This is a genomic window from Nocardia sp. CA-084685, from assembly GCF_050955785.1.
GTDB lineage: Bacteria > Actinomycetota > Actinomycetes > Mycobacteriales > Mycobacteriaceae > Nocardia.
This window is the reverse complement of record NZ_CP192094.1, coordinates 115,344-173,014: the sequence shown is the minus strand read 5'-3', so window position 1 is coordinate 173,014 and position 57,671 is coordinate 115,344. Positions and strand designations below refer to the sequence as shown.

Annotated in this window: 48 protein-coding genes, 1 tRNA gene and 3 pseudogenes (1 of these 52 only partly in view); 24 read left to right on the top strand and 28 right to left on the bottom strand. The window is 64.0% G+C overall.

Going from position 1 to position 57,671, the window contains the following annotated elements; translation table 11 throughout:
- Window positions 1–279: 279 nt before the first annotated feature.
- Entirely contained in the window at window positions 280–1,074 is a 795-nt protein-coding gene (locus tag ACQP2U_RS00785; protein ID WP_433716794.1) for an IS5 family transposase, read from the top strand.
- 220 nt (window positions 1,075–1,294) lie between these two features.
- Window positions 1,295–1,903 (top strand): DUF4291 domain-containing protein, encoded by a 609-nt coding sequence (locus ACQP2U_RS00780; protein WP_433712890.1) that lies wholly within the window; start codon window positions 1,295–1,297, stop codon window positions 1,901–1,903.
- 100 nt (window positions 1,904–2,003) lie between these two features.
- Here ACQP2U_RS00780 and ACQP2U_RS00775 read toward each other — a convergent pair whose 3' ends face one another.
- From ACQP2U_RS00775 to ACQP2U_RS00745, 7 genes and pseudogenes are all read right to left on the bottom strand, one after another.
- Complete coding sequence (locus tag ACQP2U_RS00775) at window positions 2,004–2,534, bottom strand: hypothetical protein (protein WP_433712889.1); 531 nt, start codon at window positions 2,532–2,534, stop codon at window positions 2,004–2,006.
- Window positions 2,531–5,065: an RHS repeat-associated core domain-containing protein gene (locus tag ACQP2U_RS00770; RefSeq protein WP_433716793.1), complete on the bottom strand. Its 2,535-nt coding sequence runs from the start codon at window positions 5,063–5,065 to the stop codon at window positions 2,531–2,533. The genes ACQP2U_RS00775 and ACQP2U_RS00770 overlap by 4 nt, the downstream gene beginning before the upstream one ends.
- A gap of 843 nt (window positions 5,066–5,908) precedes the next feature.
- A pseudogene (locus ACQP2U_RS00765) lies at window positions 5,909–8,046 on the bottom strand (putative T7SS-secreted protein); the annotation flags it as partial.
- Entirely contained in the window at window positions 8,046–8,654 is a 609-nt protein-coding gene (locus ACQP2U_RS00760; protein ID WP_433712888.1) for a type VII secretion target, read from the bottom strand. The pseudogene ACQP2U_RS00765 and the gene ACQP2U_RS00760, both read right to left, overlap by 1 nt.
- 2 nt (window positions 8,655–8,656) lie before the next feature.
- Window positions 8,657–9,058 (bottom strand): hypothetical protein, encoded by a 402-nt coding sequence (locus tag ACQP2U_RS00755; RefSeq protein ID WP_433712886.1) that lies wholly within the window; start codon window positions 9,056–9,058, stop codon window positions 8,657–8,659.
- A gap of 335 nt (window positions 9,059–9,393) precedes the next feature.
- Window positions 9,394–9,591, bottom strand: coding sequence for a hypothetical protein (locus ACQP2U_RS00750; protein WP_433712885.1), 198 nt, complete (start codon window positions 9,589–9,591; stop codon window positions 9,394–9,396).
- 511 nt (window positions 9,592–10,102) lie between these two features.
- A complete protein-coding gene (locus ACQP2U_RS00745; protein ID WP_433712884.1) occupies window positions 10,103–10,429 on the bottom strand; it encodes a hypothetical protein in 327 nt (108 codons plus the stop codon).
- Window positions 10,430–10,649: 220 nt separating this feature from the next.
- Here ACQP2U_RS00745 and ACQP2U_RS00740 point away from each other — a divergent pair, with 220 nt between their 5' ends.
- On the top strand, window positions 10,650–11,153 hold the full coding sequence (locus ACQP2U_RS00740) for a hypothetical protein (RefSeq protein ID WP_433712883.1): 504 nt from the start codon (window positions 10,650–10,652) through the stop codon (window positions 11,151–11,153).
- Window positions 11,154–11,249: 96 nt separating this feature from the next.
- Here the strand turns inward: ACQP2U_RS00740 and ACQP2U_RS00735 are convergent, their stop codons facing one another.
- Window positions 11,250–11,594 carry a YrdB family protein gene (locus ACQP2U_RS00735; protein WP_433712882.1) on the bottom strand — a complete coding sequence of 115 codons (345 nt, stop codon included), beginning with the start codon at window positions 11,592–11,594 and terminating at the stop codon, window positions 11,250–11,252.
- Window positions 11,595–12,159: 565 nt separating this feature from the next.
- Window positions 12,160–12,507 (bottom strand): DoxX family protein, encoded by a 348-nt coding sequence (locus ACQP2U_RS00730; protein ID WP_433712881.1) that lies wholly within the window; start codon window positions 12,505–12,507, stop codon window positions 12,160–12,162.
- A 271-nt stretch (window positions 12,508–12,778) separates the two neighbouring features.
- On the opposite strand from ACQP2U_RS00730, the gene ACQP2U_RS00725 reads away from it, so the two are divergent.
- The gene (locus tag ACQP2U_RS00725; RefSeq protein ID WP_433712386.1) at window positions 12,779–14,419 is read left to right on the top strand and encodes an IS1634 family transposase; all 1,641 of its coding nucleotides are present in this window, start codon (window positions 12,779–12,781) and stop codon (window positions 14,417–14,419) included.
- A gap of 645 nt (window positions 14,420–15,064) precedes the next feature.
- On the opposite strand, the gene ACQP2U_RS00720 is transcribed toward ACQP2U_RS00725, so the two are convergent.
- The 4 genes from ACQP2U_RS00720 to ACQP2U_RS00705 form a co-directional block, all read right to left on the bottom strand.
- Entirely contained in the window at window positions 15,065–15,907 is an 843-nt protein-coding gene (locus ACQP2U_RS00720; RefSeq protein WP_433712880.1) for an alpha/beta hydrolase, read from the bottom strand.
- Window positions 15,904–18,528 carry a PEP/pyruvate-binding domain-containing protein gene (locus ACQP2U_RS00715; protein WP_433712879.1) on the bottom strand — a complete coding sequence of 875 codons (2,625 nt, stop codon included), beginning with the start codon at window positions 18,526–18,528 and terminating at the stop codon, window positions 15,904–15,906. Before ACQP2U_RS00715 ends, ACQP2U_RS00720 begins: the two co-directional genes overlap by 4 nt.
- Window positions 18,529–18,556: 28 nt before the next feature.
- Window positions 18,557–19,237 carry a TetR/AcrR family transcriptional regulator gene (locus ACQP2U_RS00710; protein ID WP_433712878.1) on the bottom strand — a complete coding sequence of 227 codons (681 nt, stop codon included), beginning with the start codon at window positions 19,235–19,237 and terminating at the stop codon, window positions 18,557–18,559.
- A 138-nt stretch (window positions 19,238–19,375) separates the two neighbouring features.
- Window positions 19,376–19,543, bottom strand: coding sequence for a hypothetical protein (locus ACQP2U_RS00705; RefSeq protein ID WP_433712877.1), 168 nt, complete (start codon window positions 19,541–19,543; stop codon window positions 19,376–19,378).
- Window positions 19,544–19,828: 285 nt separating this feature from the next.
- Here ACQP2U_RS00705 and mobF (ACQP2U_RS00700) point away from each other — a divergent pair, with 285 nt between their 5' ends.
- The 5 genes and pseudogenes from mobF (ACQP2U_RS00700) (at window position 19,829) to ACQP2U_RS00680 (ending at window position 27,033) form a co-directional block, all read left to right on the top strand.
- Window positions 19,829–20,731, top strand: coding sequence for a MobF family relaxase (gene mobF / locus ACQP2U_RS00700; protein ID WP_433712876.1), 903 nt, complete (start codon window positions 19,829–19,831; stop codon window positions 20,729–20,731).
- A 78-nt stretch (window positions 20,732–20,809) separates the two neighbouring features.
- On the top strand, window positions 20,810–22,450 hold the full coding sequence (locus tag ACQP2U_RS00695) for an IS1634 family transposase (RefSeq protein WP_433712386.1): 1,641 nt from the start codon (window positions 20,810–20,812) through the stop codon (window positions 22,448–22,450).
- 46 nt (window positions 22,451–22,496) lie between these two features.
- Window positions 22,497–22,943, top strand: a pseudogene (gene mobF, locus ACQP2U_RS00690) (MobF family relaxase); the annotation flags it as partial.
- Between the two features lie 45 nt (window positions 22,944–22,988).
- The gene (locus ACQP2U_RS00685; protein WP_433716792.1) at window positions 22,989–26,492 is read left to right on the top strand and encodes an AAA family ATPase; all 3,504 of its coding nucleotides are present in this window, start codon (window positions 22,989–22,991) and stop codon (window positions 26,490–26,492) included.
- The gene (locus tag ACQP2U_RS00680; protein WP_433712874.1) at window positions 26,440–27,033 is read left to right on the top strand and encodes a hypothetical protein; all 594 of its coding nucleotides are present in this window, start codon (window positions 26,440–26,442) and stop codon (window positions 27,031–27,033) included. The genes ACQP2U_RS00685 and ACQP2U_RS00680 overlap by 53 nt, the downstream gene beginning before the upstream one ends.
- A gap of 292 nt (window positions 27,034–27,325) precedes the next feature.
- On the opposite strand, the gene ACQP2U_RS00675 is transcribed toward ACQP2U_RS00680, so the two are convergent.
- The gene (locus ACQP2U_RS00675) at window positions 27,326–30,310 is read right to left on the bottom strand and encodes a tetratricopeptide repeat protein (protein WP_433712873.1); all 2,985 of its coding nucleotides are present in this window, start codon (window positions 30,308–30,310) and stop codon (window positions 27,326–27,328) included.
- A 1,522-nt stretch (window positions 30,311–31,832) separates the two neighbouring features.
- Between ACQP2U_RS00675 and ACQP2U_RS00670 the strand changes: the two genes are divergently transcribed.
- From ACQP2U_RS00670 to ACQP2U_RS00640, 7 genes are all read left to right on the top strand, one after another.
- Window positions 31,833–32,294 carry a phage tail protein gene (locus ACQP2U_RS00670; RefSeq protein WP_433712872.1) on the top strand — a complete coding sequence of 154 codons (462 nt, stop codon included), beginning with the start codon at window positions 31,833–31,835 and terminating at the stop codon, window positions 32,292–32,294.
- 200 nt (window positions 32,295–32,494) lie between these two features.
- Entirely contained in the window at window positions 32,495–32,812 is a 318-nt protein-coding gene (locus tag ACQP2U_RS00665) for a DUF222 domain-containing protein (RefSeq protein WP_433712871.1), read from the top strand.
- 542 nt (window positions 32,813–33,354) lie between these two features.
- Window positions 33,355–34,092 carry a leucyl/phenylalanyl-tRNA--protein transferase gene (aat, locus tag ACQP2U_RS00660; RefSeq protein WP_433712869.1) on the top strand — a complete coding sequence of 246 codons (738 nt, stop codon included), beginning with the start codon at window positions 33,355–33,357 and terminating at the stop codon, window positions 34,090–34,092.
- Between the two features lie 532 nt (window positions 34,093–34,624).
- Window positions 34,625–35,002 carry a DUF4870 domain-containing protein gene (locus ACQP2U_RS00655; RefSeq protein ID WP_433712868.1) on the top strand — a complete coding sequence of 126 codons (378 nt, stop codon included), beginning with the start codon at window positions 34,625–34,627 and terminating at the stop codon, window positions 35,000–35,002.
- Window positions 35,003–35,537: 535 nt separating this feature from the next.
- Window positions 35,538–36,353, top strand: a complete 816-nt coding sequence (locus tag ACQP2U_RS00650) for a class I SAM-dependent methyltransferase (RefSeq protein ID WP_433712866.1) — start codon at window positions 35,538–35,540, stop codon at window positions 36,351–36,353.
- Window positions 36,354–36,436: 83 nt separating this feature from the next.
- Window positions 36,437–36,859, top strand: a complete 423-nt coding sequence (locus tag ACQP2U_RS00645; protein WP_433712865.1) for an NUDIX domain-containing protein — start codon at window positions 36,437–36,439, stop codon at window positions 36,857–36,859.
- Window positions 36,860–38,470: 1,611 nt separating this feature from the next.
- Entirely contained in the window at window positions 38,471–38,725 is a 255-nt protein-coding gene (locus ACQP2U_RS00640; protein ID WP_433712863.1) for an IPT/TIG domain-containing protein, read from the top strand.
- A gap of 185 nt (window positions 38,726–38,910) precedes the next feature.
- Here ACQP2U_RS00640 and ACQP2U_RS00635 read toward each other — a convergent pair whose 3' ends face one another.
- Both ACQP2U_RS00635 and ACQP2U_RS00630 read right to left on the bottom strand, forming a co-directional pair.
- Window positions 38,911–39,081, bottom strand: coding sequence for a hypothetical protein (locus ACQP2U_RS00635; RefSeq protein WP_433712862.1), 171 nt, complete (start codon window positions 39,079–39,081; stop codon window positions 38,911–38,913).
- A gap of 306 nt (window positions 39,082–39,387) precedes the next feature.
- Window positions 39,388–40,005: a hypothetical protein gene (locus ACQP2U_RS00630; protein ID WP_433712861.1), complete on the bottom strand. Its 618-nt coding sequence runs from the start codon at window positions 40,003–40,005 to the stop codon at window positions 39,388–39,390.
- A 553-nt stretch (window positions 40,006–40,558) separates the two neighbouring features.
- Here ACQP2U_RS00630 and ACQP2U_RS00625 point away from each other — a divergent pair.
- Window positions 40,559–42,088, top strand: coding sequence for an IS1634 family transposase (locus tag ACQP2U_RS00625; RefSeq protein ID WP_433712860.1), 1,530 nt, complete (start codon window positions 40,559–40,561; stop codon window positions 42,086–42,088).
- A gap of 296 nt (window positions 42,089–42,384) precedes the next feature.
- On the opposite strand, the gene ACQP2U_RS00620 is transcribed toward ACQP2U_RS00625, so the two are convergent.
- Complete coding sequence (locus ACQP2U_RS00620) at window positions 42,385–42,717, bottom strand: helix-turn-helix domain-containing protein (RefSeq protein ID WP_433712859.1); 333 nt, start codon at window positions 42,715–42,717, stop codon at window positions 42,385–42,387.
- Complete coding sequence (locus tag ACQP2U_RS00615; RefSeq protein WP_433712858.1) at window positions 42,714–43,004, bottom strand: helix-turn-helix domain-containing protein; 291 nt, start codon at window positions 43,002–43,004, stop codon at window positions 42,714–42,716. Before ACQP2U_RS00615 ends, ACQP2U_RS00620 begins: the two co-directional genes overlap by 4 nt.
- Window positions 43,005–43,554: 550 nt before the next feature.
- Between ACQP2U_RS00615 and ACQP2U_RS00610 the strand changes: the two genes are divergently transcribed.
- Window positions 43,555–44,466 (top strand): hypothetical protein, encoded by a 912-nt coding sequence (locus tag ACQP2U_RS00610; RefSeq protein WP_433712857.1) that lies wholly within the window; start codon window positions 43,555–43,557, stop codon window positions 44,464–44,466.
- A 684-nt stretch (window positions 44,467–45,150) separates the two neighbouring features.
- Here the strand turns inward: ACQP2U_RS00610 and ACQP2U_RS00605 are convergent.
- From ACQP2U_RS00605 to ACQP2U_RS00585, 5 genes are all read right to left on the bottom strand, one after another.
- Window positions 45,151–46,185 (bottom strand): hypothetical protein, encoded by a 1,035-nt coding sequence (locus ACQP2U_RS00605; RefSeq protein WP_433712856.1) that lies wholly within the window; start codon window positions 46,183–46,185, stop codon window positions 45,151–45,153.
- Between the two features lie 72 nt (window positions 46,186–46,257).
- Window positions 46,258–46,404: a hypothetical protein gene (locus ACQP2U_RS00600; RefSeq protein WP_433712855.1), complete on the bottom strand. Its 147-nt coding sequence runs from the start codon at window positions 46,402–46,404 to the stop codon at window positions 46,258–46,260.
- Window positions 46,405–46,431: 27 nt separating this feature from the next.
- Window positions 46,432–47,508 carry a hypothetical protein gene (locus ACQP2U_RS00595; RefSeq protein ID WP_433712854.1) on the bottom strand — a complete coding sequence of 359 codons (1,077 nt, stop codon included), beginning with the start codon at window positions 47,506–47,508 and terminating at the stop codon, window positions 46,432–46,434.
- Between the two features lie 116 nt (window positions 47,509–47,624).
- Window positions 47,625–47,700, bottom strand: a tRNA-Gly gene (locus tag ACQP2U_RS00590).
- A 96-nt stretch (window positions 47,701–47,796) separates the two neighbouring features.
- On the bottom strand, window positions 47,797–48,663 hold the full coding sequence (locus tag ACQP2U_RS00585; protein ID WP_433712852.1) for an NAD(P)H-binding protein: 867 nt from the start codon (window positions 48,661–48,663) through the stop codon (window positions 47,797–47,799).
- Between the two features lie 102 nt (window positions 48,664–48,765).
- Here ACQP2U_RS00585 and ACQP2U_RS00580 point away from each other — a divergent pair, with 102 nt between their 5' ends.
- Entirely contained in the window at window positions 48,766–49,536 is a 771-nt protein-coding gene (locus ACQP2U_RS00580) for a helix-turn-helix domain-containing protein (RefSeq protein WP_433716791.1), read from the top strand.
- 5 nt (window positions 49,537–49,541) lie between these two features.
- Here ACQP2U_RS00580 and ACQP2U_RS00575 read toward each other — a convergent pair whose 3' ends face one another.
- Together ACQP2U_RS00575 and ACQP2U_RS00570 are read right to left on the bottom strand one after the other, a co-directional pair.
- Window positions 49,542–50,291 carry a lysophospholipid acyltransferase family protein gene (locus tag ACQP2U_RS00575; RefSeq protein WP_433712851.1) on the bottom strand — a complete coding sequence of 250 codons (750 nt, stop codon included), beginning with the start codon at window positions 50,289–50,291 and terminating at the stop codon, window positions 49,542–49,544.
- 8 nt (window positions 50,292–50,299) lie between these two features.
- Complete coding sequence (locus ACQP2U_RS00570) at window positions 50,300–51,052, bottom strand: lysophospholipid acyltransferase family protein (protein ID WP_397040671.1); 753 nt, start codon at window positions 51,050–51,052, stop codon at window positions 50,300–50,302.
- 99 nt (window positions 51,053–51,151) lie between these two features.
- Between ACQP2U_RS00570 and ACQP2U_RS00565 the strand changes: the two genes are divergently transcribed.
- The 3 genes from ACQP2U_RS00565 to ACQP2U_RS00555 all read left to right on the top strand — a co-directional run bounded on the left by ACQP2U_RS00565 (window position 51,152) and on the right by ACQP2U_RS00555 (window position 54,110).
- Window positions 51,152–52,069: a hypothetical protein gene (locus tag ACQP2U_RS00565; protein ID WP_433712850.1), complete on the top strand. Its 918-nt coding sequence runs from the start codon at window positions 51,152–51,154 to the stop codon at window positions 52,067–52,069.
- A gap of 42 nt (window positions 52,070–52,111) precedes the next feature.
- Complete coding sequence (locus ACQP2U_RS00560; RefSeq protein ID WP_433712848.1) at window positions 52,112–53,650, top strand: Rieske 2Fe-2S domain-containing protein; 1,539 nt, start codon at window positions 52,112–52,114, stop codon at window positions 53,648–53,650.
- A gap of 181 nt (window positions 53,651–53,831) precedes the next feature.
- Entirely contained in the window at window positions 53,832–54,110 is a 279-nt protein-coding gene (locus ACQP2U_RS00555) for a hypothetical protein (RefSeq protein ID WP_433712847.1), read from the top strand.
- 196 nt (window positions 54,111–54,306) lie between these two features.
- On the opposite strand, the gene ACQP2U_RS00550 is transcribed toward ACQP2U_RS00555, so the two are convergent.
- Complete coding sequence (locus ACQP2U_RS00550) at window positions 54,307–55,263, bottom strand: DMT family transporter (RefSeq protein WP_433712846.1); 957 nt, start codon at window positions 55,261–55,263, stop codon at window positions 54,307–54,309.
- A gap of 661 nt (window positions 55,264–55,924) precedes the next feature.
- Window positions 55,925–57,178 (bottom strand): oxygenase MpaB family protein, encoded by a 1,254-nt coding sequence (locus tag ACQP2U_RS00545; protein WP_433712844.1) that lies wholly within the window; start codon window positions 57,176–57,178, stop codon window positions 55,925–55,927.
- Between the two features lie 100 nt (window positions 57,179–57,278).
- Between ACQP2U_RS00545 and ACQP2U_RS00540 the strand changes: the two genes are divergently transcribed.
- Window positions 57,279–57,443, top strand: a complete 165-nt coding sequence (locus ACQP2U_RS00540; RefSeq protein WP_433712843.1) for a hypothetical protein — start codon at window positions 57,279–57,281, stop codon at window positions 57,441–57,443.
- Window positions 57,444–57,487: 44 nt separating this feature from the next.
- Window positions 57,488–57,622, top strand: a pseudogene (locus tag ACQP2U_RS00535) (alpha/beta hydrolase); the annotation flags it as partial.
- 40 nt (window positions 57,623–57,662) lie between these two features.
- On the opposite strand, the gene ACQP2U_RS00530 reads toward ACQP2U_RS00535, so the two are convergent.
- A protein-coding gene (locus tag ACQP2U_RS00530) for an MFS transporter (protein WP_433712842.1) crosses the window boundary here: on the bottom strand, window positions 57,663–57,671 show its end. The gene runs 1,428 nt beyond the window's last position; 9 of the gene's 1,437 nt are visible here — the last part of the coding sequence; the start codon falls outside the window, past its right edge; its stop codon occupies window positions 57,663–57,665.

Here is a 57,671-nt window from a genome sequence, read left to right as displayed (position 1 = left end):
CCGTTTTCGTCCTGACCAGGGCGACCGTGGCGCCGCCGTCAGGTGTTCGACCCCGAGCTGCGGTGTCGTCGACACCTCCCTCTAAGAACGTGTTTGAGAACGGCCTCGGTGGGCGCGTGACGCTCGAGATTTGAGTGAACTCCTGGTAGTGCAGTGATTGCTGAAGTCGCTGTGCCACCAGGAGTTCGTGTGTCATCTTCCCCGATCGCGTCGTGTTCGTCATGCCCGGTAAGCGGTCAGTCCAGCGGTCACCGGGTCGCGGTGTATCCGTCGTCGTCGATGACCGACGCGCAGTGGGAACAGTTGGAGGGCCTGCTCCCGCCGCCGGGCAACACTGGCGGCAAGGGAGGCAGACCAGAAAAGTGGTGCCGCCGAATGGTTTTGGACGCGATCTTCTATGTGGTGCGGGGCGGGATCGCGTGGCGGCAGCTGCCCGCGGAGTTCCCGCCGTACTCGACGGTGTACGCCGTCTACCGCCGCTGGGTACGGGCCGGGTCCTGGCAGCGGATCCACCACGCCCTGCGTGATCGGACCCGCGTGCGCGCGGGCCGGGCGCCGCAGCCCACGGCGGCGATCATCGACTCCCAATCGGTGCAGGGCGCCGACACCGTCCCCGCCCGCAGCCGCGGCTATGACGCGGGCAAGAAAACCAACGGGCGCAAACGCCACATCGCCGTCGACACCAACGGCCTGCTATTGGCCGTCGTGGTCACCGTGGCCTCGATCCAGGACCGCGACGCCGCCATCCGGCTGCTGGCCGCGCTGCGGGCGGGGTTCGCCACCATCACGATGGTGTGGGCCGATGCCGGGTACGCCGGTCGCCTGGTCCGGTGGGCGAAAACCGTTGCCCGCCTGACTGTCACAATCGTTAAACGCTGCGACGACATCGCCGGTTTCACGGTCCTGCCACGACGCTGGGTGGTGGAGCGCACCTATTCCTGGATCGTCAAGCACCGCCGCCTGGTCCGCGACTACGAGACTCGCCCCGACCACCACGAAGCCATGATCTACATCGCGATGATCTACACGATGTCCCGCCGCCTCGCCCGCAGCAAACCCACCGCAGCCGCGTGACCATCCGGTTCTCAAACACGTTCTAAGGCCGGTGGTGCTGGGCCACCCAGGCCGCCGACCCTGGCCGACATCGACCGACGCGTCGAGGCCGCCTGAGCCGACCGGATCCTCATGACGCCGACAAGCTCGCCGAACGGATCCGCCTCTACCGCAGCGCTCTGGTGAGGGTGCGCCGGCTGCCGGAGACCTTTTGGCCGATTGACATGCAACCATGGTTTCCGTGGACAGGCCTTTTCGTGAGATCCGTGGTGTATTCGATGCCGATACGATTACGCTGTACCAGGCGTACAGCCCGCAGATCGCCGTTCCTGCCGCGGCTTCTGGGCGGTTCCCAGGCGCGTTCAAGCGGGAGCGCATGACCTGGATCAAGCCATCATTTCTGTGGATGATGTACCGATCCGGCTGGGCCAGTAAGCCTGGGCAGGAGCATGTGCTGGCCGTCCGGATCTCGCGTTCGGGTTTCGAATGGGCACTTCGCCATTCGGCGTTCGCGCACTTCGACAGCGCTGTGCATCAGGACCATGCGCAGTGGAAGACTAGCTTGGCCGCTCCGGTTCGGATTCAGTGGGATCCCGAGCGTGACACCGCATTTCGTCCCTTACCGTTCCGATCACTGCAGGTGGGGCTTTCCGGTGAAGCGGTGAATCGCTACTGCGACGAGTGGATCGTCGTCGGGATCGATGACGTAACTGGACTCGCCCATGAGATCGGACGTGAGGTAGCCGCCGGGAGGCACGTTCTCGATCGCCTGCCCGTGGAAAAGCCGTACCCGATCCCACCTGACCTGCGCGAACTACTAGGAATGGGTACCGGAGTAGTCACACTCTGATCAGTGGCCGAGATCCTAATCGTCCTTGCGTGATGACGATTTGTAGCCATTCGCGACATGCTGCTCACCCATGTTGGACGACCGGCATGCGAACCCTTCCCTACGTTGCAGTATGAGATTTTTGCCTGCGCTCGAGCTGCGCTTCGGCTCCCTGCCGCACAATCTGACTGTCCGAGTCGCGCAGCCGGACTAAGGCTGCTTCTGCTTCCAGCCCAGGTGTGTCACCGAGCGCCCAAATTGCTTTGGTTGCGAGGGCCCTGTTGTCGTCGTAGTCGAGATAATCTGGAATCCAGACCGCAGCTTGGTACAACGCGTCGACCGCGGTTGGTGTCCGCAGCTGCCCGAGCAGCGAAACGACGTCTTCGTGCATGTGATGCCAGTCTGCGGCACTCAACTGTAGAAGCATGTCGAGGTAGTCCATCGTGATCCCGAACTCGTTGCCCACAATAAGGGCAAGTTCGACGCCGTCGGCATAACGACTTTCGATCGCTTCTTTCAGAAGCTTCAATCCGAGTTGCCGACCATCGCTAGCCCCGAAGTGCCGCAGCACTTCTTCGGGCGAGCCGACCCGAGTCGGATTTGCCGGGCTGTACACCAACCCCAGTATGACCTTCTCATCCTCTGGAGTCATCGTACTATCTCCCTCCACTTGACTATCGCGTCATTGAATATCTGCAATGCGGGACCCCGACCCAACCCGATATTGACGTGGCCCGGACCTTCACCCTTGAAGTGCGCCGCGAAGTCCGCCCATCCCTTTGATACCACAGGCATATCCGGATACACATCCCGGACGGCCTTCGCGCTGTTTCTGACACCGATTTCCGCTAATTCATCGATTGTTCCCGGACGAAGCTCGAATTCCACGAGTCGGCCAGCATAGGAGTCAGAAAACCCTTGAGTCGGCGAGATGAATGTTTCACTCGTCGGGGGCAATCGTCCGGTATTTTGTAATGCTTCAAAGTCAGACTCGCTCATAGATCTGTAATATTTGTGGTTGCATCCGTCGGGCACCAGGCCCAGAGGGTCCGCCCACACCGTCGGGTTGTGGGGATATGTGTTGGGATTCGGCGCCGGTGAAAGTCCAAGTGGGTCGTCGGTAAGGAATCTTCCCGTTCCGGGGTCATATGTGCGGTGGAGATTGTAGTGGAGGCCAGTTTCGGGATCGTAGAGCTGGCCAGGGAACCGCAGCGGCGTGGTGACCTGGCCGGACCATGCCGTCCGCCCCCAGAGATCGACAGTCGAGGTAGCTACCGTTGTAGCGCTATCGGGATCGATGATTTCGGTGGGCGTGCCGACGAGATCGGTGACTATGGCATAGAACTCGCGGTCGAAGGCGTCTTGGTCAGTGGCTTGGGTGATGGGGGTATGGGAATTCGGTTGGTATTGCCATCGAGTCGAGATCCCGTGGGCGCGCTGTTCGATGAGATGCGTGCCGTCCCAGGTGTAGTCGGTGCGTTCGAGGACGGTCCCGTCGTTGGTGAGATGTTGTTTGGTGGTTCGGCGACCGAGTGCGTCGTAGGTGTAGTGGCACCATTGGTGGTCTGGGGTCCAGACATCGGTGAGTTGGTCGAAAGAGTTGTATCGGTAGTGCCATATGTCGGCTTTGCGGGACAGCCGGGTGGTGGTCTTGCGGATGAGGCGGCCGGCCTCGTCGTAGTTGTAGCGGGTGCGGCCGTCTCGGATGAGCAAGTTGTTGCGGTATTCGCGGCGGCTGTCGGCCTCGGATTCGGGCTCAGGCGTATAGGAATCGTGCGGGTCGGCCACGGTCGCCGTCGTGCTGGTGGGCGGTCCTGATTGCAGCGCACTGGTGATGTTATTGAGTGAGTCGTAGGTGTACTGCTCGGCGATTGTGCTGTTGCGCGTGATCGATGTGGCGCGCCCGAGAGGGTCGAGGATGTAATCGCTCACCACGGAATTGGTGTCGGGGCGGGTGAGGGTGTGGTTAATGAGGTAGCCGTCGGGGCGGTAGGTGTATTCGTCGTGACGGAGTGTCCGCGGGCTGGACCGTGGTCCGATGTCGAGGTTCAGTGAGGTGGCGGGGTTGGCGATCACGTGCTGGCCGGTGACGCGGCCGATATCGGACAGCGTCCGGTCGATAGCGATTTCGCCGACGCGCCAACTCTCGAGGCGTCCGATCGAGTCGTAGTGGAAGACGAGTTTGTGTCCGTCGGCGCTAAGGCCGCGGACTTTTCCGGTGCCGTCGTAGTCCCAGCCGGTGGTTGCGCCGGCGGGGGTGGTGCGGCGGATGCGGCGGCTGTATTGGTCATGGTCGTGGCGCATCGCCGGTTGGTCGTCGAGTTGTTGTGAGGCGAGTTGGCCGGTGGCGGTGTAGGTGAATTCGAGTGTGTGGGTGGGGTCTTTGTTTGTTCCTGCGGTCGCGGTCAGGACCCGCCCGGCGAGGTCGTGGGTGTATCGAATCCAGTCGCCAGCGTCGGTGGTGACCGCGGTGAGGTGGCCGAGGATGTCGTGGGTGTGGTGGCGGGTGATGCCGGTGGCCGGTGTGATGGTGGTGGCTCGTCCCGCGGCGTCGTGGATGTATCGGGTGGTGGCGCCGGTGTAGTCGGTTTGGGTGATCAGGCGCCCGGCTGGGTCGTAGCCGTAGGTCCAGGCTTGGCCAAGGGGGTTGGTGACTTTGGTGAGACGACGTTGGCTGTCCCAGGTGTAGTGCGTTGTTGAGCCGTCGGGATCGGTGCGGGAATGTAGTAGATCGAAGGCGCCGTAGGTGAAGCGGGTGAGATTGCCTGCGCGGTCGGTATGCGTGAGAGGGTTGCCTTCGCCGTCGTGGGTCCACGACTCGGCGTAGGCGTCGGGGTCGACGCGGCGCAGTAGTTTTCCGTCCGCTGCCCACTCATAGTGGGTCCTGGCGCCCATAGGATCTGTAACTCGGACGGGACGGCCACAGCAGTCGCGATCGATGCACGTGGTTGCGCCGGTCTGGTCGACAATCTGGACAGGCAATCCGGCTGCATCGACTTCGATACGTGTCGAGGCGTTGTCGGCATTGCTGAGCTCGGCGATGGCACCGTTGGAGTGGTAGGTGTACTCGGTTCGGGCTCCCGCCGGATCAACAGAGGCGGAAAGGTCTCCGTTCTTGTTCCATTCCTGTTCTTGCACAGTGCCGTCGGCGTCAGTGACTCGGGTAGGACGGTTACGCCACATGTAGTCGATCTGCACGGTGTGGCCGTCGGGGCGAATGATTTCGGCGATGTCGCCTTCGCCGGTGTACCGATATTGGGTCACCGCGCCATCGGGTGCGACGACCTTTAGTGGCTTGCGGTCGGCGTTGTAGTCGATATGCGTACGGCCACCGGTGGGGTCGACGAGATCGCGCAGGCGGAAGTCGCGATCGAAGCCGTGGGTGGTGGTTGCGCCGAGGGAGTCGGTGACGGTGGTGAGACGACCAGTACCGTCGGGGAATTCGAGATAGTCGAAGTCGGTGTCCAGGATCCCGGCGGTGCCGCGCTGAAAGACGACGCGGCCGGATTCGTCGTAGGTGTTGACCATCTGGTTGCCGTTGGAATCGGTCCAAGACGTCAGCCGATGTTCGTCATCGTAGGTGTAGCTCGTGGTAGCGCCAACAGCGTTCACGACCGCCGACAGCTGGCCTGCCTCGTACCTGAATTCCCTTAGTTGAGTTCGGGCTTCGGCACCGTCGGGGCGGGCGTCTAGTACGGATAGCCCGGTGACGCGTCCCGCGGCAGTGTCGATGCGTACTCGGTATCCGCCCGAATGTGACACCTCAACCGGTGCGCCGTCGGTGTCATAGTGGAAGCGGATCCTGTTGCGGTGGCGGTCGGTGATCGCGGAGATGGCGTAGTTGCCCAGGCGGGACTCGATGCCATCGAGGGTCGGTTCGGGTGCGAAATGCCATAGTATTTCCCGCTGTTGATCCCAGATGCGGTAGCCGCCGACCTCGGTGCGGGTCAGTGTCCACGCCTGTCCACCGGTCACCGGTTCGGTGGCGACGCCGACCTCTGTGTGCGGGTAGGCCAGCATGATGCCGTCCTCGCCGAGGAAGGTGACGCCTTCGTGCTCGACGACCAGACGCATATCCAGGGTGGTCGACCACGATGGGCCGAACCAGCGGCCGTAGCGGTAGTTCGAGCGATGCGTGCGCCGCAGCGTCAGAGCGAGGACACCAGGGAGGTCGACATCGGTTTCGGGGAGCAGAAATTCACCGGTCGCGATATCGACCGGATCCTCGGAACACGTTTTGTCGCCTTCAACGCGGTCGTGGTCCGCACCGTTCTCACGCGCCGTATCGCCAGCACCTTGATCGGCCTCGGCTCGCTCCTGCGGTGTCGGGTGCTCCTGCGGCGAATCATGATGGGTCGGTTGATTTTCCGGGGAGGGATTGTCGTGTCCATTGGGATTCGTGCCGTCCCCGTCTGGGTGGGAGGGTTCTGTCCCGTCATGGGTTTGACGCGGACCGCCGCCACCATGATCTGTTGAGGTGTCAGGTGAATCGGTGTGAGCCAACGGGCTCGAGTCGGGATCAGGGTGGTGGCCGGGCGTCTCGTGGCTCGGGTTCGGTCCTGACGACACCTCCGCATCCGGTCGAACCGCCGCGGTATCAGCGGGCTGCTGGTGGGGGGTTTGGGGCGTGTCACCGGGATGCTCACCGCTGGGGTGCGAATCAGATGTCGCCGGTTCGGGGTGCGCCTGCTGCGGCGCATCCGGCTGAGTGTGCCCCGGTATGGCGTTGTCGGGCGCTGCTGAGCCGGAGTCCGGGGTATGCGTGAGGGTTTCCGGTTGCGCGTTGGTCGATCCCGGTTGCGTTGGCGATTCGGTTGTCGCGTGTGGTTGAGTGCCAGGCTCGCTGGTGCTCGGGTGGGTTCCGGTCGGCGTGCCCGGCTCGCTCCCGGTCGAGGTTGGTGACGGCGCTTCGGTAGTCGGGTGTGTGCCCGTTGGTGCACCCGGTTCGTGCGGAGTCGACGAAGGGGTATGAGGCGTGGAGCTCGGGGCATGTGGCGTTGTGTGCGGTGCATGCTCTGCCGCGCTGGCCACAGTGTGAGTCGCTTTGCTGACCTTCGAGACGTCACCGATCTTGTCCAGCACAGACAGCGCAGGTTTGGCCGCGCCCGCACCACCGGTGCCGACCGTGGTGATCAGATCACCCGTCAAAGAACCCAGGAACTCCGACGGGTTCTTACGCGCACCGGACAGGATCGAGGACACCGTCGCCCCGGGATCGGCCGCCGCGACCACCAGCCCAGTGCCCAGATCCGACATCCCCGAGAAGTATTCAGCCGGATGGGTCAGGTTGTAGGCGTCCATCGGGCTGACCTGACGCACGAACTGCACGATCCCGGTGAAACTGGTCAGCAACCCGGAGGTGAAGTTCAGCTTCGCCTGATCCAATGCCCCCGACAGGTCCGAGAGATTGTCGGTCCAGCGTTCGGTGAACGGCGGCTCGGTCGGGGCGGCCTCGGTCGCCGCTGCCAACGCCGCCGCGACCGAGGCTGCTGCGTTGTCCCGCTGGGATCGTGCGCCGCGCAGGATGTCACGGGCCTCGTTGCGGATCGCAGTCCATGTGTCGGTCAGAGGCGTCTTGCGTTTCTGCTCATCCGACAGGGCGTTCCACTGGTTCTTCTTGGTGGTTTCCTCGGTATCGGCCGCTTCCATCTCGCGATCGCATCAGCGGCTTTGGTTTGCGCGGCGGTCACCTCGTGGTACCAACCGTCGAGCACACCCGATGCCTTGTGCATCGCGTCGGCGCCCTCCCACCACAGCTTCGGCTGTTTGGCGAACTCGGTGTGGAACTCCTCAGCCGCCGACCCAGTCCAGTCCGCGGTGTCGACCGTGCGCAGCGCGTCGCCGGTTTTGCCGATCGAATCGCCCATCTTCTGCAATGCTTCGACAGCGTCGTGGATCGCTGAGGGTTCGCCCCGGATCAGTTCTTTCGGGTCGGTGGTTTGTCCGAGTTCGCGTTCCTTGATCTCACCACCGGCGAGATCGGCGATCTTGTCACCGAGGTCGTCGAGGTTCTCCGCGACCCCGTCGGCACCGATCTTGCTCGCCAGCCCCGCTGCCGCGTCCAAACCAGCGTCGGCGAGCTCACCGGCCTTCTGGGTGACCGATTCGACGCCGTGCTCGACCGCGTCACCGACCTTGTTGACGAAATCACCGAGACCACTCACTATTCGCCCCCACCTTGGCCATTCATGATCTCCGACGCCCGCTCGGCAGCACCGGTATTCCAATGCCGCGGGATCCCAGGTATCGGACCGTTGTTGCCCAACGCATCCGGGCCCACCGCCTCGATCACCTTGATGTTCGTGCCGATATGAGTGAAGGCGTTCTGGAACGATTCGGCGCTGTAGTCGGTGTGGCGGACTTGGTTGAACTGATTGTCGGCCAACGTATCTCCCCACGACCGAGCATCGATCTCTTCCTTCGACAGATGCGGGTTGCCCGTGAGCTGCGTGAACATCTCCTTGAAGGTGTTCGAGAACTTCTCATCCATGATGTGATAGCGCCCCGCCGCCAACCCCAGCGTCTTCGCGATCTCGTTGCCCGCCTGCACCAGCGACCTGACGCCCCATGACCAGCGCTCGGTGAAGGTCTCGAAAGCGCTCTGCACCGACGCCTTACCCGCCTCCATCGGCGACAGGGTCAACAACGAGAACCCCCGCCCCATCGCCCCGGTCTCGCCTATACCCAGATCCGACAGCTCACTGATGACCCCGGTGATCCCGTCCGCCGCCTGCTGCAGCACCGCGGGATCCACATTCAACTGCTCTCCCACCGCTACCTCCCGTCCCCGACGGAATCCTCGGACACCTGCGGCGGAAACGCCATCGGCGCCGAACCGGTGATATCGACAGCCACGCCGGTGGGCTCCGAACGCCCCGAGGCGTACTCGACCAGCCGCCACCCCAACAGCGACTGATACCGATACTCCTGATCACCAGCGACACCCCGCGCAGCCATATAGCGCGCGTACTCCTTGACACTGGTGAACGCACAAATCCAATCGACACCCCCGAGCCGTGCCGTGTACAGGCGATCATCATCAACCAACGGCACCAATAAACCAGCCTGCCCGAACGCCGCCGCCAGCACCTCCGGCTGCCCGAAACCGGCATAGAAAGCAGCGATCTCCGCTCGCAACGCGGCACCACTGTCGAATTCAGCCAATCGCTTTGCCACCCCCGCTCACGATCTATCGGCCACCCACCAAACCAGGCCCATCGCAGCATACCTATGGCTCGGTGGCCGCCATCCGATCCAGAAACGCTTGCCCCCGGGCTGGAACTACATCATCGTCAATCTCCGCTGGTGGCAGGCAGAATCGGCCGATTCGTGGTCGAGAAGAGACGCGAGACCGATCGCCACTCAACAATCTCGACTCGATCGTGGCTGGCCCCCGCCTGGGACACCCTCGAGGGGTCCACTCAGATGAGCACTCGCGATCGCGTTCGGTGCTATCGGGCTCTGGACCGGACAACACCTCACGCCCTTCAGCGATTCAGAGCCACGGTCAGTCATCTGTTCTGTTTCTTCGACTTGATCGGCTTCTTCTTCGTCTTCGGCTTGTCGTGGTCCGGCTCCCACTCATAGCCCGCCAGGTTCTGCTCGCAGTGCCAGTTTTCGACCAAAACATCTCCTTGGTCTCGTTCGCACCAACGTTCCGCCTTGCCACACGCAGTCAGGCCGAATCCAGCCGCTACTGCGATTGCCACCGTGATCACGGTGGCGCGGAATCGGGTGTTACGCATTGGGTTTCTCCGATCTCGGTAATTGAGTTCAGCCGCCAGCCCTCGTCGATGATCTCGGCGACCGACCGCACGTGCGTCGGTGAAGGAATCGCGGTCGTCGCCCTCACCCGAGGACACAGCAACTTCGACCGGGGTGGCCAGAACCCGAGCCCCCACCGAACCCATGAGTCGAGTCTCTGCTGGTCAGCATCACAGTCGGAACGCATATGAAATCCATTGATAGATCGCCAGTTTGGGCACCATCATCGCCAGTGCGCCTTGCAGGAACCTTAACGATTGATGAGTGAGCACCGGACTTACAATTCTCTTCGGATACCGAACCAACCGACGACGCCCACATCCACAGGGAGTGCACGTTCAGTTCAGCGGCCGCCATGCTGCCCATCACACCGTCGGCCGGTACCGGGTAACCATCACGCTGTCCAGTCGGTGAACATGCCCGGCGTTCAGCGGCGAGGGTTCGGGGCGCCTGCTGCTAGTCCGCGGCCAGCATCCGCTCGAGTTCATCCCATCCTTCGGTGGACTGGTGACGGACTTGCACAGCGCGCGCGTTCTCGACAGCGAGGCAACCGCTCCGCAGTGCCAGTGGAATCTTCATGTGGCGCAACGCTGTCCAACGTTGTTTGTCGTCCAGCATGACGAACCCGGTCAGCGTTTCGCCCGCCGCGGCCGCACCCGCCAATGCGTGCGCGGCGAGAAGAAGCTCAGCCCGCAGCCTTTCGTGCCGCTCGTCGAGATCAGCGCTGCCGGTCGCGACGTACGCCTCGGCATGAATGTGGGCAAGTACAAGGTGCACGTGCACGCCGATACAACTGGGACGATGACAAGAGCACCAAGATCGCCGGTATCACGGTCCCGTGCAAGCGCATGGGCGCGCTGCACACGGCGGGCCTAGCGCGGGACTACAACATCGACGGATCCAGCGGGACCCGGCGATACGAGGGAACAGTACCGTCGACCGGACGGATGAACCTGCCAGGGCCGCCCGACGGCCGCGACGGCAAGAGGAGTGATCCCACCCGATGAGGTACCCAACGCCTGGAATCCGGCAGGTGACGCTGGCCTGTGTCGTCGCCGGCCTCATGGCCGTGACGGTCGGCATGACCGGCTGCGGCAGCGAAACACCTAACGGCGACCGACAGTCGCAGCCGACCCAGGCCGCGAACGACACCGACATCGCCAGGGAGGCTTCCGAATTCGGCGGAATCGTCATCCCGGAGAATGTCTCCCTGCTCGGCGCCCGATCCGAGCGCGGTATCGACACGCTCTACCAGCTCGCGCTATCGACCGATCCCCAGGGTCTTACCCTGCTGCTGGCCACATCGAAATTCTCCGCGCCGCTGACCAAAGTCTTCGGTGTGGCTCAGACCGCCATCGCGGGGCCTTCCCTGGAGACTTCACCGTCGATCCTGAAGGCCCAGGACCACTACCGACGCCCTGATGGAAAACCGGTCAACCGGATCATCATCGTGGACGAGCGGGACGCGTCGAGCCGCTTCATCCACATCCAACTGTTCGACACATGATCGGCATCGTCGGCGGCGCTGGCGGAGCGGCGAGGCTCGGGTTCCGCGCTTGTCACCGCACCCCTCCCGCAAAGATCTTTTGAACTCGCGGCGTGCTCACGAGGTCAGGTGCCCAAACCTGATCGCCAGCAGATTCGCTACCAGGACGGCGACGAAGACGACCGCGACTGCTCGGTAGCTCACGGCCCACAGTCCGACCGCAGCGCTGCCGAAAACCACCACCTTGGTGACGACCGCGAGCAGTGGGTTGTCGAATGTCGCATGCGGCGCCGCGAAGAGGCCCCAGGCCAGCGCCGCGAGGAGTGGCACGCCCACAGCCAACACGAGCTTGACTGGAGTCGCAGTGGCGGTCTTCCAGCCCCACAGTCCCAGCGCCCCGAGCGCGACCAACTCCATCCCGAATGCCAGCGTGAGGTTGGCCCATTTCCAGACTTCGTGCATGTCCGTCTCCCGCGACTCATCGAGAGCGTCGCTCTCTCATGAGAGCAGTGTGCACGCCGGGTTGAGCTTCGTCAAGTTGCCGACCTACACGGCTGTGGGCGTCGAGCCGGAGAATGGTGCAGTGATGCGCACGCGTTCGACCACCGTCAACTCGAGCGCGTTGGCCGCAGGGCCACTTCCTTGCCGCCCGGACGTCGAGTCCGTCGTGGGGCGGCGCTGACGCATCGCCGGGCACCACACCCATCCCCGACATGAGCGGGCAGTGGGCCGGCCAACCCCATCCCCGTCTCCAGAACCCGAAAGCTATGTCCGAACTCCGCAACCACCCACGAAAATTAACCCCGAACACCGAAACCTAGACCCGGACAGGACATAAATCTGTCCGTTACGGTTCAACCTTGCGAACAGCGACTGGCTGACCTGGGGCCCGAAAGGTTATGCGGACGGTTGGGCTGCCCGAGCGTTCGGACCTACTTTGCGGATTTGGGCAACCGGGTACTGCATCCCAACTTCGCCCGTCTGGTCTGACCCTGAATCCTCGGCTTCTCGCTCCGTCGAGGAAGACTCAGGCAGTAACGGTGAGGACCAACGTAGCTGCGACGAAGCCAAGTACGACCACATCCATCGTCACCGCCGAGACGGCGTCGCGAACCCGGAGTCGGGCCATGATTGCTCCTACCATCAGGGCAGCCAGGCCGACGATCGCGGCTATCCCCAACGGTCTGAAGTAAATGCCGAGCCCTGCGCCCAGGGCTCCGGCCACCTCCAGCGCCCCTGTCAGACGCCACAGAACAGGAGAGATGCGCAGGTGATCACGGATCTCGAGCGATTGTTGTAACCCGATGAGCTTCACCGCGCCAGTCACAAGGAAAAGAAGACCGACGGCCAGGGTCAGGACTGTCGTCACGTTCATATGACTCCTGAAGTTCGAGAGATCTCGCGACTCTATGAGGTTCCCAACAGATCTCACACAAGGTGTCGCCGTCCCCGGCTGCAGACACTCCTCCAACGGCACCAGCGCAGACCGCTGCCCACCGAACTCGGCATCGACAAGGCAACGTCGAGCCCTCGACCTGAGTTTGTTCAGGTCAATGGATTTCAGTTGAGTGCACCACGCTGACCAGGCACGACGGTCGCGGGGATGGTGGATTTCACGCACTAATCGGCCGGTAGAGTCGCAGGTTGTGGCGTTCATCCGGCGGGTCCGCACAGCATCCGGGGCAACCGCGGTCCAGGTCGCCGAATACACCAGCGGCCGCCAACGCATCATCGCCCACGTCGGATCCGCCCACACCGAAGCCGAACTCGGCATCCTGCTCGCCCGAGCCCGTGACCTCGTCGAAGACCGTGACCAGGGCCAGCTCGATCTCGGCCTGGAACCCGTCCAGCAACGCACCGCCCTGCTCGGCGAACCAGCGGTCCCGCCGGAGACGTTGTTCGAGACCGCGCCGGCCACCCCATCACCGGCCGGTCCGGTCAGCTCCGGCCGGGTTACCGGCACCAGCTCGAGGCTGCTGTTCGATTCTCTGGCAACGGTTTACGACTCCCTCGGCTTCACCACCGCCCTCGGAGACGACGTGTTCCGCGACCTGGTCGTCGCGCGGCTGGTCGAACCGACCTCGTTGGCCGACATCGGCCGGGTCCTCGCCGAGATGGGCCGTGAGCCCGCCTCCTACTCCACCCTGCGCCGCACCCTCGGCCGCGCCGCCGGTGCCGAGGGCGGCGGCTACCGCGACCGGATCGCCGAAGCCTGCTTCGCCCACGCCATCACCAGCGGTGACGTGTCGCTCTGCCTATACGACGTCACGACCTTGTATTTCGAAGCGGAGAAAGAAGACGGCCTCCGCAAGGTCGGCTATAGCAAGGAACGCCGCGTCGACCCACAAATTGTGGTCGGGCTGTTGGTCGACCGGCACGGATTCCCTTTGGAGATAGGCTGTTTCGAGGGTAACAAGGCTGAGAAGCACACGATCGTTCCGATCATCCGGCAGTTCCAGGCCCGGCACCGGCTCGAGTCGTTCGTGATCGTCGCCGACGCCGGCATGCTGTCGGCGGAGAACCTGACCGCCCTCGACGACGCCGACCTGCGGTTCATCGTCGGTTTCCGTGTCACCAAGGCACCGATCGATCTGGAGTCCCATTTCCGTTGGCACGGTGAGACATTCGCTGACGGGCAGGTCATCGACACCGTCACCCCGAAGCGCGGAGCGAACGTCGACAACAACTCCGCGGTCCGCGCTGAACCGGTCTGGGACCCCGACACCCACCAGGGATCGTGGCGGGCGGTCTGGGCTTACTCGACGAAACGCTACGTCCGCGACAACCGCACCCTCAACGCCCAAGAAGCCAAGGCCCGCGCGGTCATCGCGGGCGAGAAAGCCGACAGGGCACCACGTTTCGTGAAGAACGGCAAGGCCGGCAAGACCCTGGACGAGGCCGCGCTCGCGCGGGCCCGCCGCCTCGCGGGCTTGAAGGGATATGTCACGAACCTGCCCGCCGACATGATGACCGCCAGTGAGGTGATCGGTTCCTACCACGACCTTTGGCATGTCGAGCAGTCGTTTCGCATGTCGAAGACCGACCTCGCCGCCAGGCCGATGTTCGCCCGCACCCGCGATGCGATCGAAGCGCATCTGACGCTCGTGTTCACCGCGCTGGCGGTCGCCCGCACCGCCCAAGACCGCACCAGCGAGAGCATCCGGGCGATCGTGCGCCGGTTGCGGGTGCTGCGGTCGGCGACGATCGCGATCAACGGCGCGCAGCAGACGTTCGCCCCGCACATCCCGGCCGATGAACAGGCACTTCTGGCGGCGTTGCGGGGCTGACGTCACGCACTAACCTAAATGAACAAACTCGGGAAGGAAAAGAAGACCGACGGCCAGGGTCAGGACTGTCGTCACGTTCATATGACTCCTGAAGTTCGAGAGATCTCGCGACTCTATGAGGTTCCCAACAGATCTCACACAAGGTGTCGCCGTCCCCGGCTGCAGACACTCCTCCAACGGCACCAGCGCAGACCGCTGCCCACCGAACTCGGCATCGACAAGGCAACGTCGAGCCCTCGACCGGCGGCGGCGGTGCGCCGTCGCCGACCACGCTCAGCCTCGGCACGAGCACGCAGCCTGCCCGCCACAGCGGTCCTTTGTGCCCCCAGAACCCGCAACCTATGTCCGAACTCCGCAACCACCCCCGCAAACTACCCCCGGACACCGCAACCATCCCTAAACAAATCAAATATCCACTGTCCGTCCCGCATGGAGATTGCGGTTTGTTGAACTGCTGACCTGCGACCCGAAATCTATTCTGTCCCGAATTTCGATCTGACTGTTCGGACCTAGATTTCGGCTTGTTGGTCCTTTCCGTTCTGCTGCCGCTGTAGCAGTGCCGCGACTGTCGCGGCTCGCAACGGTCAGTTCCGTGCCGTTACGACTGATTTGGGCCGAGTTCGTGGGTGCCGGCCGGTTGGCACATCACTTGACAGGGGTGTGGTCGAGCCGGGCTTCTTGGGAGCGCAGCCAGTCCAGATATCGATCCAGCCAGGTATCGCACGGCAGTCCCTGCGGGCCTTCAGCGAAGCCGTGACCGCCGCGATCGTATACGTGCATCTCCACCGGACGGCCCGCCGCCAGCCAATTTCGGTGCAGCGCGAGGTTCTCTTCGACCACATTCTCGCCCTGATCGTCTGCGGCGAAGCACAGAAACAGCGGCGGCGCATCGGGCGGCACTCGATAGCCGTGCCAGATCGCCGGGTAAATCGGTGCCGCGAAGTCGGGCCGGGTAGCGGGGTCGTAGTCGGTGGCGGCGGCGAGGGTGAGCAGGCCGCCGGCTGAGAAACCGAGGATTCCGATGCGGTGGGGGTCGAGATTCTCCTCGGCGGCCCGTTCGCGAACGATACGCACGGCAAGCTTCGCGTCCGTGACCGCGACCCGCGAGTGGGTTTTGATCTCCTCCATGTCATGACCCCAGTGCCGGAGGAATTCCTCGTCCGGAATGGGTGTCGGCAGCAGTCGGTAGCGCAGGACGAAGGCCGTGATGCCCTGCCCGGCCAGTTGTTCGGCGATTTGGAAGCCCGTGTGCGTGAGCGTCATGAAACTGCCGCCGGGACAGACGATTACCGAGGTACCGGTGGCACGGGCTGGATCGGGACGGTGGACGGTCAGCGCGGGTCGGGCGACATTGCGGATCACCCGCAGATTCCGGTGGCCCTGTACCTCGGGTATCACCGTCAGCTGCCCGTACGGTGCCGGATCATGCTCGGGCGCAGGAGACTCCGATGACAGGGAGATGAGTTCGTCGCCGATTTCGGGATTCATCGCTGCTGATCCTGTTCGAGGATGGTCACCACGCCGGCGTCCCCGTCGACGGTGATCTGCTGTCCGGTCTGCAGGGATTCGGTGGCGGCACCGGTGCCGAGGACGGCCGGAATGTGGTATTCGCGGGCAACGATCGAGCTGTGGCTGAGCGCGCCGCCCACATCGGTGACGATTGCCGAGGCCAGCGCGAACAGCGGCGTCCACGCGGGGGTGGTCATCGTGGCGACTAGGACGTCACCGGGACGCATCTGTTCGAATTCGCTGGGGCCGTGGATGATCCGTGCCGGCCCGGTGGCCTTGCCGGGGCTGCCGGGCGTGCCGGTGATGGTGGCACCGTTGTTCTCCGCGCGGTCGTGCGCACTGTGCTTGGCGAAGTCGATGCCGAGGATCCTGGTCCCCTTGTCCGGCAGCACATGGGGTGCCTTCATCGCTCGCTGTGCCTGCCAGACCGAACGCCGCTCGGCGATATCGGCTCGCGAATCCGACAGTGCCAGATCGGAATCCAGTGCGGCTGCTGCGGCCTCGAGCTCGACCAGCAGCAACCAGTACGCATCGTCGGCGGCGGCGATGGCCTCCGCGGCCGTCAGCCGGCGACCGATCTCGCCTAGTAGCCGCCGCACCATGGGCCAGCCCAACCCCACATCAGCGAGTGCGTTCTCGCGCAGCGGAGCCGCGGACTGGGCCCAGCTCAGCAACCGAAGCGCCAGTGCGCGCCGCAAACCCGGCCGCTTGCGCTCGAGAAAGCGCACTGCCTCGGCACGTGCTTTCGCCGCGGTGCGTTGACGCGTATGGGGATCCGGGGCGTCGTCGATGAGAAAGAAGCACAGCGTCTGCAAAAGGGCTCCGGGATCCTCGGCCGGCAACGGCTTGGCGAAGTCGAGGTCGTAGACCATGTCGCCGTACTTCGCCAGGTAGGTGCGGAACCGGCCGCGGAAGTCCTTCCCGGCGAGGGCGGCGTCGTCTCGGCTGTCGAGAATGTGGGCGCGCTGTTCAGGATCGGTGATCCGTTCGGCCAGCCCCGGTTGCGTACGCACCCACTGGGCTAGATCGTAGAGCGCCTTCTCTGCCAGGATCGGCTTGCTGTCGAACCCGAGCAGGAATGTCGTCGCGGCTGGATCGTCGTTGTGCCGCAGGCTGTTGTACACCTTGGTGAACATCGACTCGCTGATGTAAGCGGCTGGCAATGCCCCGCCCTGGATGGCCAGGTAGTACTGGGCGGCCTGTTCGACGATCTCTCGTACACCGGTGAGCAACTGTTCGGCCGGCGCCGTGGCGAGGTCGGCACCCTCCCACCGATCGGCAGCCTGGCGGTAGCTGTCGTGCGCGGTGCGCCAACGCTGCGGCGCGGTTCGCAGATGCCGCGGTAGGGTGCTGCTCAGAAACCGAGGCTGCGCCAACATCATTCGAAGCGCCAGCAGGCCGGTGTAGTTGGTGTTGTAGTAGCCGTAGCCGTTGATGATCGCCATCGGTTCGTCGAAGTACGGTAGCCCGATGTTCTTGTAATGCTCGCTTGTCGTCCGCTCCCATGCCGGGATGCCGAGCGTGGCGAATAGCGGCGACAGCGGCTCGGGCAGTAGCTCCATGACGCTGCCGCGAATGTATTTACCCTTGGGATCGGGCAGGTTCCAGGTCAGTTCCGTCGTGGTGGGTGCCGGCTCGGGCAGGGCCGTGATCGGGCGGGCTTGGACGATGAACAGGTGCTTGTCGTGCACTGCCCACTCGATGTCCATCGGTCGGCCGTAGAGTTTTTCGATGCGAACGGCGATCCGGGCCAGATCGGCTGCGGCACCGGGACGCAGCGCCGGCTCCAGCCGCTGATGTTCGGGCACGGGTTCCTCATGCGTTCCGTCGGGGGTACGCACGGTCATGGTCCGCTTGTCGCTGACATCCTGCTGCAGGACCCTGCCGTCGGCTTTGGCCACAAGGAACGAATCCGGCGTGACCAGCCCGCCGACGATCGCCTCGCCCAGACCCCAGGCGGCATTGATCAGCACCTGATCCCGTGCGCCGGTCAACGGATCGGCCGTGAACGCGACCCCGGCCGCTTCGGCCTGGACCAGCTCCTGCACGACGATCGCCAGCGCGACATCGTCGGAGGCGATGGCATTCCGGGCGCGATACCCGATGGCCCGGTCGGTCCAGAGTGAGGCCCAGCAACGCTTGACCGCATCCAGAACCGCCGCTACACCACGGATATTCAGGTAGGTCTCCTGCTGACCAGCGAAGGACATGTCCGGCAGATCCTCGGCCGTGGCCGAGGACCGCACCGCGACCGCCACCCCACCCAATTGCGCGTAGGCCGTCTGAATCTCCCGCGCAATGGCCTCCGGAATTGTCTGGGTGGCGATGAGGCCGGCGATCTCGAGAGCTGCGGCGGCCCAGGTTTCTGGTCGGTCCGCCACAGCCCGGGCGGCTGCGGCGAGGATCCGATCGTGTAGGCCGTCGTTGGTGACGAACCGGCGGTACGCGGTCGTGGTCACGTGAAATCCGGGTGGAACCGGAAGACCGGCCGCGGCCAAACGAGCCAGCGAGCTGCCTTTGCCGCCCGCGACCTCCAGCGTCGCGGTCGGGTCGGCTAAGGGAAGGATGTACGAATCGACCTGGTCTTCAACTGTATTCATGACTTCTCTCTTTTCGGGTGAACCGAGATCAGGCGAAGAACTTGGCCCGCGCCGTCGCCAGCGCGTCGAGCATGATCGCCTTGCCGGCGGCGAGGTCGGCTCCGGTCGGCGGGGTCAGGCCGAGCTCGAGCAGCTCGGCCAGCGCGTCCACCACCTCCTCGGCGGCCGGCAGGCCGGTATCGGCGGATTGCCCGCCGCTATGGGGAAAGGTCAGCCGCAGTGCCGGCGTAAGCGCATCGAGGATGAACGCCATCGCCCGGGTGTCGACTTCCCGGCGCACCGCCCCGGCCTGCTGCATGTCCTTCAGAAATGACTGGGTGCCAAGGTCTTTCATGTTCTCGAACAGGTTTCCGGGCCGACGCAGATACTTGCCGAAGATCTCCTCGTCGCGGGCGACGATCGCCGCTGCCAGCGGCAGCTGTTGCAGCGCGCCCGCCATTGCCCGGTAGACGCTTGCGACGCTGCCGCCCCGCGGATCGGCCAGCAAGTGCTCACTCCACCGTTGCGAGTAGCGGTCCAGCTCGCGCCGCGCAACCGCCTCGACCAACTCGTCCTTCGACTTGAAGCGCAGGTAGACCAAGCCGCGATGCAGCGCTACCGCGTCGGCGACATCGCCCATCGTCAGCTTGTTGTATCCGAGCCGCAGCAACAGCTCCGCGGCCGCACCGAGGATCGCCTGATCGCGTTCCGGCTCGTTGACCACCATCATCCTTTGACTGTTTGACTCATTTGGATAATTTGTCAAATTTTATGGTGGACTAAAGGGGAACGCAAGGAACTTGCCCGGAGAACCATCGGTACGTCCGAGTGGATAACACCGATAGCAAAGGTCCGCGCCCTCGCGTCACTACGGGAGGAACCCGCGCACCGGCAGGCAGTCCTCCAACCGCACCGCCCATGCATCGGTCAACGCCAGCCGCCGCTGGCCGGACTCGGCATCGACATAGGCGATCGCGAACTCCCCACCCTCCGGCGACGACGCCGCGCCGCCCGCCACCACGCTCAGGCTCGACACGGCCACGGAGTCTGCCCGCCAGGCCCCTCCCACGTACTCAGAACCCGAAAACTATGTCCGAACTCCGCAACCACCCACGAAAACTAACCCCGAACACCGAAACTTATACCCGAACAGGACATCCACACAAACCCCCCTTAAATTCCCCCTCCACACTCAATTACAACAGGCAGACCTTTTGCATCGAGGACAATTAGATAACGACCAGGACTTTTGATACGTTTGCCACTAAATAGGTGAACTGCAAGCCTAGCTTTTATAGCAGATGTCGTGCTTCCTGGAGGTATGACCGCGACACTTCATAAGGTTGTCGCTGGAAACGGCTACCTCTACTACCTCCGCAATGTCGCCGCGAATGACGCATCGACTCGCGGCCGGTCCAGCCTGGCCGACTACTACTCGACGCGTGGTGAGTCACCGGGACGCTGGCACGGTGCAGGCTTGGCCGCGTTGGGGATTCAGCCCGGCGACGAGGTAACCGAAGAACAGATGAAGGCGCTATTCGGGTTGGGTCGCCACCCCAACGCCGACCAGATCGAAGACCGCGTCTTCAACGAGGAGATGGACAAAGGCGCCAAACTCAAAGACGCCGAGCGCGCAGCCGATAATGCGTCACGGTTGGGGCATCCTTTCCGCGTCTATTCCGACGTCAATGAATTCCGGAAACGATGCGCGCAAGCATACGAAGCACACAATATCGCGCGCGGTTCGGACCCTAATGACGCCATTTCCGATGACGTGCGCGCACAGATTCGCAGCACAATCGCGACGAAAATGTTCACAGAACACTACGGTCGCGCACCCATAGATGCACGTGAATTGTCGGGGTGGGTGGCACGCAACTCGCGACCACAGACGACAGCCGTCGCCGGTTTCGACATCACGTTCAGTCCCGTCAAGAGCGTCTCGACGCTATGGGCGATCGCCCCGCGAGAGGTCGCGGAGAAGGTCGAAGCCGCCCACCACGCCGCAGTCGATGACTCGCTGCACTGGTTGGAGCACAACGCAACGTACACGCGGCTGGGCCGCAACGGTGTCCGCCAAGTGGATGTCGAGGGCATGGTCGCGGCCCGGTTCGCGCATCGGGAAAGCCGGGCCGGTGACCCTGACCTGCACACGCATGTGCTGATCGCCAACCGCGTCCGCACCACCGACCTGAGTTTGTTCAGGTCAATGGATTTCAGTTGAGTGCACCACGCTGACCAGGCACGACGGTCGCGGGGATGGTGGATTTCACGCACTAATCGGCCGGTAGAGTCGCAGGTTGTGGCGTTCATCCGGCGGGTCCGCACAGCATCCGGGGCAACCGCGGTCCAGGTCGCCGAATACACCAGCGGCCGCCAACGCATCATCGCCCACGTCGGATCCGCCCACACCGAAGCCGAACTCGGCATCCTGCTCGCCCGAGCCCGTGACCTCGTCGAAGACCGTGACCAGGGCCAGCTCGATCTCGGCCTGGAACCCGTCCAGCAACGCACCGCCCTGCTCGGCGAACCAGCGGTCCCGCCGGAGACGTTGTTCGAGACCGCGCCGGCCACCCCATCACCGGCCGGTCCGGTCAGCTCCGGCCGGGTTACCGGCACCAGCTCGAGGCTGCTGTTCGATTCTCTGGCAACGGTTTACGACTCCCTCGGCTTCACCACCGCCCTCGGAGACGACGTGTTCCGCGACCTGGTCGTCGCGCGGCTGGTCGAACCGACCTCGTTGGCCGACATCGGCCGGGTCCTCGCCGAGATGGGCCGTGAGCCCGCCTCCTACTCCACCCTGCGCCGCACCCTCGGCCGCGCCGCCGGTGCCGAGGGCGGCGGCTACCGCGACCGGATCGCCGAAGCCTGCTTCGCCCACGCCATCACCAGCGGTGACGTGTCGCTCTGCCTATACGACGTCACGACCTTGTATTTCGAAGCGGAGAAAGAAGACGGCCTCCGCAAGGTCGGCTATAGCAAGGAACGCCGCGTCGACCCACAAATTGTGGTCGGGCTGTTGGTCGACCGGCACGGATTCCCTTTGGAGATAGGCTGTTTCGAGGGTAACAAGGCTGAGAAGCACACGATCGTTCCGATCATCCGGCAGTTCCAGGCCCGGCACCGGCTCGAGTCGTTCGTGATCGTCGCCGACGCCGGCATGCTGTCGGCGGAGAACCTGACCGCCCTCGACGACGCCGACCTGCGGTTCATCGTCGGTTTCCGTGTCACCAAGGCACCGATCGATCTGGAGTCCCATTTCCGTTGGCACGGTGAGACATTCGCTGACGGGCAGGTCATCGACACCGTCACCCCGAAGCGCGGAGCGAACGTCGACAACAACTCCGCGGTCCGCGCTGAACCGGTCTGGGACCCCGACACCCACCAGGGATCGTGGCGGGCGGTCTGGGCTTACTCGACGAAACGCTACGTCCGCGACAACCGCACCCTCAACGCCCAAGAAGCCAAGGCCCGCGCGGTCATCGCGGGCGAGAAAGCCGACAGGGCACCACGTTTCGTGAAGAACGGCAAGGCCGGCAAGACCCTGGACGAGGCCGCGCTCGCGCGGGCCCGCCGCCTCGCGGGCTTGAAGGGATATGTCACGAACCTGCCCGCCGACATGATGACCGCCAGTGAGGTGATCGGTTCCTACCACGACCTTTGGCATGTCGAGCAGTCGTTTCGCATGTCGAAGACCGACCTCGCCGCCAGGCCGATGTTCGCCCGCACCCGCGATGCGATCGAAGCGCATCTGACGCTCGTGTTCACCGCGCTGGCGGTCGCCCGCACCGCCCAAGACCGCACCAGCGAGAGCATCCGGGCGATCGTGCGCCGGTTGCGGGTGCTGCGGTCGGCGACGATCGCGATCAACGGCGCGCAGCAGACGTTCGCCCCGCACATCCCGGCCGATGAACAGGCACTTCTGGCGGCGTTGCGGGGCTGACGTCACGCACTAACCTAAATGAACAAACTCGGGCCGGTTCGCGCATCGGGAAAGCCGGGCCGGTGACCCTGACCTGCACACGCATGTGCTGATCGCCAACCGCGTCCGCACCACCGATGGGCGCTGGCGCACCCTGGACGGTGCGATGGTGTACCAGGCGATCGTCACCGTCTCCGAGATCTACAACACCCGATTGGAGATGCATCTCGAAGAAATGGTCGGCGTCGAGTTCGCCGAACGTCCCGGTGTGGATCCGTCGAAACGCCCGATCCGTGAAATCGTCGGCATCCCTGAACGGTTGAACCAGTTCTGGTCCCAGCGCGACGCGGAGATCACCCAGCGACTCGGGCAACTCACCACAGCCTTCCAACGCAAGTGGGGACGCGAACCCATACCCCCGGAGCTGTTCGGATTGATGGACCGCGCAACCCTGGAAACCCGCCCCGACAAGCAACAACTACGCACACTCTCCGAACAACGCGCCGACTGGCGAACCCAGGCCGTCACACTGCTGGGCAGCCAGGAAGCGCTGGCACGCATGGTCTCCACCGTGCTGCACCCACCGCACCACGCCCGCCCTGTGGCCGATGCCGAATGGATCGAACGCACCGCCGACTACGTCCTCGAAACGATCTCAGCACAACGATCGACCTGGCAACGCCACCACATCCGCAGCGAAACCGAACGCCAACTCCGCGGCCAGATACGCCTCGAGGACTGCGAACGCGTCGCCGAAGCGGTAGTGGCGCAGGCATTGTCACCGACATCGGCCATCGCTCGCGGTGATCCTGACATCACCGATCAACCGCGACTGCGCGCGGTGCCAATGATGTTCGCCCGTCGCGACGGCTCCAGCGTGTACACCACCGCAGGCTCCCAGATCTACACCTCAGCGCAAGTATTGAGCGCCGAACAGCAGTTGATCGACCTGGCGGTGCAGCCCGGTGGCCGCCAATTGCCGAAACCTATCGTCACGCAAGCCGTCCATGCCTATAACAGCGCGAACCCGGACAGACCACTCAACGCCGGTCAGATCGCGGTCGTCGAGGGCTTCGCCACCTCAGATCTGCGCGTACGCACCGTCGACGCACCCGCCGGCTCCGGGAAGACAACAGCCATGCACGTGCTCACCGACGCATGGCACGTCAGCGGTGGCACCGTCCTCGGACTCGCTCCCACCGCCGCAGCCGCATCCGTGCTGGGCGAGTCGATCGGCGCACGCGTCGAGACCATCGACAAACTCCTCGACGTCCTCACATGCCACACCCCCGAAACCCGGGACAGCGAAGCGAACGGGTCACTGCCGCAATGGGTATTGCAAATCGACCAGAACACGTTGGTGATCATCGACGAACACGTCAAAGTCGGGAACCTCAAACGCCTACGCCTGCTGCAGTTCCTGGCGTCCCGGGACGCGACGATCCGCTGCCTGGGTGACCCGAAGCAACTGCCCTCGATCGAAGCCGGCGGCGCCCACACCAACATGAACGACGCCGCCAACACCCACACCCTCACCCTCGACCACGTCGTCCGCTTCGCCTCCCCAGCCGAAGCATCCGCCAGTCTGCTTCTCCGCGAAGGCGATCCCGCCGCACTCGGCTTCTATCTCGACCACCGTCGCATCCACTCCGGCAGCCACGCCACCACCCACGACGACGCCTACATCGGATGGAGCGCCGACCACTCGAGCGGCCGCGACACCATCATGCTCGCCCCCACCCACGACATCGTGCGCGAACTCAACCAACGCGCCCGCGCCGATCGCATCGCCCGCACCGGTACACCAGTCGGGACGGAAAGCGCACTGGCCGACGGCCTGTGCGCATCGGTCGGTGACACGATCGCCACCCGCCGCAACGATCCACGACTGCGTCTTGCCGACGGTGATTGGGTTCGCAACGGATACCGGTGGATCGTTTCCCGCGTTCACGACGACGGAAGTCTGACCGTCACGCGCCTGCGTTCGCGTCGCGAACTCGGCCATACGGTCACACTTCCGCCGCAATATGTGACCGCACATGTGCGCCTCGGGTACGCGACAACGATCGATTCCGCGCAAGGCGTCACCGCCGATACGTGTCACGTCGCGCTCACCGGATACCAAACCCGCGCACAGTTCTACGTCGCGATGACCCGCGGCGCGCACGCAAACCACTGCTACCTACCAACAACATTGGACGCCAGCGAAGGATCTTTCTTCACCGAACCAGCAGTATTTCCGCGCACCGCGGTGGAGGTCCTGCTGCGCATCCTCGGCCGCGACGACACACAGAAATCCGCGCACACCGAACTACGGGACGCACTCGATCCATACCGACGGATCGGCCGCGCGGTCGATATCTATCTCGACGCGATCGGCCTCGCCGCCGAACACGCCCTCGGCCCAGACGAACTCTCTCAGCTCGACACCGCCGCGGAAGCATTGCATACCGGGCTCACCGACACCCCCACCTACCCGATACTGCGCCAGCACCTGGCGACAATCGCACTGACCGGTCGCGATCCGATCGCCGCGCTGCACACCGCCGCCGCGAGCCGCGAACTCGATACCGCCGATGATGCTGCCGCAGTTCTGGATTGGCGACTTGACCCAACGGGCACACATTCGTGTGGTGTCGGGCCCCTGCCGTGGACCCGCGGACTACCCCACACACTCAACGACGTCGACTCCGGTCAGCTGTCCGCCCGAGCACAGATCGTGACCGACCTCGCCGACCAGATCCGCACCGACACCGCTACCTGGTCCTCGACAACCGCACCGCATTGGGCGCGGCCACTCATCGGTAGCGACCGCCAACTACTCGCCGAGCTCGCAGTCTGGCGGGCGTCCCTACACATCGACGACCGCGACCTACGCCCAACCGGACCACCACGCTATCCCGCGCTCGAACGCGAACACCAGCAGCTGCTCGATGCCCGCGTCATCGACGCCATCGGCGACATCCATCTCCCCGTCAACCGATGGTCACCACTGGCCAAACAACTCGACGAACGCATCACCAGCGACCCCTACTGGCCCACCCTCGCCGACAAAATCGACCACGCCGACCGCACCGGAATCGACATCGAAACACTCCTCAGCGAGGCCGCGGCCCTGCGACCGCTACCCGACGAAATGCCCGCCGCCGCACTCTGGTCACGCCTGGAACTCCAACCGACACCCAACATCTCCGACCGCGATAGACCAACCCGGACCGCCGACGAGCACGCAGTTCTCGACGAACACACCACCGAACAGACCAGCACCGATCGGCCCCAGCCCCGCAGTGCCGCAGCCGGCGACTACACCCCCGACATCGAACCGGTCAGCGAACCCACACTCGACGCGCTGGGAATGCTCACCGATGCCGAACTCGAACAACACATCGACGAACTGCACCTACACATCGCCCTCGCCGAAACCGACGCAATCATCTACGGCCCATACACCCCAGTCCCCGACGACGATGAACGCGATGCCGAGGCGGCCGCGCACCACCAAAAGGCAGCTAAACAAGCCATCCGCGACGCGCACACCAGCACCGACGAACTCCGTGCGGCCGAACAATCACTCCACGCCATCACCACCGAACTCGACCACGCCCGAACCACACTCGACACCACACCGGCCTATCGACGTGGTCAACGCCGCGCGCTCCACACTCAGATCACAACCCTGCAAACCGAACAACAGCGCCGCATCCACGCCCGAAATTCCGCGCACACCATCGCACGCAACGCCCAACGAGACGCGCTCCTACTCGCCGGCCCCGCCCAGGACTGGGAACACATCCTGACGCAACCCATCACCGAGCCGAGACCCCAGCCAACACCCACCACACCATCCGAGCCGACCTACGCCGACACACTGAAAGCCGAATACCAGCAAGAACTCGACCAACTGCAATCCGAACAACACCGACGCACCCAACTCACCCCCACCCAAACCGCCGCCGAACAACAACTACGCCAACACAGCACGCCCGACGACGACACCTCCAACTACCTCGATGACCCCGTCGACCCCAACCAGCCGCAATACGACCACGATCTCGGGCTATAAGCGAATCGTCGGCACCGACGGCATGGATACGATGCCGTGCGCCGAGGAATTGCGCTACATCCAACAGTCCGATGCCAGGGACTCGCCGGGTGGATCTGCGGGGAACTCTGGCGGTTCGTCGCCGTCGCAGGGGGCGCGAACTTCGGTGACGTGGTCCTCGCGGTCGGGCGCTGCTCGACCAGATGCGCCCGGCGAAACACCGTCCCACACGGAGTGGGTCGAGCGGGAATTGCTCGCCGCGGTGGCTGCGGTTCGTCTGCAGGCTTTGCCGCCAGGTGTGCGAAGAACCGCCTGCCGGGAACCGATCGCCACCATCCACGTCGCTGCCGCGATGACCGCGGCCACATTCGGCAGAGTCCCCACCCACAGCGCCACGTCGCACAGCAGCGTTTTGCCAGAAAAGTGGAAGACAACGTCAGGCGGTCACCGACGCGTGGACGGAACGCCACACCGCAAACCATCCAGGAGCGTCACGGTGATCCGATTCATGTCCTACAACCTGCTCGACTACGGACTGCTGGACAGTCCCGCTGAGCTGTAGCACCGCGAAAGCACACCGGGCATCACCAAGTCCACGGATGCCGACGCTGTCACTGACAGACGCCGTGGACTGCCTTAGCGGATGACACGCAGACCACTCTGCTGTTTGGGCTGCGGAAAACGTCGAGAACACGTCCGCTACTTCGCGTGATCGAAACCAGGCCGAGGAGACCAAATAGCTGACCCGGTTCATACGCGAGGAGTGCGCTCACATCGCTTCGGCCCGATCAGCGACGGTTGGTCGCCGGAGCCTTGCTATCGAATCGGCGCAACCAACGACCCGGCAGGCTGACCTATTCCGACTTCTTCTGCAGTTTCTCGGGCCAGTAGGCCAGATTCCGCTGTGTGTCGAGGGTGTAGGGGTGGTCAGCGCCCAGCACGCGCACCTGGTCGGCAAGGACTCGTTCGAATTCGATAACCGCTGTTGCGATATCACCAGCCTCGGCACGGCAGCGAGCCAGATGGCCGCGGGCGTTGAGGACGTCGGGGTGGTCAGCGCCCAGCACGCGCACCTGGTCGGCAAGGACTCGTTCGAATTCGGTAACCGCTGTTGCGGAGTTACCGGCCTTGGCCCGCCAGTAGGCCAGATCAGCGCGGGCGTTGAGGACGTCGGGGTGGTCAGCGCCCAGCACGCGCACCTGGTCGGAAAGGACTCGTTCGAATTCGGTAACCGCTGTTGCGATGTCACCAGCCCTGGCCCGCCAGAAGGCCAGAATGTTGCGGGTGTGGAAGGTGTCGACGTGGTCGGGACCAAGCGCCTGCACCCGGTCGGTGAGGAGTCGTTCGAATTCGGTGACCGCTGTTGCGATGTCACCGGCCTCGGCCACCCAATAGACGAGATTGTTGCGGGCGATGAGGGTGTCGCGGTGGTCGGCGCCCAGCACGCGCACCTGGTCGATGAGGACTCGTTCGAATTCGGTAACCGCTGTTGCGATGTCACCAACCTCAGCACGGCAGCGAGCCAGATTACCGCGGGTGTTGAGGGTGTGTGGGTGGTCGGCGCCCAGCGCGCGCACCTGGTCGATGAGGAGTAGTTCGAATTCGGTAACCGCTGTTGCGATGTCACCAGCCACAGCACGGCAGCGAGCCAGAATGTGGCGGGTGTTGAGGGTGTGTGGGTGGTCGGCGCCCAGCACGCGCACCTGGTCGATGAGGAGTCGTTCGAATTCGGTAACCGCTGTTGCGATGTCACCAGCCTCGGCCCGCCAGTAGGCCAGATTACCGCGGGCGTTGAGGACGTCGCGGTGGTCGGGGGAAAGGGTGCCGGTGAACTGGGGGAGCCAGGAAGACCATCGGTCGCGGTTTTCGGCGACTCGGGCGGTGTCGAGGTCGAGGAGGAATTGCAGCGCTGCGGATGGTTCGCCGATGGTGAGGAAATGTCGAATGGCTGATCCCCGAGCGTAATTGCTGCTGGCGGTGGTGTGGGTGGATTCGATCGCGGCCAGCAGAGCATGGTGGGTATCGACGACCTGGAATTCGTGTTGGGTGAGTTGTTGTTGTATGGCTGGCTGGAAGTCGGTGTGGGCCAGGCCGAGGGTTTCGATGGGGGTGCCGGGGTTGCCGCGGCTGATAAGAACTCCGAGGTTGGCCACGGCATCGCGGATGTGGGATCGGTCGGTGTGGATTCCCAGAGCGTGCAGGGCGCTATCAAGCAGTTCGATGGGCAGCACGGGACCGGAACCAGCTGCGGCGAGAATTCCGAGAATCGCTACAACTGATCGCGTGGTCGCGAGCCCGGATGCGGTGATCGCGGCGTGGATACGTTGCCGCACAAGCGTGTCGAGGTCGATGCGGTCGTGGCGAGTACGGTGCGGGGTTTCCAGGATCAAGCGCGCCAGCAACCAGCCGCCGGCGCTGGTCTGTGCCCGCAGTGAAGCAACGCCAACCTGCCATGAGGCGATTTCCTGGTCGTCGGCTCGGTTGTGGGCGTGCAGGACTGCGGTGATGATGTCGGCATCGGTGGGCGCGCTCATATCAATGAGGCGACGGTGTGCAAGTTGTGGGGTGTCCTCGATCCCGTGGCCTTCCCGGACACCGACGATTACTCGCACATGCGTCAGGGTCTTGCGGGTGGTCAACTCGGCGATGGTGGTGGTGATCTGTTTTCGAACACCGGTTTCGGCTTGATCGAGACCGTCGACAATGACAATGAGTTGTCCGAACCGAGGTCTGATCAACTCCAACGGCCCCAGCACATTGAGCTCAACGCCGTCGGGCACGACCTCGCAGTCTCTGTAGCCGGCGGCAACGGCTTCGACCGCAGCTGAGTATCCATCAACCCGCCGCAGTTGGGCGATGAGTTCGGCCGTGAACGATTCCAGCGTGGATGACACATCCACGAAAACCGCTGCCGTGATGTACCGGCCGCTGAACGGCGCCTCGCTCAACAGAATAGGCCGGATCAACAGGGCCATCACGGTCGATTTGCCGCACCCGGCGGGACCCACCACCATCCTCAACCGGTGCTCTCCCGCGGCGTATACCTGTTCGGCGCAGTCCTGCACGCTCGCTCCGATCGCCGGTCCACGAGTCAACAGATCCACGAACCCCGCCGACGGGCGCCCGAATGCCGCGTCGTTCACACGAGAAATGTTGGGCACCAACCACAATCCCGGATCACCGCCTACCGCTGAACTGAACTGACGCGGCACCTGACGTTCACATGTGTTTCCGATCTGTGGTCGCAGATCCCCCGGCAGCAGGTAGGTCCCCTGCTCTGGCAGCCCTTGATCGAACAGCGACAGCATCGTGCGCGTGAAACACCCGTCATAGGCGATCCCGTCGTCCGAGGCTGCGAGGACTTCGATCCGGCCGGCTGTCGGATCGATGACCTCGACCCACCGGTAGGCGTCGGTGACACCTGTGCCCGCCTGACACGTGTCGACCAACACGATCAAACCGTCCAACCGGGCCGGAATCAGCTTCTCGATGATTCCCTGTCCCAGGTTGTAGGCGGTATCGGAATCGACCCGCGCCGGATCGGAGTCGGTCGCCAGCAGATACAGGCTCTTGTGCACCGTCACGCCATGACCGAGGAAACTGATCAACAACGTCGCGTTCTGCTGCGAAGCCGCCGAACACGCTTGCCCGACAGCAGCTTTCAAGCCATCGATCGTCGGATTCACGATCGGGCCATCACCGACCGCGCTGATCCATCCACCCAGATCCCGCAGACGCTCGAACAAGCCCGTGGCCAACTCATCGACGAAACCGAGATACCCCGACCGCCCCAGCCCCTCGCACTCCGACCCAACGACCAGCGCCAGCCTGCCTCCCATGAACCGAAGATACGCTCACACCCAAACACAGTTCGAGCCAACCGATCACACTCTCAGCGTTATGGCGCCGCCCCACATTGGATCAGCTGCCAACATCCCATGATGAACACCGAGCAAACTCCAACTACTTCGACAGCCCTGTCGAACCTCACTATCCGCAGCCTGACCACGATCTCGGTCTGTAACCAAGCTGCATCGACCACCTACTGCGCCCGCGCCCAAGCGAGATCGCCGCATCGAAAAGCCCCCGCGTCCAAAACCTTTGGCGCAAAACCCATGCGGCGACCCAAATGACCAGCTCACAGCCTCGTGACTAGCGAAGTCGCGGCCGATCAGCTTTCATGGTCATAGGGAGAATCGCAGACGGGCACAACCGAGGCGATAACTCCATGCACACAAGCGGTTTCCAGACGCACGGATCACCGATCCGCGTCCACCCCGTCACATCGAACGCAACGGTGCCCGCACCGGTCATCGGTATCCGCGCGCACCCGACGACACCCGTTCCATGCACCCCTCGTGTGGCGAATCAGGTTGCCGCAGATGGATAGTCATTCACGCGAGCAGTCGACCGATACCAGCGCCGAGGTGTCCCCGCCACACGAATCCACCTACCCAGTCGAGGTAGGCGCACAGGCTCTCGGTAAATCACGACGCTGGTACCTCACACAACTCAGAGCGGGCAACCTGCCCGGCCACAAGGCAGGCCGGACATGGTTCCTCACCGCCTCCGACATCGCCGCCGCGATCGAACAAACCAGCAAACCAATCACGCCCATCCCCCGACCACCCCCCAGACCGTCACCAGAAAAGGCGACAGACAAGCCACGCCGCCCTATCCACCGGCGACGACCTCGACGACGAATCCCTCCCCAGCAACACACCTGATGAGCCCCCTGCCGCGCCGAAACCGACAGCGCCGCAGGGAAACGGCACGGCCTGGAGGAGACCGCCAGGTGTTGCCCTGCACCTGCCCCCAGGCCGTGCTCCACCACCCGAAACCCAGCACAGGACCGCCGAACTCCAACCACCCGCAATGAATTTGCGCTGGTTCCGTACGGCTCGGTCGTCGCTCGCCGTGCCGGACGAACCGGGAGGTTCTCGAAAGCCGAGTCCATCTCCCGATGACCCAAACCCATCGAGGAATACGCTCGCCGAGCCGATGTTGACAGTCGTCTGCCACCCCGTTGTGGGACGACCGCGTTACCAGTCATGGGACCACCGGCATCAGGCGATCCGCTGGGAGAACACGGTCCAGATTCCGATCATGGCGAGGGCAAACTGAACGTCTACGCCGATTATCGGACGTGGGTACCGTTGCGACACGCCGCGCCGACCAGGTCGTCTCCGCCTGGCTCACGCTATGAGCACTGCATACGTCCGCTCGACCGCTTCGCACTCCACGCGGTGGTCCCACGGCGTTGTAGAGTCCAGCTCGATTCAACCTCGCCATGCCGTCTCGGGACGAGATGGATACCCGGGTTCAGGAAGTTGAACGGACAAATTCGCTGAGGAGTTCGCCATGCCCTACACCGTGGACTTCACCACCGTATCGACCGTCGGCCTGGAATCGTCGCCGGTGGCGGATGCCCTGGCCGGCCTGCGGGCGAACGAGGCCCGATATTTCAGGAACAAGTACGGCCACGACTTCACAGTGGAACCTGCGGCAGATGCCGAATCGACCGTCGACTGGGTGAGCCGGATCCTCGAAGAGGAACGCGGCATCGTCATCTCGTCACGGCCCCTGGAAGCCACGGCGTTCGAGGTGGCGAATATTCGCTTCGCCTATGTCTTCTACGAGAACGGGCTCGCCATCAACGTCATGTACTCCGTCGACGGCAGCGACAAGCGGGCGGTCGGATTCAAACTTTCCGAAGGGATGGACGTCCCCGAGGAACTCGGCTCGTTCAAGTTCGCGAGGCAGAAGTCGAAGTTGGCCGGGACGATTCGCGGCTCCTACTTCGTCATCAAGAACGAATACTGACCGCCGAACCGGACGGCAACGACAAGAGACCTTCGGTCTGCAAACCACTCTCATGAACGGCGCCTATGCGATCGGCAACCTTGTGGGAGGCGCGGCAATCACACAAGCGGGCATAGGGAACGTGTTCTTCGTCCAGTGACACCGACTCGGCAAGTCGAGTTATCGAACATATGTTCTATATTTGAGGTAGGCTGCTGCGGGTGAACATACATTCGACCGCGCTGGCGCCGGATGCTCGAACACGAGGATGGCCGGAACTGGCCGATGTCGACTTGCTGCGCACCCTCGTCGAAACCGAACGCCGTCGGAGGCGACTGGATGCTGCCATGCGCGCGGCTGTCGCCGAAGCCGAGCGTCGTGGCCTCGCCGCAGACACCGGCTATCGGGACACCGTGGAGCTATTGACCGATCTGCTGCGGATCAGTGCTGACGAAGCGCGCCGGCGAATCGAATACGCGGCTCCGCAGGTCCGCTCGCGTTCCAGAAAGATGTGGAGGGTGCTGGCGGCCGCGAGCTGAGGCCGAGCCCGGGTGCTTCGAGCTCTGAAAGATCAACGAGCCGAGTTCATCTCGACCGGACGCACGAGGATCGAATCCGAGCATGGCTGTGATGTTCGAAGTTCATGCATGGATCACGCGGTAACGCAGATGTGTGGCGTCGCGGCCTTCGAGCGAGCGGCAGAGGTCTAGTTCGATGTGGCCTTGTCCGGTCGGTTCGAACAGAATCCGGGCCGCGGCGCCGGTAGACGAACGCACTCAACTGCGGAGTTCCGTGCGTTACCGAGGTGGCACGGAAGCCAGCTGGCTACACGCGATCCGGTCACCAGCATCTTCTCCAGCCCCGAGGTCGGTTCCAGGATCGGCACGTTCCGCTCCACCTACTCCTGTGACCACCACACCTGGATAGAAGAGCTTTCAGGTCCGGGTGCGACCGATGACCGGTCGATCAACCGAGTCGCCTGGGCAAGTTCCCGCTCGACGGTTGCCAACTCCGCGGACCCGACGGTTCGTCCCGTCGCCGCAGCCTGAGGCTGCTCGCTCAGGTCGGTAATGTCTGGCCGGTGACCGACGCTGCCGACCTGATGCGGATGTATCTGGTCGCTCCGGACCAGCCTTTCCCACCCGTCGAGCTCGCGGATCCGTCCGGACTGGTCGCTTTCGGCGGGGATCTGTCGCCGAAGCGGCTGCTGGGCGCCTATTCCGCGGGCATCTTTCCCTGGTACAACCCCGGCGAAACGATCCACTGGTACTGCCCGGACCCGCGGACCATTCTGGTGCCGACCGACCTGCGGGTGACCAAGTCCTATCGCCGATCTGTCGCCAATGCCGACTACGCGGTGACCATGGATCGCGCCTTCGCCGATGTGATGTCGAATTGCGCCGCACCGCGTGCCAAGGAGACCGGAACCTGGATCGGCTCCGACATGCTGGCGGCCTACCTGCGCCTGCACCACCTTGGTCATGCGCATTCGGTCGAGGTATGGCGCGACGGCGACCTTGTCGGCGGCCTCTACGGCGTCGCATGCGGCCGCTCCTTCGCCGGCGAGTCCATGTTCTCCCGCGCCCGTGACACCTCCAAGGTCGCGCTGTATTGGCTCTGCGCCCAACTGGCCGCCTGGGATTTCGCCCTCATCGACTGCCAGGTCACCTCCAGCCACCTCACCTCCCTCGGCGCCATCGACCTGCCCCGTGCGGACTACCTGCACCTACACACCCAGGCCGCCGCCCGCCCCGGCCTCTCCGGCCCATGGCACTTCGATATCCCGGTCCCTAACTCCCCCAACCACCTACCGACGTGAACGATCACCGAAGCGACAGGCCAGCAACGTGCCGACCAACGACAATGCTGAATCAGGGTGCCGAGCGGGATCGCCGAGCGAACCCGCAAACGCACTCTCATGCCGCGACCCGAGCGAATTCGACTGATGTTTTGGCATGAATTCACCACGCCGATCCACGTCGCCGACGCCATCCGTCATACCTGGCCGCGCGCACTCTCATGCTGCAGACCGCGCTGATCGAACCAGTCGGAGCGGAGCAGACGACCTGCAGGTGGCTGTATCGATCCGAGGCCGACCGAACGCACCGCGCCATGACGATGGCCGTGCAGTGGCCGGTGCTCGGAGACCGACGCGGCTACTCTGCGGATTTTAGGTGCTCGATTGTGTAATGAGCCATCACCCAGGCGTTTCGAGGTCGTCGGTAGTCGTCTCGTCGAGAGAACCACGTCCCGGTCACCGGCTGGCCCGGACCTGTGGTTCGGGCAAAACCTGGGATCGGTAGGTGGCGCGCGCGGCATCTACTTGCCCTATGACATCTTCTCAATCTCCCATGAACCAACCGCAGTCCGCCGGCTTGGACAAAAAGACCAGCGCGATCCTGTCCTACGCACTGGGGTGGCTCACCGGAATCATCTTCCTATTCATCGGAAAGAACGATCCCGATGTGAAATTCCATGCCTCACAATCGATCGTCTTCTTCGGGGCGGTCTCGGTGGTCAATATTGTTCTGAGCATCGTCGCCTCGCTCCTCGGAGTCCTGGGAATCATCTTCAGCCTCGCCGGACTCGCAGTCGCGGTCTTCGCGGTCGTCGTCTGGATCATGGCCATGGTCCAGGCGAACAACACCGGCGGTGTCCGCGCGCAGCTTCCCATCGTCGGAAAATTCACTGCCCCCTATGCCGATCAGTTGGCCAACGCGGTCAAGTAGCGGCATATTCGAAGTCCCCAACCGGATTTCGTCATCGAGGATGCGGTCGGCACCCCTGCCTGCGGGCCAGATGCGACAATCCGAAGATCAACGGCCCGAGGCTATCTCGGGCCGTTGGCGTCCGCGTGGAACGTCCGAGAATGCCGATTATCGAGTGGTGGGCCCTGATCAGACGCCGGTATCGTGGGCAAGCGCTCGGCGGTAGGTGTCCATGGGAGGAGGGCGCGTATGCCCACGGTGCGGCGGTTCTGGATCGAATTCATGAACGCGCCGGTGTCGCACGAGACGACATGCAGCCTGCGGTCAACCCCCGGCGCCGGGTAAACGGGAGCGAGCAACGGGCGCTGATCGGCCGGGGCACCTGTGTTGGGGCCGTGCTCGTAGACGTAGCGCCAGATCCCGATCTACTGCTGAGCACAACGCATCAATACGGTCGTCGGCTCGTCCATACCCATACAAACGATCGGGCATCGGGCGGTGGCGGCCGGGCGTCGCCTCGGTAGGCGGGGCCGAGAACGTGAGTAGTGTCGCTGGCGTGAAAGACACGGGACTCGTCGGAGTGCAGAAGACCATCAGCCCTGTACTCAGGGCCAAAGCACTGGACAACCGGCTGCCGGACCCGATCCTCGGCGACAAATTCGCCGAGCAGGCGATGCGCCGCCTCGACCCCGACTACGACAACCGCAGATTCGGCACCAGCCAGATCGGCCTCGCGGCCGTGGTACGCGCCAAGGCCCACGACGACTGGGCCCGAAGCTTCCTCGCCGATCACCCCGACGCGGTGGTGCTGCACCTGGGCTGCGGCCTCGACGCACGCATATACCGGATCGACCCACCCGCCACCATCGACTGGTACGACCTGGACTACCCCGCCATCATCGAACTGCGGCAACAATTCCTGCCGCAGCGAGAGCACTACACCCTGATCAGCTCCAGCGTCACCGACCTGACCTGGCTGGACCGGATCCCCCGCGGCCGGCCCGTGCTGATGATCGCCGAGGGACTGGTGCCCTACCTGACCGAGGCCGACCTCCGGCGACTGCTGACCAGCATCGTCGACGCCTTCCCCAGCGGCCAGATACAGTTCGACACGGTGCCGGTCTGGGCATGGCGCACCTCGAAATGGGACCCCACCCTGCGCAAATACGACACCCAGTTCCACTGCGGCTTCAACGATCCGGCCGCGCTGGCCGATTGGCACCCGCAGCTCGAATACGTCGACGAGGCGCCGATGAACGACTCACCGGTGCTGATGGCCAAGGCACCCGCGAACGTACGCCGCATGTTCCGCCTCTTGAACCTGCTGCCGGGCATGAAACGATCCACCCGCATCGTGCGCTTCCGGTTCTAATGCGCCGATGGTCAATACAGGCTGGCCAACTCCGAAATCACCCTACCCACACCAAAAACGACCTTCGACACGAAGAGCCACCGATGAGCGCCGCCACTGAAATCATTGCCCGCGCGATCATCCGCGATGGCGGTCGGCTACTCGTGGCACGCGAACGCGGCAAAACATGGGCCTTCCTCCCCGGCGGACATGTCGAACCCGGCGAACCCGTCGAATCCGCACTCATCCGCGAACTCGCCGAAGAACTCGGAACCGCAGCCAGGATCACCGGCTTCGCCGGCGTAATCGAGCACGGGTACACCGATCGCGGCAACGCACACCACGAACTCAATCTCATCTTCGAAGCAGAACTCGACGACACACCGTCCAGCCAAGAAGACCACCTCGAATTCGACTGGCTCCCAACAGACCAAATCGACACCACAGACCTACGCCCCAATCCCCTGAAAGCCGTCATCGCCAGCGGCAACAGATCGTTCTGGCACAGCTGGAACAACGACAAATAGCGCGGCTGCGGTCAGCAAGCCTCGATCCGACGAGGACGAACCACGGAATCACGCCCAGCGGATGCAACGCGGCGGCGGAACGAATCGAATCCCGCGACGAATCGCCCACTCCCGAAGAGGCATCGTGGACCGACCTCCACGACCTACTCATGCGAAATGACCTGAGCCACACCGAGGTTGTCGAGCAGCTGACAGCACTATCGCCTAATCGAGCTGAACCGAGACAACGAACGACACGAATTGGGCGAGACCGCCACAGTGCCGCTCAGCTCACCTCGGCCCGCCAGTGCCGCACGACGTAGGTCACAGCGACCGATCCTCCCCACCGACGTTCGAAGAGCCGGAATGCCCTGTCGCGAAGCCAAATACGTACCATGCGAAAAGGCAATACCGCACATATCTGAACCAACGCCGCACTCGGACTGGCGAATCCGCGTCCAACACGCTTTCATTGTTATAGGGGATGATGCGCGGATCGGCCTGTAACGAGGTCACAACTCAATGCCAACAAGCGTTTTCCGGACGCAAAGGTCACTGACCCGCGTCTGGCCAGATTCCTATCCCTCAGAATCGGCTGCCGCGCCTCCCCTATCGCTCGCCGACACCGAGGGGCAACCTTCGACCTCACACCTGCGATGGTCTCACGCTGCGCCGAATCAGGTTGTCGCAGATGGATAGTCGTCCAAGTGAACCGTCCACCGAAGCCGGTCACGAGGTATCACCCCCACACGAGCCCACATACCCAGTCGAAGTAGGCGGCAAATCACGCCGCTGGTACCTCATACAGCTCAGAACAGGCAACCTTCCAGGACATAAGGCAGGCCGGACGTGGTTCCTCACCGCCTCCGACATCACCGCCGCCATCGACCGAACCAGCAAACCAACGCGCCCGGCCCGCAGGCCCTCACCAGCAACGACCAACGAAGCCGACTACCCCGAACAGCGACGACGTCGCCGACCTCGCCGACGAATTCCACCCCAGCACACCACCTGATGAGCACCCTGCCGCGCTGAAAGCAGACAGCGCAGCAGGGAACCGCACGGTCTGGAGGAGACCGCCAGGTGTCTGCCCTGCACCTGCCTCCAGGCCGTGCCTGACCACGATCTCGGTCTGTAACCAGAACTGTATCGACCACCCATTGCGCCCGCGCCCAAGCGAGATCGCCGCATCGAAACGCCCCCGCGTCCAACGCATTTGGCGCAAAACCCATGCGCTGTCCTGCGTCAACTCCCTGCCAGAAGTTGATCCTGATTCGACGATTTCCGGGATGGTCGGTTCAGGTCTGCCGACGAAGGTCGAAGGCGTGCATTCTTCTTCACCGTGGGCTGGATCGAAGACTGAAATCTTCGAATAGCTACTCGAGCGTGTGGGTTGGTCGCGGCTGTGGTGAGCTGTGGCCATCATCATTGTGGCGACCACCGCACTGCGGCGGGGCCGGCCCGGAGGATGATGAACCGCCGAACCGGGCAAACCGGAAGAGAACGAACTGTGGATCCATTGCCGAACTACCGTCTCCGGTGGGCTACTTGATATGTAGCGGTTTGCCACAGCAAGACCGGCATCCATTGCAACGTAACCCTTTTCATTCTACTTCGACTTGGAGTCGGACCATGGCAGCTGTTCTCACCTCCCTGACACCCTCTTCCGGCCCTGCGACGGTTTTCAGCTCTGTGGTGATCACCGGCTCCGGATTCAGTAATGTCGGTCCCTTGACCGTGCGATTCGGTACCCAGGCAACCACATTCACCATCGACTCCGACACCCAGATCACGGCCATCTCCCCGACAGGGACAGGCACGGTGAACGTCACCGTCACCGTGGAGTTGGATGGCACCAGCAACTCACTGCCCTACACCTACGTCTGACGGCCCAATCGCGTTGCGGTCACAGGTATAGGGGCCGCCTGTCGATGTTCGAAGTCGACTGCACGGCGCCCCTCTGCACATGATGCAAGGCCATATCCTGCGTTGTCGAACGCTTCCGGGTGCGGCTCGGAGCCGCACCCGGTCGGCTGGTCATGGGAGCAGAACGAAAGTGGCGTACGCGGCGATCAGCAGGGTGCTCGACGCGACGAATCTGCCGCCTCCTGCTTGAAAGCCTTGGTCCACGAGGCTCCTTCATGGCGAGCCATGCCGACGACGACCGCCGCCACCAGGAGCCCGACCAAGACGATGATCAGGCTGACCAGAGCCTGAAGAAGGATCGCGTTGAGGGTGTTCATTCAGAACCGAATACGCAGCAGTGCCGATAACCCACCCCGAAAACACGTGCCCCCATCCGCCAGATCCGCTGCCCGCCAACATCATGGCTACCGGCAGTTATTGCCCCTTCCTACGTTTGGGGCACACCTGGCAAGCAGGAGCACCTGGAACCGCTAACCATCTGCGACGAACTGACCGTTGCGGCTGGGCAACTCCGGGGTCCTCACGCCGAATACTTGAATAGCGGTTCCTGCCAGTCCGCAACCCCGATTTCTCGCAGATGCTCCTCAACCTTCACCAGTTGTCCGCCATTTCCCTGCCCGTGATCACGGCTGACCGGTGGCGAACGCCTGCACGGCATCGCCGAACTCCGGGCCGCCCACGACGTATCCGCCGACGGTGCCACCAATCAGCACACCCGCGGGGATGCTGATCCCCCATATCAGGGGCAGACACGCCCCGAGGAGACCGCCCACGATGGCACCGCCGACGACGCCGGGCAGGTTCTTGTTGATCTGCTCCTTGAGCCGGTCGTAGGAGCTGATGTCCTTCAGTTGCGCAATATCTTCTGCCGTCGGGGTCGGCGTCACCGCCAGAGTGCGACCGTCGGCACCGACGTGCTGCGCAATCGCGATCGAACGCCCGTCGACGGCGAACCACTGCGGTATTTCGGTCACCGCCGCTCCGTCGCCGGACTCGAGCACCACCGCACCGTTCTGCGCGATCTCGAACTTGCCATTCTCGACGGTGGCGATAATGACCCTGTCGACTGGCGAAACGGTGATCTGGTAGTTGATTCCGTGATCCACACCGGAAGTCGTGTCCCCCACACTCACCGCAGTCGGCTGCTCCGTGCCGGCCAGCTCTGCATGCGCGGTTGCCGCCGTGACACCCACGGCCGAGATGGCGATCAAAACAGCGGCAGTGATCTTCTCGAACTTCATTCTTCGAATCCCTCCACTCAGCTGCCCCGGGATGGGCGGACCGAGTCAGACCTTAGGCGTCGAATCCAGTGGTGTGTGGTACGCCACACACAGTTTCGAAGTCACTGCAGTTCTGTCTCCCATGTGACCGGTTGGAGAGCAGCACTCCGCCCCCGGCGCCGGGTAAACGGAAGCGAGCAACGGGCGCTGATCGGCTGGGGCACCTGTGTTGGGGCCGTGCTCGTAGACGTAGCGCCAGATCCCGATCTACTGCTGGGCACAACGCATCAATACGGTCGTCGGCTCGCCCACACCCAGAGAGCACCGCCACCGCCGATCGGATCGAGCGCATCGCCATCGAGGGCAATCGGTTCGTCGATGTCGAGTGCGCGGCTGACCACATCCGGGACTGTACGAGAAAGGTCTGACAAGACTTGTTGAACACCAACCATTTTCGACCTGAATTAGGACACAGTTCGATCTTGTGGCCGGTGGCGGCGCGGTGACCTGCGCTGTTGCTGTCGGGTTGGTGAAAATGTGCGCACTAAGTCGATCTCGTTCGTAGGGTTTCGGGGTGGCGTACGTGCGCACGGTGAAGACCGCCTCGGGGGCGACCGCGGTACAGATCGTGTGGTCCTCGCGGCGAGGGTCGCGCGATATCGAGCATGTCGGGTCGGCTCACGGGCAGAAGGAGCTCGAAGCGTTGCAGGCTGCGGCGTGCCAGCGTCTGGCGGGCGGGCAGGCCGAGTTCGATCTCGGCCTCGGATCGGCCGAAATACCCAGTGCGACATTGGAAATCGTTAGTTCACGGGCGGGCCATTTGTGGGATGGGTTGTGCCGGGCCTACCAGGTTCTGGGCTTGGATGACGCCGCCGGTGGTGATGAGGTTTTCCGGGATTTGGTGCTGGCGCGGGTCATCGAGCCGACTTCCAAGGCCGACTCGCTGCGGGTCCTGTCCGAGACCGGCATCGAGTCGATGTCGTATCGGACGCTGACTCGGCGGCTACCGGAATTCGCGAAAGATAACTTCCGTCAAGGGATTTCGGCTGCATGCGCTCGCCACGCCGGGCTAGGTCCGGCCACTTTGGTGCTCTACGACGTCAGCACCCTGTACTTCGAAACCGATGCCGGCGACGGGTTCCGCGAGCCCGGGTTCTCCAAGGAACGCCGCCTGGAACCGCAGATCACGATCGGCCTGCTCACCGACGCCACCGGATTCCCGTTGATGGTGTCGGCGTTCGAAGGCAACAAAGCCGAGACCGCCACGATGCTGCCGGTGATCAACGCGTTCAAGACCGCGCACCGGCTCACCGATGTCACCGTCGTCGCCGACGCGGGCATGATCTCCGAAGCCAACCAGACCGCCATCCAAGCCGCCGGCCTCACGTTCATCCTCGGCACCAAAATCCCCCGCCTACCGTCGGTGATCGACGAATGGCGCCGCAAACACCCCGGCCAGCAGATCCCCGACGGACAGGTGTTCACCCAGCCTTGGCCTGCCAGCAGCAGCGAGAAAGCCCGCGGCATCCCCGACCGGGTCATCTACTACCAATACCGCGCCGACCGCGCGCGGCGCAGCCTGCGCGGCATCGACGAGCAGATCGCCAAAGCGCAACGCGCCGTGGACGGCAAGGCACCGGTCAAACGCAACCGGTTCATCAAACTCGCCGGGGCCACCAAGACCGTCGACCGCGCGTTGGAGACCAAGACCCGGGCACTGGCCGGGATCAAGGGCTACACCACCAACCTCACCAGCGCCACCCCGGAGTTCGTTATCGGCGCCTACCACCAGCTCTGGCACGTGGAGAAGAGTTTCCGCATGTCAAAGCATGATTCGGCGGCTCGCCCGATCTACCACCACAAACGCGAATCCATCGAAGCACACCTGAACATCGTGTTCGCCGCGCTAGCCGTCAGCCACTGGATCGAGCACCGAACCAGTTGGAGCATAAGGAAATTCGTCCAGACCGCCCGCCGCTACCGCACCATCGAGATCCGCGCCGGGAACCAAACCCTCACCGCCGCAGACCCTCTACCCGCCGACCTCGCCGAAATCCTCAGCCACATCCACGAACACGACGGCCTCGGTGGATTTGCGCACTAATTTGGCCGAAGTCAGGTTTTCGACACGTTTGTTGAACACCGCCCCGGCGCGGACGTTCTCGCGATTCCACCCAACCGGGCCGGTGTCCAACAAACGAAAGGTTTTGAGACGGCGCTGGGCGCAGAGCTTCGGCTGGGTTCATGTTGCAGATGAACGAGTCGACCCGCACGCCGAGACCGCCTGGCTCCCAAGCGGTTTATCCGCACTAAGTGGTACCGCCCGACGGGACAACGGTCTGTCCGGGAAGGGTGGCGCTGGTTCTGGTCGCGGATCTCGACACCACCTTGGGATCAAAGTCAGTAGCGCCGTTCGTGTTCAACAAACGTTGGATTCGAGACAGCAGCCTTATCGGAGGACGGGGGCGCTCTATTCGAATGTCGAGAATCGGTTGGCGGCGCAGTCTCGATCAACTTGGCGTTCGCTTGGTAGGGATTCATATAGCTGCGAAGCGATTCCGCGTCGATCAAGATCTTGGTGCCGTAGTAGCGGGCCGCGATCTTTCCTTCCCTGACCAGTTGCCTCAGGGTGCACTCGCTCAGTCCGGTGGCTGTATGTGCTTGCGCCACGCTGTAGCTGATCTGCTGCGGTCGCTCGGAATCGTCGGAGGCGCGTGCTCGATCGATGCTCATGCGCCTCTCGATGCACGAAAGCGCCGGCGGCTGCGCTCGCTGAGCCCTGAGGGGTCCCTGGTCGGTGTGAAAGCGGGCATGGCCATCGAATCGATCGCATCACGGATGTCTTGTGCGGCAACCCGCCATGCGCGACCTGCTTTGCCAGCGGGCAGCTTCCGCGCTCTGATTTGCTTGAGGTACCAGTCCCCGGTGACCGCAAGCATCTCCGCGGCTTGTGCAACCGTGTAGAGGCGTAGGCCTGCATCCGGTGAAGACGCGCCCTCCGGCGGCGTCTGGGAGGCCATCTGCGGAGTTTGGTATTCCCAGGCGCGCATCAACCGGCAACCGGGTCTCCGTTGGGATCTGAATCCGTTTTCTGCTGGTCGCTGCACACCTGCATCGTGGTACCGACCTCGGAGCGGATAGGCATCGCCGAATGCTGCCACCCGTAAGCGCCGATGTCAGCACGCAGGTTGACTGGAAGGGGTGCCAGCCGCTGGATGCCGACGGTGCTCGTGGCCTGTTCTGCTGGTTTGCGCACACCCCGGCCGTGCTCGCGCGGTCACTCTGCTGGCATGCGATAGGCCTGAACCCTGAAAGGAATGCGGCGCGGCCAGTCATGCCGTCATGGAAGCCTTCGTTCGGAGGGCCGAACACCAAAGAAGACGCCGATGTCCTCAAGCACATCCCCTACTTCGAGCGCAGGGCAGCGGAATACGACCGCCAAGAGTCAATGTGCGGAGTGGGCATATTCCGGGGCGATGATGCGCGGCTGGTCGAATCGAGTGTCACAACTCGATCCCCCGATGCCGCAGTCCGGCGCTATCGTGGAGGTACCCGTGGGGGAGGAACACGATGGTATCGGTGACGCTGTACCGCTATTCGTTCAATTTCCGCTATGCCCTGAACGACCGGCAGATGGCGGGTTTCGACCCGGGCCGGGCATTCGTCGAGATCTATGCCGTCGACACGCCCGAAGGCCGGGACGAGCGCGGGTGGACCTGTCTCGACCGCAGGACGGCGAGGCGGAGTATCCGGGTCGAGGCCACCGACGGGGAATCCGCCGCGTGGGCCCGGGCCCAGACCGCCGCGCTGGATGCACTGTGGACCGCTGAACAGCAGCTCGTCCGCGATCTCGGCATGCGGATCGAGGGCGGTTTCTTTTCACCCGGACTGCGGCGTGGTTCCGGCTGGTCGGCGGCCCGCCGCCGCAGCCGGACCGCGTCACGGCAGGCATTCGACAGACTCGAACAGCGGCTGCACGACATCGCCGAGCGCTACCGCCCCGTCCGCGAGCAGATCGAGCCCCGCGTGCACGAGGCCGACGCACGCGCACAGGAAGAACAGGCGCGACTCTGGAAAGCCCAGCGCGAGCGGGAAAAACGCGATGACCGCTTCACCGAGCTGGCTGCCCAGACCCGATGGAGCTACCGCGTCACCGAATCCGACCAAACCGTCCACGTCTTCCGCGCCGACGACTCGACCCTGACCACCGGCGAACTGATCGACGAGCTCCAGCGCCCCACGCACCACCTCACCGGCTACACCGTGCACTGGGCCGCCGCCGATCGCGCCGAGATCGAGCACGTCAGCGGCGCGGATTTCACAACTTGGTGGGCCGTAGTAGCTCCCGGCCACTGGAACGATTCCCGACGCATCCCGTCTCGCCCGCCGACCCGTTCCGGCCCATACATCGGCGGCCACTCCAGCTACGGCGGCGGAACTTCCTGCGGTGGCGGCTTCTCCTCCTGCGGGGGCGGCTTCTGAGGCGACGGCGTGCAGCCGGCGCACACGATGATCCACCTTGCACCCCAACCGATTCCGGTATCGGCACGGTTGGGGGTCGCCGTAGCACGGACCTCGGCGAGGGTAGACACGATCAACAACCCGTTCTGCTCGGTCTCGTCCACGAACGCGTGCATCTGCGGCGACCCTCGGCCTTTCCTCTGCGTCAGGCGACCGGCATGCTACTTTGCACTTCCTGACAGCTTCAGGATTCCGGGGTCTATACGTATGGGCGCTCCCGGGGCTTCCCGGAGCGTGATCCGATTCACCATACGACGCGGGGACTGGCAGGCAAATGCCCTGTGACCAGGGGTTTATGCTGAGGATGCCCATGCTTGCATGGATGGCCCACCTCCTCTACGCCGCTCAGATGGCCTTAACCCAGCCCCACATGTAATCGTGGATTCCGGCGTGTGCGCACGCGTGCTTCCAGGTGTCGAGAATCGATCGATTCTCAACACCGCCGCTCATCGAGGGTTGTCTATCAGCGGTGACCGCGAGCACCAGTCGACGTGAGCGGTCGCAGCGGCCCGGGGTTCGTGGTGTCGGCTGCGGTCGCCACCGTGAGGTTGTTGTCTCATCTGAGAATGGTGCAAGGCTCCGGGCCACATGTGTGGTCCCGGAGCCTTGCATACGTCGAACTGGCGTGCAGAAGGGGTGGGTTTGTCAGCTCACGACGGCTTGGACGGAGTTGTTGTAGCGCACGTATTGGTCGCCTCGGAACAGGTACAGATCGGTGCGGCTGTCGGGGGCAACGGCGGCGCCGGTGAAGCCGCCGGTGACGAAGCTGGTGTCGCGCATTCCTCCCCAGCCCTCTGAGATCGTCTTCGGCCCGGCGGCGAGGGCGTGGGCGGCGGTAATCGCGCGGGAGTACTCCATATCGCGTTGTTCGAGTTGCTGGTGGTGTTCGGTGGCCTGATCGTCGAGCCGCTGTCGCAGGGTCGCGTTCTCCTCAGCTGAAGCCTCAGCGTTGGTGACCGCGGCATCTCGTTCGCCTTCGGCGTGGGCCTGTGCTGCGCGGGCGTCGTCGAGGTGTCCGCGCATTTCCCTCAAGACCGCTTCGGCCTCCTCGTACACCCGGTCGCGATCCGCTTCCACCTCGGCAATGCGCTCTTGTGCGTCGACACCAGCTTGTGCTGCAAGGTCTTTGGCCTGCTGTGCTTGCTCGGCGGCTTCGTCGGCGGCGGCCAGGGCCAGCTCCTCGAGTTCGACCGCGCGTTCGAGCCGACGTGCCATGACCGTGGTCGCTTTCTCCACATCGACGCGAGCCTGTTCGGCGGCGGCGATACGGACGGTCGCGTCCCGTCGAATCTCTGCGATCTCGCGGTCGATGACCGCAGGGTCGGTGACCTCGGCGATCAATTCACCGGCGTCGACCAGCGTGGCTGCCAGTTCCGCGCGGGTCAGCTCGATGCGGTCGACAAGATCGGCGAGCGCATTCATGCCGTCGGTGACTGGACGTAACGGGCGCTGCTCCACGCGCTTGCCGGCCTGGTCATCGGCTTTGCGCTTGTGGCGCAGTGCTTTCTGGGCGGTGTGGTCGGGGTTGTCGCAGTATTTGCGCGGTGCGCCTGGTCTGCCGCTGTTCGGGACGGAGGCGTCGCAGGTGCCCCCGTTGTCCAAAGGGAACTGGCATCGTGGCGGGGTATCGGTGGTGGTGCGTGTGTCGACGGCTTTCAGCATCGTGGAATTCCGTTTCATTCCATTTCATTTCATTCCGACACCGCGGTCATGAAATGAATCCTGATGGGCAGGTGGCGTACTCGGAGCAGTTCAGGCGACGGTGCGCAGCATCGCGGCCCGGGCTCGGGGCAGCCTGTTGGCGATGATCTGCGCGGCTGCGGCGCTGGCGCGGCGGTCGTTGTGGCCGTAGCGGGCGTCGGTGGTGTTGACCGACTTGTGCCCGGCGTCGCGAGACACGACGAACAGCGGCACACCGTCCTGGAGCTACCAGGAGATGCCGGTATGCCGCAGCGTGTAGGGCGTCAGTCGCTTGCCGCGCATCGAGGCGACCGCGTCGGCGAAACGCTCCAGCAGATCCTCCGGATCCGCGCCCTTCCATTGAGCATTGGGCCCGAACGGTTCGAGGTTGCCGTCGGCGAGGGCACGCAAGCGGCGTATGGCGGGCACCCAGGCTTTGGCGTAGAAATAGCCCGCGCTGATCGGGGTGTCGTTGCTGGTGTGGACCAGCAACTCATCCCCCGGCCGGTCGAGGTCGAAGCGCTCGAGGGTTTCCAGCGGAACCGTGACGGTGCGAATACCGCGTGAGGACTTGGGTTTTCCCAGCTTCATCTCACCGCCGACGTGCTTCCACGCCTTGTTGATGCGCACATCGCCGGTCCGCTTGTCGATGTCGCGGATCTGGATGGCGGTGACCTCGCTGGGCCGTGCCATCGAGACGAGGTTGAACTCGGCGTGCGGGCGCCACCGCGGCGGCATCAACTGTTCGAAGAGTTCCCATTCGTCGTTGTCGAAGATGTCGAGCTCCGGCGCGTCGTGGCGCGGCAGCCGGATGCCCAGGCACGGGTTGTAGGGGATCAACGGCGACGGTCGCTCGGCCACAGCCGCGTTCAACCCCGCCGACAGGAACCCGTGTTTGTTGTGAATGGTTTTCGCACCGTTGCCCTTGTCCTGCTCCAGATGCACGATCCACGCCGCGTCCAGATCCTGATTGAACGCCGTGATCGGCAGCGACGAGCCGAAGAACGGTTCGATATCGACATCGATGTAGCGGATGTAGCCGGCCCGGGCGCGTTCCTCGATACCGGTCAGCCGCGCGGTGTACTTGCGCAACCACTCCACCAGCGTCGTATACCGCACTCCGGATCCGAGCTGAATCTCCCGGATCCGGCGCGCCTCGCCGACACCGACCACCTCGGCCAGCTCACACCAGCGCACCGCGGCCTCGAAATCGTCGAAAGTCTCCGACATCGACCGTCGACGCCCGGTCTCGTCGTAGTAATGGAACGGAACCTGCCAGGCGATCGACCCGTTACTACGGGGCCGCGGGCGGGGAGTGAGCATGAAGCCTCCAGAGCCGGTAGGTGCCCTGAGAAGCTGTCGTGACCGCAAGTGGTGACATGTGTGGTGACATACACATCTACACCAGGGTAGCTCACGCTACTGACCTGGCGTTTTCATGGAGCGGATGACGGGATTCGAACCCGCGACCCTCACCTTGGCAAGGTGATGCGCTACCAGCTGCGCTACATCCGCGTGCGCTTCGTCGGGGCCGGGAGGGCCGCGACGTTGTTGCGTCCGAAACTGTAGTCCGTCACCACCTCCAAAGGAAAATCGGACATCTGTGGCGCATTATGGAGCGGTCGAGTCGGCAAGTCTCGTGAAGGCGCGGGCGTGGTCAGCTGCCCATTCGGCGTAGCTGCGGGGTGCGCGCCCGAGGACTTGGTGGACGTCGTCGGTGAGCGTCGCGTTGCCGCCGGCGCGGACGTAGGCCTGGCCCGCCAGTGCTCCATCGGCGAATTCCGGGGACATGCCCGAGGCGATCATGTGTTCGCGCGCAACGTCTTCCGGCACGTCGACCATGTCCACCGGATGACCGAGGACCGCTGTCAGTGTGGCCACCTGGTCCGCGCAGGTGAGCAGCGCGGGGCCGGTGAGAGTGTAGATGCGTCCGGAATGGTCGGGCATCAGCAAGGCCTCGACGGCGACCGCGGCGACGTCACGTGGATCGATGACGCCCTGGCTGCCGGTACCGGTGAGATTCGCCACCGGCTGGCCGGATCGGATGGCATCGGCCCAGCTCAATGTGTTGGAGGCAAAGCTCGACGGACGCAGGATCGTCCATTGGAGACCGCTTTCCCTGGCCGCCTGCTCGCCGGACATATGCCAGGTGCCGACGCGGCCGAGTTCCGGTTCGCCGGTGCCGATGGCGGAAAGTTTGACGATCCGGCGGACGCCCGTGTCACGAGCCGTGCGGACCAGCGCGCGATCGGTTTCGGCGTCGTCCGGACCGAGGACACCGACCAGGAAGGCGGCGTCCGCGCCGGTCATCGCGGCGACCATCGAGTCGTGGTCGTGATAGTCGCCCCGTACCACCTCGACCCCGGCGGGCACCCGCTGCGGATTCCGCGTTACCGCGCGCACCGGCACGCCACGAGCGGCCAGCTGACGGACGATTTCACTGCCGATGGTGCCCGTAGCACCGGTGATGACGATCATGAGGAGAGCGTGCCGCCGGAGCCACCCGGTTCGATAGGAAATTTCGGCACGGCTCCGGGTGCCGTATCCGGCGGTGAGCTGCATACAGTGGGTCGGGTGACCATGCAGGTAGACCTGACCGAATCCACGCTGCCCGCACCGGAATCGCTGCGCCCGTGGATCACCGAGCTGGGACGCTTCCCCGCCGTCACCGATGCATCCTTGCCGTTCGCACATGTGCCCCACGCCGGGACGACGATCGTGCTGCGTGCTGCCGACCGTCCCGACGCATTGGTCCTCGGCCCGCGGACCCGTGCCTCCTACTCCAAAGCCGATAAAGCCACTGGCTGCACCCGCCTGCGCCTGGCTCCCGGTGCCGCCCGTCAACTGCTGGGCGTGCCCGCCGCCGCGCTAGCCGATCGCGTCGTCCGCTTGGCCGACCTTCCCGGTGTCGCCGCCGAGTTGGCGAACGAACTCGCCAGGCTGCCAACGGCAGAGGTCCTGCCTTTCTTGGACGCGGTTCTGCCACAACGCATCTCCGAAAACATGACACAACGCACCCACCGCGAACTGCTGGGTGCTGCGGTAGCCGCCATATCCGCGGCATCAACGGTCCACGGACTCGCCGCCGACCTCGCCGTCAGCGAACGGCAACTGCGCAATCTGTTCACCGACGGAATCGGCATCTCCCCAAAGCATTTCGCCCGGATCGACCGTATACGCCAGATTCTCTCCGACGCGAGCACGGAGGTGTCATTGGCCGACGTTGCAGCCGTCCACGGCTACTACGACCAATCCCATATGGCGGCGGACTTCAAAGCTCTGATGGGAGTACCGCCCAGCCAGTTCTTCGAGGGACAGGTGCCCGCGCCGACCCCGTGCCGGTCTTCCTGACGAGCTCAGCGCCGCTGTGCCGCTCGAGCGCGACGGCGGGCCATCTCCTCCCGCTCGAGCACTGCGGCCTCGGCGAGGGTGGGCGCGCCGCCGCCGAGGCGGGCCGGCACCCAAGGCGCGCCTTCGGGCATCGGGTAGCAGGTTTGCGCCTGTTCGAGCAATTCGCCCATCCGCGTACGGATTTCGGCGGTCAGGGCGTCGGCCGGTTCGGCGGGCGGGATCGGATCGCCGATGCGGATATTGATCGGGAAACGATGGCGACCGAGTTGCTTCGGGAAGCCCTTTGTCCAGATGCGGTGCGCGCCCCAGATGACGATGGGAATGATCGGCACGTCCGCATCGAGCGCCATACGTGCCGCGCCGGATTTGAATTCCTTTAGTTCGAAACTGCGGCTGATCGTCGCTTCCGGATAGACCACGACCAGTTCGCCTGCCCGCAATGCTTCGACGGCGCGTCGGTATGAGGCCGCTCCGGCGGCGCGATCGACGCCGATTGCCTTGCAGTGCTTCATGAGAAAGCCGACGATGCCGTGCTCGAGTTCGGCCTTCATCATGAAGCGGACATTGCGCCGCGAGTTGCGCCCGACCAGTCCGACCTCCATGAAGTCCAGGTAGGCGGTGTGGTTCACGGTGAGTACGGCGCCGCCGGTGCGTGGGATCCGGTCCTGGCCGGTGATGTCGATCCGCAGACCCTGCACCGCGGCCCATGCACGAACCAAGCCGGTGAGAATGTCATAGACCGGTTCCCGCGACATGACTGTCCTTACAACGAATCCTCGGCCGACCGCCGTGCCGCCTTCTCCTCGGCTTCGGCGGCATCCATGGCATCGGCTTCTTCGAGGGTAGGCGCACTCCCGCCCAAGCGTGCCGGTACCCAGTACGCACCTGGTTCGTGCACGTAGTCCTTCTGCAGATCCAGCAGCATGGCCTGCATGGTGCTGCGCAGTTGGGCCGTGAGTTCGGCGGCGGGCTCATAGGGTTGGATCGGTGCGCCGACGGCGATGGAGATCGGAGTATTGGTGCGGCCCAGACGCTTCGGGAAGCCCTTGGTCCACACGCGCTGGGCGCCCCAGATGACGATCGGAATGATCGGCACCTCCGCCTCGATCGCCATGCGCGCGGCACCGGATTTGAAGGCCTTGATCTCGAAGCTGCGGCTGATCGTCGCCTCCGGATAGACGCCGACCAACTCCCCCTTGCGGAGGTATTCGAGTGCCGCTTTGTACGAGTCGGCCCCGGCGGCTCGATCGACCGGAATGTGCTTGAGCGCCCGCATGATCGGGCCGGAGATCTTGTTGTCGAACACCTCCTTTTTGGCCATGAAACGGATGTACCGCTTGGGGGTGCGCACCGGCAGACCCGCGTAGGTGAAGTCCATGTAGCCGGTGTGGTTCACCGCGAGGACGGCACCACCGCGCGCCGGAATATGTTCAGCGCCCTTGACGCTGAACTTCAAACCTTCGACGAAGAAGACGGTCCGGGCAAGCCCGATTATCGTCCGGTAGACGGGTTCCACAATTCCGCTAGCGTAGTCGCTGACTGTCCCATCCGGCAGAGCCGCCGCGACTGCGCGCGTCTGACCCGTCGCTCAACGTTCAGAAAGAGGACCACCGAAGTGGAACGCGCCCGCCCGATCCCGCGTGAACGCGACTGGAAGGACCCGCGCGAACGCGATCGGAGAGGGCTGGCGGCCATCATGGGTGGTCTGGTGCTGACCGGCGCCGTGCTGCTCACCGGCTGTGATTCCGTGTCCGGCATTCCCGGCGACGAGCCGAAGCAAACATCGGCGCCGACTGGCACCACGCAAGCCGCCGCGATTCCGACTACAGCTCCCGCGGTCGTGGCGCAGGCGTTCGCGGTGCCGGTCGGCGCGGTCCCCGGCCTGCCCGGCGCGACTGACGTCGCGGCCCGCTTCGGGGCCGTCTTGGCTGGTTCGACACCCGCCGAATTGCGGTCCAAGTGCTGGATGCTGGCTCCGGGCAATGTGGCCGATATGGCCACCGAACAGACGACGATCCTCAAGGCCCTCGCACAGCCCGCGACCACCACACAGAACACCATCACGTGGCAGAACGCGGGCACGACCGTCACCTTCGATCGAAGCGAAGTGATGGCGGCCACAAAGGTTTCGTCCCGGATCGTCTGCCCGTGGGTGGCACAGGATGGTGCAGAAGCCGGACCCAATGAAGCCGATGCCAGGCACACCGTGCGCCGCTATCTGGCACGCTTCGTCGGCACTCCGCTCGATCCCTCGGATAAAGAAGGAACATACCCGCTGGTCTGCAAGGCGAGCCCGGTGAACTGGGATCCCAACGGAACCGGCAGTCCGACAGTTCCGCCACTGGCCGACAACCCGGGCAAGCTGACCGGAATCACGAAATTCACCGATCAGGAGATCGGCTCGGAGCGGCTGCGCGCGGGCTACGTCACGGTCCAGGTTCCGGTCACGAACTCCTCGGGAGTGACGCAGACGCGCACCTTCACCCTCACCGAGGCCAACGAGGGCTACTGCATCGGCGACGTTTCTGCCTAACCACTACCCTGGATGGCTGGTAACGGTCAGGAGGAGCAGCTCGTGCAGATCACCAGCGTCGGACACGCCGGATTCCACATCCGCACCGCGGCCGGGTCGATCCTTTGCGATCCCTGGGTCAACCCGGCGTACTTCGGTTCGTGGTTTCCGTTTCCGGACAACACCCAGTTGGACTGGGACGCGCTGGGCAATTGCGATTTCCTGTACGTCTCGCATCTGCACCGCGACCACTTCGACGCGGCGCATCTCGCGAAACACGTCAACAAGGACGCGACCGTGCTGCTGCCGGACTATCCGGTGCCGGATCTCGAGCGCGAACTGGAAAAGCTCGGCTTCCACAAGTTCTTCGAGACCGAGGATTCGGTCAAGCATCGGGTGAGCGGACTCGGCGGCGAGATCGACATCATGATCATCGCGCTGCGCGCACCCGCCGACGGACCGATCGGCGACTCCGGGCTTGTCGTCTCCGACGGCGAGACCACCTGTTTCAACATGAACGATGCTCGTCCGGTGGATATGGATGTGCTGCACGACGCATTCGGGCAGATCGATATCCACCTGCTGCAGTACTCGGGCGCGATCTGGTATCCGATGGTCTACGACATTCCTTCGCGGACCAAGTCGAATTTCGGTAAGCAGAAGCGCCAGCGCGGAATGGATCGGGCGCGCAGTTATATCGAGCAGGTCGGCGCCACCTGGGTGGTGCCCTCGGCCGGACCGCCGGTATTCCTCGACGACGAGTTGCGCTACCTCAATGACGACCGCGGCGACGAGGGCAATATCTTCCCGGATCAAATGGTTTTCCTGGAACAGATGAAAATCCACGGCAACGAGGGCGGAATTCTGATGATCCCGGGTTCGGTCGCCGATGTGCGCGGTGCCGAACTCGCGCTGACCCATCCGTTCGAGCCCGGCTTGATCTATGACAACAAGGCCGAATACATCGAGTTGATGGCACAGCGCCTCGCGCCGGTGCTGGCGGACGAAAAGGCTTCGTGGGCAACGGGTGACGGGCCGCTGCTGGAACCGCTGCAGGCGTTGTTCGAGCCGATCATGAAGCAGAGCGATCTGATCTGCGACGGGATCGGTTATCCGGTCGGACTGATCATCGGCGACGAAACCGTGGTGCTGGACTTCCCCAAGCGCGTGGTCCGCGGGCCGATCGAGGGTGAAGGCAAGTATCGGTACGGCTTCCGGATCCCACCGGAACTGGTGCGCACCGTACTGCGTGACAATGAGCCGGACTGGGTGAACACCATTTTCCTGTCCACTCGATTCCAGGCCTGGCGCATCGGCGGCTACAACGAGTTCCTCTACACCTTCTTCAAATGCCTCACCGATGAGCGGATCGCCTATGCGGACGGGTGGTTCGCCGAGGCGCACGACGATTCCGCGTCGACGGAATTGGCCGGCTGGGAGATCCAGCGCCGCTGCCCACACCTGAAGGCGGATCTGTCGAAATTCGGCGTGGTCGAGGGAAATACCCTGACCTGCAATTTGCACGGGTGGCAGTGGGATCTGGAATCCGGCCGGTGCAAGACCTCCAAGGGGCATGAGTTGCGCTCGCGCAAGCTCGGCTGAATCCGGCTCCCCTGGGTGCCTTTCGCCGACTCCAGGTCGGTTCTGAAATAGGTGCAATTCGCCCGCTCACCTGCTGGTGGTGACAACCTCGGGCTCCTACAATCGGGGGCGTCGGGGATATCCAACGAACTCGACGATCGGCGAGTCAGGTCCGCGCGACGATTCGCTGGAAGAAGGCGCCATGATCAGCAACAAGGCGCGCTGCATCGGCACGCGCCGACTACTCGCAAATATCGCACTAATTGGAGCGGCGATGGCGGCTCCGATGATGGCACTGGCGGTCCCCGCGATGGCGACGCCGACACCCGGACCGAGCGCAGTGCAGACATATAATCCGCACTGCCCTGGCTTCGGCCCCGGGTGCAAGGGCTGGGGCGGCAACGGTGGCTGGGGCAGCGGCGATTGGGGCAGCGGTTCGATCCCGTGGTTGTTCCCTCCGGGCTGGTTCGGCAGCAGCTAACCGAACGAATCCGAGCGCTGCGAGGTAGATCTCCCAGCGACGTCGACCATTGCGGTCGCGTCGCCGGTTGACCGCACCTCAACGGCCAAGCGCCGTCGGAGTTGCAGCCAGGAACATCGGGATCGGACTTGCGAGCGCATGGCAATGGCTGACACATCGGTGAATCGGCCGCAATGCTGAAGGGCTGGCGTCGGGCTCAGTTTTGTGAGCGGGTGGCGACGAGAACGGCGACGAAGGTAAGCGCGCAACCGATTACGGCGGTTGGGGAGAGTCCAGCGCCGGTTGGGGCGAGCAGGTCCAGGGTGATCGAGGCGAGGAGTTGACCTGCTACTGAGGTCAGCCCGAGGAGTAGGACACCGATCCAGCGGACCGTAATGGCGGCCAAGGCGATGAAGGCGACGCCGATGAGGCCGCCGAGATAGAGCCATGGCTCGCTGGGGAATTCGGTCGGCCAACCGGTACCGACCAGGATGCACGCCTCGATGGCGAACAGGGCCGCGGTGCCGCTGCCGAAGTTCACCAGGGTGGCGGAGAACGGACCGCCTACCGCGCCGACGCGACCGTTGACCGCCTGTTGCCAGGCCAGTCCGATTCCGGCCAGCGCGGGCAAGAGGATCAGCACTGCCGTCGGGCCGGTGCGCAGCCATTCGGGAACGGCCGCGGAACCGACCGGCGCACCGGACCGTCCCGCCACGGCGAGGACGACCGCGACCATGGCCAGCGCCGCACCGCCGACGCGCGAAACCGTGACCGGAGTGCGACCGTTCGGTGCCAACCCGAGCCGGTCCACCACCAGACTGCTCAGTAATTGGCCGCCGACTGTCGCGACCGTGAAGGCCGTGACTCCGATCGCGGCAACAGTAAGTCCCTGGCACGCAACGAAGAACGCACCACACAGCCCACCGAACAACTGGACCGGCCGCAGCTCGCCATGGACCACCGCCCGCCGCACCCGCACCAGCCCGTCCCGCAGCCGCCGACTCACCGCGAACGCGATCACCAACACCACCAGACCGAGACCGAAACTGATGCAGGCAGCCGCAAGCCCATCTCGCAACCGCACCCCCAATGCCCCATTGATCCGGCCCTGCACCGCCACCCCGACCCCGATGCAGAACCCGAAGGCCAACCCCACCTTCGCCCGCGCCACCATCCCCGCACCGTACCGCCACCCCCGCAATCCCCGACCGAGCCACAACACACCGCCCTCGATCTCACCTCCGGCACGCGGTGCAGGCCACAGCCCCCGGCACGGTCGCAGACCTAGTGATGACCTCGCATAGGCCACAGAGCCTGTTGCCGAATCGTCGCGGATTTTGGCCGTGACACAGGTCATGCCCCCATTTCGACGGCTGCCGTTGCAATCATGCTCAGCCGGAAGTGATTTGATCACCCACGTGTGACGTTGATGTGGCACAACAGCCGCCCAGGGACGCATTCGGCAACAGCCTCCACAACCTAGGCGAGGCGATCGATATGCGAGACCGCCATTCGGCTGCATTGCCGATGGGCGGCGCGGGCGTGCTGGCAGTGCCCTATCCGGCGGGCATTCTGTCTCGAGTGCTCGCCCATTCAGCGACTAGTGCCGACCGCCGCAGTGCGGTCTCGATAGGAAGATGCGGGGTCAGCTCGGGTGGTTCGCCCGCGGCCGCCCACTCGCCCGCGAAATCGGCGACCGCCCTGGTGTGATGAAGAAGGAATGACCGGGACCCCAGCCGGTCATTCCCCATGCGGAGCCTCCTCGTGGCGAGGAATTGGCAGCACAAGATCCACTCGAATGCCCTGTGCGGGATCGAACCGCCGCAGGCCATCGGTTACCCGGCGCGCAAAGCACTGCGCGCGGCGTAGGTGTCGTGACGTGCGTACGTGCGGTCACCTCCATTGCGGGCGATTGAACCGCGGACCAGGCGGGCGCGGATGCGGGCGCCGAGTCGTTCTTGGAGGCGGGTGGCGCCCGGGATGAGTTGGCGGGGCACTTCCATGGTGCCGTTGACCACGGCGGTGGCCATGACGGCGCTTTGGAAGAATTTGCTGTTCTGCAGGCCGAGGAAGTCGGAATTTGTTGGGCCCAGGACGATTCGGCTGTAGGCGACCATGTAACTGGTGATCACCCGGCGGATGAGGCGCTTGGCTGCGGTATCGGTGCCGATGAACAGACCGCCCGCAGCCGGGACCAGGGCCTGGGCCAGGCGTCGGGAGTCCTCGTCCGGAATGAATTCGGTATCAGCGAGGATCCAGAATGCGCGCCAGGTATCGGTTTCATTGGTCGGCAGGATTTCGGCGTCGATGCCGAGCAGGAAGCCGACGTAGCGCCAGAGCTGGAACACCGCATCCTTCTCCTGGGCGGAAAAGCGCAGGCCGAGCGCCTGTGCGCCGACCAGATTCGCCATCGAGAACAGCCCGAGCGTGCCGACGGTGAGCACCTGGTTCACCGGGTGGTCCCAGGCTTCGTAATCCCAATCAGCGCGTCGATTCATGCCCGCGCGCACCAGTGCGTGCATGAGTCGCACTCGCAGCACACTCTTGTAGCCGACCTGATTGCGTTGCAGACCACCAGGAGTCGTGACGTCCAGCCACCACTGAGTGGTTTCGGCCAGGCGGCGCGGTGCCATGGCATCGAGATCGCCGGTGCCGACGAGGGTCTTATCCGCGCGGGCGGCCAAATAGCCGCCCATCAGTGCGAACATACCCATCGCGATCCCGCCCCAGACACTGGTGCGTTCCACGACCCTGGCACCGCGGTCGATTTTGGTTCGGTCCAGCCAGTACGGGTCCGTCTCGACCTGATCGAAGAATGCCGTCAACTCGGCGGGCGGATTCGATACCGCATCGACTCCGCGCTCCACGGCGATCTCGAACATTCGGCGCCCCTCGCCGACCGGCAGCCGTTTGAACATGGCGACCAGATCGTCCGCGAGCGGATCCCCTACCTGCGCGAACCGACGGAACGAATCCCGCTGCGCCGCGGTGCAGCGCAGATCGCCGGGTGCCAGCACGGGAACCGCGTACCGGAACGGGAACTCCGTGAACAGCAGCGGAGTGGGCAGCAGCTGGTTGTCATGCGTCATTGCATTTCACCCATCGGAAAGAGTGGTTCGCGCCCAGTTGGAGCACATTCTGACAAGACCGTCTCACAGATTCAGATATCTGGCAAGGATCTATGCCAGAATGGAGGGCGATGGCTACTCCCGCGCGTCCTACGGCGGCATGTCGATTGACCAGCGCCGCGCCCGTCGCCGCCGCGCACTGCTGGACGCCGCCATCGAGATCATCGGAACCTCGGGATTCGCCAAGCTCACCCGCGGACCGCGAATCGACGAACCGGTTCCTTGACGAATGCCAGCGGCGGCCAGGCGTGCGCCGGAATTCCGCACGAAATCGCGGGCGACGGCCTGGTCCCGCAAGCCAGTGGCTCCGGTTGAAATCGGACTCGCCGCATCGGTTTCGACGATGAGAACGGCCTTCATATCGCCGGGGCCAACCATTTCACGCTGCTCGACCACGAGGCTGTTACCAGGCGCCATGAGCACGCTGGATCCACCGTCAGGCGGCTCACTCGTC

Excerpts from the sequence above, each read along its gene's own strand:
- ACQP2U_RS00580 (WP_433716791.1), top strand. The coding sequence starts at position 48,766 with ATGCAGGTAGACCTGACCGAATCCACGCTGCCCGCACCGGAATCGCTG.
- ACQP2U_RS00550 (WP_433712846.1), bottom strand. The coding sequence starts at position 55,263 with ATGGTGGCGCGGGCGAAGGTGGGGTTGGCCTTCGGGTTCTGCATCGGG.
- ACQP2U_RS00675 (WP_433712873.1), bottom strand. The coding sequence starts at position 30,310 with ATGGGAGGCAGGCTGGCGCTGGTCGTTGGGTCGGAGTGCGAGGGGCTG.
- ACQP2U_RS00730 (WP_433712881.1), bottom strand. The coding sequence starts at position 12,507 with ATGAACGTGACGACAGTCCTGACCCTGGCCGTCGGTCTTCTTTTCCTT.
- ACQP2U_RS00740 (WP_433712883.1), top strand. The coding sequence starts at position 10,650 with ATGAGGTACCCAACGCCTGGAATCCGGCAGGTGACGCTGGCCTGTGTC.
- ACQP2U_RS00575 (WP_433712851.1), bottom strand. The coding sequence starts at position 50,291 with ATGTCGCGGGAACCGGTCTATGACATTCTCACCGGCTTGGTTCGTGCA.
- ACQP2U_RS00615 (WP_433712858.1), bottom strand. The coding sequence starts at position 43,004 with ATGGCCTCCCAGACGCCGCCGGAGGGCGCGTCTTCACCGGATGCAGGC.
- ACQP2U_RS00640 (WP_433712863.1), top strand. The coding sequence starts at position 38,471 with ATGGCAGCTGTTCTCACCTCCCTGACACCCTCTTCCGGCCCTGCGACG.
- ACQP2U_RS00710 (WP_433712878.1), bottom strand. The coding sequence starts at position 19,237 with ATGATGGTGGTCAACGAGCCGGAACGCGATCAGGCGATCCTCGGTGCG.
- ACQP2U_RS00680 (WP_433712874.1), top strand. The coding sequence starts at position 26,440 with ATGACCCCGTCGACCCCAACCAGCCGCAATACGACCACGATCTCGGGC.
- ACQP2U_RS00655 (WP_433712868.1), top strand. The coding sequence starts at position 34,625 with ATGAACCAACCGCAGTCCGCCGGCTTGGACAAAAAGACCAGCGCGATC.
- ACQP2U_RS00785 (WP_433716794.1), top strand. The coding sequence starts at position 280 with ATGACCGACGCGCAGTGGGAACAGTTGGAGGGCCTGCTCCCGCCGCCG.
- ACQP2U_RS00610 (WP_433712857.1), top strand. The coding sequence starts at position 43,555 with ATGGTATCGGTGACGCTGTACCGCTATTCGTTCAATTTCCGCTATGCC.
- ACQP2U_RS00735 (WP_433712882.1), bottom strand. The coding sequence starts at position 11,594 with ATGCACGAAGTCTGGAAATGGGCCAACCTCACGCTGGCATTCGGGATG.
- ACQP2U_RS00545 (WP_433712844.1), bottom strand. The coding sequence starts at position 57,178 with ATGACGCATGACAACCAGCTGCTGCCCACTCCGCTGCTGTTCACGGAG.
- ACQP2U_RS00555 (WP_433712847.1), top strand. The coding sequence starts at position 53,832 with ATGATCAGCAACAAGGCGCGCTGCATCGGCACGCGCCGACTACTCGCA.
- ACQP2U_RS00585 (WP_433712852.1), bottom strand. The coding sequence starts at position 48,663 with ATGATCGTCATCACCGGTGCTACGGGCACCATCGGCAGTGAAATCGTC.
- ACQP2U_RS00620 (WP_433712859.1), bottom strand. The coding sequence starts at position 42,717 with ATGAGCATCGATCGAGCACGCGCCTCCGACGATTCCGAGCGACCGCAG.
- ACQP2U_RS00630 (WP_433712861.1), bottom strand. The coding sequence starts at position 40,005 with ATGAAGTTCGAGAAGATCACTGCCGCTGTTTTGATCGCCATCTCGGCC.
- ACQP2U_RS00605 (WP_433712856.1), bottom strand. The coding sequence starts at position 46,185 with ATGAAACGGAATTCCACGATGCTGAAAGCCGTCGACACACGCACCACC.
- ACQP2U_RS00775 (WP_433712889.1), bottom strand. The coding sequence starts at position 2,534 with ATGACTCCAGAGGATGAGAAGGTCATACTGGGGTTGGTGTACAGCCCG.
- ACQP2U_RS00595 (WP_433712854.1), bottom strand. The coding sequence starts at position 47,508 with ATGCTCACTCCCCGCCCGCGGCCCCGTAGTAACGGGTCGATCGCCTGG.
- ACQP2U_RS00645 (WP_433712865.1), top strand. The coding sequence starts at position 36,437 with ATGAGCGCCGCCACTGAAATCATTGCCCGCGCGATCATCCGCGATGGC.
- ACQP2U_RS00635 (WP_433712862.1), bottom strand. The coding sequence starts at position 39,081 with ATGAACACCCTCAACGCGATCCTTCTTCAGGCTCTGGTCAGCCTGATC.
- mobF (WP_433712876.1), top strand. The coding sequence starts at position 19,829 with ATGACCGCGACACTTCATAAGGTTGTCGCTGGAAACGGCTACCTCTAC.
- ACQP2U_RS00540 (WP_433712843.1), top strand. The coding sequence starts at position 57,279 with ATGGAGGGCGATGGCTACTCCCGCGCGTCCTACGGCGGCATGTCGATT.
- ACQP2U_RS00770 (WP_433716793.1), bottom strand. The coding sequence starts at position 5,065 with ATGTGGCGTAACCGTCCTACCCGAGTCACTGACGCCGACGGCACTGTG.
- ACQP2U_RS00720 (WP_433712880.1), bottom strand. The coding sequence starts at position 15,907 with ATGAATCCCGAAATCGGCGACGAACTCATCTCCCTGTCATCGGAGTCT.
- ACQP2U_RS00685 (WP_433716792.1), top strand. The coding sequence starts at position 22,989 with ATGGTCTCCACCGTGCTGCACCCACCGCACCACGCCCGCCCTGTGGCC.
- ACQP2U_RS00670 (WP_433712872.1), top strand. The coding sequence starts at position 31,833 with ATGCCCTACACCGTGGACTTCACCACCGTATCGACCGTCGGCCTGGAA.
- ACQP2U_RS00715 (WP_433712879.1), bottom strand. The coding sequence starts at position 18,528 with ATGAATACAGTTGAAGACCAGGTCGATTCGTACATCCTTCCCTTAGCC.